Consider the following 57,671-nt stretch of genomic DNA (forward strand, 5'->3'; position numbering starts at 1 on the left):
CTTATCGGCAACCTTTGTAAGTTTGGTGCCGGCAATGGCAATCACGATACTCATCAAGATAAAAGTGATAACACTTAATTCCAATGAATCGGTTATGGCCTTTAGTATTGACATTTAACAGCTTTATGACTTCCTATTGAGACTTAAACTGGTAAATCAAAAGGGGAATTCCAAGTTGAATTAATTCATTAAAGTAATTATCTTGGAAACAACAATAGAATTTTCATTTGACAAAACGTTTTTTAATAATTAAAAACTTCACAATCATTCTTTACCTTATATAATTATCAAACTATAAGCATCATGCATTCAAATAAACATTCAAGTTTACTTTTCGACCGGCTCATATTGTTTTATATCCTTTAAGCTACCTTCAAAAATTTCAATTTCCCTTTTGAGTTTTTTATCCAGCTTTTCATCCACGATTTGGGTATCTGAAAAGTTATCGTAGAAACTCGGAAGTGAGAAGGTAGCCACAATATTGGCACTGTGCCTGGGCAGCTGAATTTTCGCATGATCCAATACTGTTTCTCCTCCTCTGCTACCGGGCGATGTGGCCATTACCAAAATGGGTTTTTTATTAAAAAATCCCACATCAATACGGCTTATCCAGTCAAACAGATTTTTCAGAACTGCAGAATAACCACCATTGTGTTCCGCCAGCGAAAGGACAAACCCATCTGCTTCTTGGAAAATTTTTAAAATTTGATGTGCATTCTCGGGTTGGCCTCCTATTTTTCCCTCAAGGTCCTCGCTGTAAAGGGGTAATTCGAAATCGTTGAGGTCCAGTACTTCAAGCTTTACCTCTGCAACCAAACCGGCCGCATATTGAGCCAATTGCTTGTTAATGGAAGTAGAACTATTGCTTCCTCCAAATGCGATGATCTTTTTCATTTTGAAACTTATTATTTAAACGTTTAAGATTAAAATATTTGATTAATACTAATTGAAATTCTGGTTCCTTGGGGGCGGGACTTTACCATGGTTTCTTTATAACCTTGCACCCTAATGAAAGTTTTGTTGGACTGCCAATGCAAGGCAGCCCCTAAGCCCAATACCCTTTCCCGGGAATCTAGCCATTCCCCATTCAATTTATGGTCATGTATTTGGCTTAGGTAATAACCCGAAGGGCCTATCCGAAACTCTTTGACAATTTCATATGAAACGGAATAATTAAAATGAATAGCTTGACCTGCTTGGGCAGAAAAGGAGGAATCAAGATTTTTTGAATTCCATAGATACAATGCCCGGCCGCTGATTTCCCACTTAGGTAAAACTTCCCAGGTAAATGCGTAATAAGGGTTAAACTGATAAGCATTCGCACTGGTATTGACCTTTTCATTGGCATCAAAACTGCCTGTGGGAAGCATAAACCCCAAGCTAATTCGACTCCAAAAGGGTCTTCCGAGAAAGAATCCATCTTTCCATTGTAAGATAAATGGACTAATGATAAGGTCCCCTAACCCGGTAGCGGTAAAAAATGTCCCAGGCTCTGTGGTAAGTTTTATATGGGCTATTGGTACCAGGAGTTCTGCCCCCAATATCCCCCTAAAACTTTCTTTTTAGATAGCCAGGCTATATGGGTTAGTGAAGAAAAACTGTTCACTTTACCCGGGAAATTGACCTGATTACCTTTATGGTCAATAAATTGGGGAGCCTTATAGGTTGATAGGATTTCCTGTACCAAAATCCCAGGGCCTGCCACTCCATCCATAAAGCTCGAGGCTCCCAGGTTGACAGGAGGAAGTGTTACCTGTGCATTTATTGAAAACAAGCCAGAAGACAAAAAAGGAAGGCTAATAAAAGCTTATCATATCCCTTTGCCATAACCATTTAACTTTTTAATTCTTTTGTTATAACAAAGGTGGGGCGATCACACCCGCAAAAAAATGAACTAGATTAAGATTTCAGCAATATTGTAATTTTCTTTTCATCTTACTTAAAAACTCAGGTGTAATTCCAAGATAGGCTGCTACCTGCTTTTGGGAAATGCGGTTTTCCAGACCAGGGTACCGTTTACAAAATTGCATGTAGCGGTCTTCAGCTGTTCCGGAAATATTTTTCATCAACCTTCGATGCAAGGCCCCATAAGCATTTTGGTGAAGGATACGAAAAAATCGCTCAAACTTTGGGACTTCTTTATACAACCTTTCCAAATTTGTTGCGGAGAGTTGTAATACTTCAGTTTCTTCTAATGCATCCACCCACTCGACTGCAGGAGTTTGTGTCAGAAAACTATTCAGGTCCGATACCCAGTATTCTTCTATGGCAAAATGGGAAATACGAAGGCTCCCATCCAAGTCAATTTTATATGTCCGCAAACAACCCTTAACTACAAAGTAGGTGTACCGGGCCACCTCCCCTTCTTTAAGTACAATGGATTTCCGTTTAAACGTTTTGGGTTCTAACAAAGAAAGAAAGACTTCCTCTTCTGAAGGGTTAAGTGAAATGTGTTTAGCAATATTTTGAAGTATAAGTTCTTGGTTCATTTTATTATCTCAGATGAGTTAGTTGGCCGGAGGCTAAGTATTTCACTAATGATGTTGGCAGATTGATGCATAATCCCCTGGCAACGGATACAAAAAAAGAACTGACATTTAAACTCTACAATTCCTATGGAAAAAAAATACATAAAAAGTTACCAGCAGTTATTTTTTATCATCCGTTTCTTTTCAACTTCCTATTATAAAGTCTTCAGCAGGATAACCGGAATATCTCCAGTTGATTATCGGGCAAAATATAGTAAATTCTAAAATTAGATTAAATCCATTTATTCTCTCATGGAAGATAAATTTTTCTTTCGCGCAAAATACAAAAGAAGCATTCCTAAGATGAATATTGGAAACCCGATAACCACGGTTACATTTCCATAAACCCATACTAACCAAGCAGTAAAGAAAAGAGCTATCCACTATGTAGTTAAAAAGATTCCCGCTATTTTTTCGTTTTTCCATAAGTAGAAGTAACCAATAAAAAACCAAATGAAGAGTACAAAAGCCATTACAATCCCAAAGTTGGACTCTCTCATATTGGGATCGTAGGGAGGAAATGCCTCATCAATGAAAATCATGGTATACAAAATAGCAGCCAGAGTAATAAGGGTGCGAAGTAGATTACGAAATGATTTCATTGTAATAAGTACTTAAGTGAACCTTTTCAATTTTCCTTTTATTTAATTTACAACAGCATTTTTTTTTACATATTGTCGCTGTAGAGCAGGTTGAATTTGTGTCCGTCAGGGTCAGCAAATACACCAACGAAGTACCCATTTTCATCGTAAAATGCCTTTCTATCGATATTTGAGTCAAATAAAATAGTTCCCCCTGCTTTTTTCACCTCATTAATCCAACTGTCAAATTCATCCTTACTTTCAGTAGATAGAGAAAACATAACTTCATTCCCTTGATTCAAGTCAGCTATTTCTCCTTCAAGACTATCCTTTAATCTTTCTTTTTTAAAAAAGTGAATTATAAATTCATCATCACCAACCAGGAAGCTAACCAAATCTTCAGTAGGATTACCATTTAACTTAAACCCTATTGACAGGTAAAAATCCTGTGTCCTATCAATACTTTCTACTCCCAAGTTTGCCCAAATTCTTTTTGGTTTCATACTTTTTTCTTTTGGTTTTAAATTTCAACTATGTATGAAGTAATTGATTTAATTTTAGCCCCCCTTGCTCCATTAAACTGATAAAAATCTGAAAATGCATATTTTTTTCCGTTCTGCATTTTCATTATTCCATTTGTTGCTCCTTCTTTTCCGTGCGATAAGATTTGATCAAGCATTAATTCAGTCGTTTTTTCCATTTTTATTTTTTCCAATTCAAACAAAAAATCCTTTTTTCCAGTAATTTTTTTGATACCTACAATAGTCCAAACAATTTCTTCAGTTACGCTTTCTACCAGGAATTCCACATCTCTTTTGGCAAATGCAATATTGAATTCTTTTAAGAATACCATTTTCGGTGAGTTTCCACAATTAGGACTTGAGGTAATTTTTGTCATTTTACCGGTTATTTAACTTTAGTTTTTTAGCTTACCACCACCCCTAATTTTTTGTCTCAAAGCTCCGGTTTTCACTAAGGACTTGAAATCCCGAGACCTCTCAAATAATATTGGCAGTTGTTTCATTTTTCTAAAAGTTATCTATCAGTGTTAACCAACACAACTTATATTAACAATAAAATTAAAATAATATATGGAGGGTAAATTTTCCGCTTTGCCTCCTTCATAGTTACCCTAATCTATTTCTAGGATTTCATTAAGAAACTTAAAATACAAAAATCAATGCAATAATTGCCGGCAAAGCTTGAATAAGAAATATTTTATCGAGGTAGTTAGAGCTCCATAAGTGCCTGCAACTATTACACAACCAATAATAACAAATATTTTCTACCCAATTAATATCTGAAATCAAAAAATATCCTAGTTGGCTTTATCAAAAATTGAAGAAAAGTTTAAAAGTTCATCTTACCTGCGGTTCCCCGGCAAACATCCCAACCCAATAAAAATATTTTAGTACGACTAAAGCAGTCAATATTTATGTGGCAACTTCTACCATCATCAATTACCTAAAAAGTTTGTATTCTATCTGTTTAAAGTTATGACTATCATTTTTTTTGATGGCTTGTTGTGCAACCGGGTATTATATCCCTGGTTCAGCTTCAGGTAATCCCTTAGGAAGTAATATTATATCACTTCTTAATTTTTCATGGTGTTTAGTTTTCAAATGGGGATTAAAAATTTCCATTGAATATTTATCCCTTATTTCATTGCCAGCTTTTATTAATTCAATTTGAACTAACGGATAATATTCTTGAGATGATGCCAGGTCACCTATTAACAACCCGTCAAGGGCTTACTGGAGCACCCACTTAAACTTTTAAGGTCACTTATTTATAGGTGGGTGTCCAGTTAATGCAGCCATTATTCTGTATTACAAATTTAAATTAGGCAAAACAAAAGATTTAGTGTTGGGGTTTAGCCTGATCCATAACCCTGGATTTGCATTCAACTGCTCTATTGCTTCCTCTTTATTTGAACTTAGGCTTGTATTAAGCACATTGGCATAGGTTTGAATTTTAGCAGGAGCGGAATCGGCATCCACAACAGACTGAACCACCTTTTTGGCCTGTAATATCGCAGCCGGACCCAAAGTGAGAATATACTCTGCAGATCGACATTCCTTTTCATCACTTTCATTCACAACGCTTCCACCAGCTTTAAACTTGCTAATGTGGTGCTCCAAAATACTGCTGGATATTGGGATTAATCCTGCAACATGGTGAGGCTGTGCACCAGAAAAAGGCTTAATATAGGCAAGGTGTGATGCCTGATTTTCTTCTGGACCATGACCAATAAAAAAGATATCCAAACCGCCTAATCCTTCCAATTTATTCAAATACCCAATAAGCGCTGACTCTAAATCCTTTGTATCCGTTCGCATTGGAGTAAAGCTTTTTATTTTTTTGAAAAAATCATCGCCCAAAATGCGCTCAAAATCCCTAACAAAGCTAAAACCATTATCCATACCCATAGGAGCCAGTGCATCTTGAGTAAACACATTTAGCCTGGCGAGCAGCTTATCCTGTTCCCCCGTCTTGGCCAATTCTCCCAGCAAACGATGTAACTCCTGAGCGCCTCTCCCACCAAGAAGGGCAATATTAATATCACCTTCTTTTGACGCAGCGGTACTGTAAAGTTCATTTAACATGGCCTTGCCAACCTCAGCCTCACTATCAAGGACAGTAGGTGTTACGCCATAATCAGTAAAACTAAATTCTTGATCGCTTTTTTTTGACAACCATACATTGTTGTTGTCTTCAAATCTTGTGAATTGTGAGTTGTCTACCTTCATTATTATTACCTATTTAATCGTGTGCAATTGTTCACATACCCCTTGGATGCGCAGTGGGGTGTGATTGATTTTCAAAGTGCGAAAATACGGTGAATTAAAAGGAATAGCTGCAATAAGAATCATTTTCTTTCCCGTCAAAGAGGGAGCTGGGATAATTTAGTTTCTACATTTTTCCTGTGTAAACAGTATACAGAAAAGTCTACCAGATTTATATCGAAATAAACGCTCAGTAATAAAATTGCTTTTTACAATTTCTTGTTTTTTCACAACAGTAAGATATAAGCGTAGTCCGGGATTTTTAAAGTACTTCAATTTTAGTTTGGGAAGTGATTTAATTTTTGCTTTAATTTTCAACTTTAGCTTTTTCGCCCAAATTACGATTATAGAACACTGTCTATTAGGCGGTTATTATTTTTGATTTCTAATTTCTTTTGGGTATTTGTCCCCAACCAAGATCAGTTTAATGTTATGTTCTAAGTACCCCTTTAAACCATCTAAAACAGTCGTAAACCCGCCTGTATTGTCTATTATAGCTTGAATTAGGTCATTTCCAGCCAAGTTCAAACCATAATTTTTGATTACAACATAAGTTGTTTCTTCTGTCACTGCTGTAAATTTATAATCTACTGTGGTTGCAGGATTTCCCCATTCGGTTGAAATAAGTTTATTAGGGATGATTTCCTTTACAAACACCTTGGTTGAAGCCCCATACATTACCCATTCCCAGGTTATCGTCTTGCCAACCTCTAATTGTCCACTTGATTTCGTAAACCAAAAGTTGGTCGTAATTTTTGGTCAATGAATGCTTGAAAAACGGTTGAGACAGGCTTTCTGATTAGCATTTGCGTTTCTACTGTCGAAATATTTATCTCTGACATTTTATTATCTCTGACATTTTATTTTCGTTTGAATTTTTATCTTCAGTTTTCAATCGAGCGCCATCCGCTATTATTACCTCCAACTAACAAGCATATGGCATGTAACGGCTTGCGAAGCTCCTTCCATTTCGCCCAAGAGGATCCTGGTTAAGGGCCGAAAGCCTTGAATATTACATTCGACCACCTTAAGATTTATGCAATGTTATTTTAAGTGATTTTTATTCTAATTGATTAAGTCTTTCAATAGCAAATTTTCTGATTTCTGGATTCTTGTCTGTTTTGGCTATTTCACTAAGACTTGGTTCAAAGGTCATTTTGCTAATCGCTACTTTCCTAACCTCAGGATCCTTGTCTGTTTTGGCTATTTCTGTTAGGTATGGCCCAAAGGTTATTTTACGAACAGCACCTTTTCTAGCCCCAGAGCTTAGATCTGTTGTGACAATAACATAGAGAAATGAATCAGAATTTGATTTTCTCATTTGATTGGGTCTTGTTTATTTTCCCATTTCGTAGTTCTCCACAATTAATAATATCAACCAAGAATAGACTGTCACTCTCAATCTTATAAATTACCTATAGCCTCTCCAACCATTAAAAGATGCACCATCTCGACATTTAAGTCCAAAAAGTTACTCTGTTTCTGCTTAGCCTTGTCGTTGTAAAAATCGTTCAAGAATCAGGTCATAAGAGGCTATTGTGTCCTCTCCATAAATCACATAGTCGGGCATTTGTGGACTTGCAATAATTTCTATCGTCCAAAATGGCAGAACACAAATTATTATATGTTTGATTGTTTTTTTGTTATTGCATTGCTCCCAAATGGCTTTTGGCTGTTTTCAAAGCATTTCCTCTCAAACCACCATGAAGTTGGAAGGGCTACAAACCTTGATAATTAGCATTTTATCTGCCATTTCAAATAAAAAATGTAGGTACTGCTCTTTTTTTAATCTAATTAAGTCATGTTGTTTATTATACTCATTTGATGAAAAGATAATAAGGACATAAATGTATCCGAATCTAACTTATATAAACAATACCGAATTTTTGTATAAGGATTCAATCGTTGTTTTATGTTTTGTTCAACTTTGTCTGCAAAGGGGAGGTATTTTTCTATTGCTTCACTTAATTCTCCTTCTGTAAAATCACTCTTCAATGACAGAATTTCCTCGACAAAACCGTCAACTTTTTCTTCAATAAAGTTATAAGAAGGGAAAAACTTTAATGCCACAAACAAAAATCTGAATACATCAAGAGCTTTTGATTTTTCAATTTTCCCGCCTCTTTTTAGCCTATTACGAATTTTTATTTCTTCTTGAATTATTTCTTTTTGAATATTTAAAAACTCATCATCTGCTATTTCAAATAAAGCTGACAATCGGTTTATTCTTCGTTTTAAATTCTGAGGAATGTTTTTTTTATATTTGATTTTATGGTCAAGAATGCCCCACGCATCCTGAATTATTGTTCGTATTTGAAGCTCAAATGTTAGATTTCCGAATCTTTTATAGTTAGCAACATCAGTCAGCCTGCTTTTCAATACTAATTGAAGATGAAGGCTTTTATAACCAAATTTATCTTCTGTCTTTTCCAACTGACCTGATTTATCTGAAATATCAACCTCGTGAAAAAATTTTTTTAAATCACGTCTAATTCGATTGACATCCGCTGAATAAAGACAGATAGCTCGAATTCCTATTAAGTCACTAATCTGTGTTTTAATCTCATAATCCGTATCCTCTTCACCTAATAACGGTAGATACTTTCGTTTAAATTTATTGATGCATTCCTCTTCATTTTTAATTCGCCCATTAACCGATTCAACATTCTGAATTGTATTAATTAGAGAACAAAAAAAACTAACCGCTTCCTCATGAAAAGGCAATTGCTCATTATACCAGTTATGAAATTCTTCTATTTTATTTTCAAATATATTCATGTATTCTGTTTATGAATCAATTTGTCGATGATTAGCACTGGTTCATTTCTAGTTGTGCCCAACGGTTCGACTTTGAGTACTTGCAAACACTTATAGTTCCCATGATATAATCTGCTCATTTTAGATTTAAAACCAAAGCATATAAATCATGGAGTGGAGGCTCCTACTAAGATATTCATTGGAATCGATGTTCACAAGCAGCAATGGAGCGTAAACATCTTTTCAGAACATGCTCACCATTGCACCTTCAGCAAGCCTTCTCAGCCGCATGTACTGAAGAAATACCTGGACCGTTATTTTCCTGAACACGAAATTCCCTGCGGTTAGGAGGCCAGCAAATTCAGTTTTTGGTTTTACAGAAAGCTACAATTCTACAGCTAAGCCTGCAACGCTATCAATTCGGCAGACCCTCCTTCCACCAACAAAGAAAGTAGTGAGAAGACCAATCCGGTGGACAGCAGAAAGATAACCAAAGGGTTTCGGGGGCATGAAATCCATGTTCCCAATATGAAAAAAAGGGGACCGTCACCACTTCCAGTACAGAAAGAAATTCTGGGCAGACCTAGTCAAAGTTGACCACCGTATTAAGTACAAATTGCTCCAGAACCAGATCAGTACCGCTCTCAAATAAGACAATACCTTCTGGACCAAGGCCTTTCTGTTCTTGTCATAAGAAGTGGAGATGCCTTCTTCCAGATGCCGTCAATACCTTGACCAGTTACTGTAAAAGTACGATTATAACCTGACACATTTTTATAAAGTATCCATAGAGGTTCGAAAGTCCCAACGAAAGCTCAAGTACAAAATCAGGGAGAAACTGCTTCGGGGCATACCTGGTACCGGCTCCTTGATCACCGTCCAGCTGCTCACTGAAATCGGCGACATCAAAAAGCTCAGGAATTTCAGGCAGTTCAACAGTTATATTGGCCTTAAACCGGTGGTACATTCCAGGGGTGATTATGACCGGAAAGGATATATGACCTATCGCTGGCGCCGGGAATTGAAAAGCTCCCTGATCGAATGCACCTGGACAACAATCCAGCGGAGTCCAATAATGCTGAAATGATACCAGGAACTCTTTGAGCAACACCGGTAAATGGGCCATTGTCATCCTAGCTCTAAACTGTTGTCCCGTTTCTTCAGGGTCCTGAAGGCAGGAGAGGGTTGTCGGAATCAATGGCTATTCAAAGAGGCCATTGTTAGCTGCTTGGACTTTCTTTTTTCCTTCAGCAACATTTCTTGTTTTGTTGAATTGGCGGACATTTTACACTTCCGTAGCTGCAATATACGCAACAGTCACCTTGTTTCGGTTTCAATACGGTTTTACAATTTTCACACTCATAAAAGTATTGACAAGCATCAATCGGCATAGTTTCCTCTTTTTTGTGTCCGCAGTTAGGGCAAGTGATTGTTGATTGCAAAATAACTTCCATTTACTTTTTCTTTTTATCGGTCACCAAATATCCTGTTGTATTTATTGCCTTTTCGATTTCGGCAATGTTCGTTTTAGTATTGTCAAATTTTACGATTGCATTCCCATTCCCGTAGGAGGCAGTCGATTTGATTATTCCAGATAATTTATTCACCTCAAGGTTCACGTGTTCTTCACAACTTGCACAACTCATTCCGCTAATAGAAAACTCAACAGTCCGAACATTTGATTGGGGAACAATCATGACTTGTTTTTCTGTCTTGGGGTAAAAAACGTGACCATAATAAGGAAAGGCAAGCATTAGTACTGCGAAAACCGTTACCATTCCCAAGAATGTTTTACGCTGAATAAATTTTGGTTTCTCCTCAGTTTCGCATTTGCAGTCGATTTCCTTTTTTGGCTTAAGTTTTTGATACCAGGCCAATCCAAGTGCCAAAACAGTCAGTCCAATAAAATATGGTCTGAAGGGTTCAAGCCAAGAAAAAGTAGATGCCAATCCGCTTGTACCTGCAAGAAGAGCTAAAACTGGTGTTATGCAACAAAGAGAAGCTGCAATAGCAGTTAAAAGTCCCGCTCCGATTAATTTATTCCGTTTTTTCATACAATCGCCAAAATTTTATTTTCATCAAGTATTTCGAAAAACGGTTGGAGCAGGTTTTCATACTTTTTTGTCAGCGAGTAAAAAATGGTTTGTGCTTGTCTTTCCGTTTCAATAAGTTTTCGGTCTTTAAGTTTTCTAAGATGTTGTGAAACGGCCGAAATAGTCATTCCGAGAATGTCGCTCAGGTCGCAAACACAAAGTTGTTTCTCTTCATAAAGAAGGAACAGGATTTTCAGCCTTACATTATTTCCCGCCAATTCAAGTCCGTTCGATAAGTAGTCAAACGATCCATTCAATTCCGAAATTCGGTCTTTGCAACGGTTTATTTGCTTAATGTCAGCCTGTTGTCTTATGCAAGAAATGTTTTCCATATACACAAGGTATTCAATTTGTTTATTTAAGCAAAAGCTAAAATAAACTTTTTTAAAAGAACCCGATTTGCCTGTCGGGTCGTTTTGCGGCCTTACCGCTAACGGTAAAGCATATGGCCTTTGGCGGTTTTCAAAGCCCCTTCCACTTGATCCTGATTAAGGGCGGAAAGCCCTGACTTTGGGAATACGCCCGCCAAAAGCAATTTACAATGTTGCCTGAAGTTTTTTCTCTTTTTAATAAGTCTTCAATTCCTTTTCAATTATTTCAATTGATGAAAAAATTCATTGCGAAAGGACAAATTCAAACAAACTTCTAAACCTATTGCTTTTAATCACAATTAGGATCAGTAAATTTTATTCTTCTATAAATTTAACGTAATGATCATATCGTTTAAAAATTTGTCCGACATAAGTCACGGGCTCAATTCCTCTGACATAACCATAATGAACCCCCTCTTTATTATAATTTTTGGGATAAGAGAGCGCCATAACCATTTTTTCTACATGACCATCCCATAGGTTTGGATTGAGGTTTTCCTGCTTTGCTAAAAAACGGGCATCTTTTACATGCGAATAACCACAATTATAAGAAGCCATGGTAAATTTTATTCTTTGTGTGGAGTCATTAATCCCATCTAGACGATTATAAATTTTCTTCAAGTACAAGGTCCCGCCTTTTACGCTTTGCTCTGGACTGTTTGGATTTTTTATTCCTAAGCTTTCTGCTGTTCGAGGCATGATCTGCATCAACCCTTTTGCCCCCGCCCAAGACTTTGCATTGTTTTTAAATCGGGACTCCTGATATATTAATGAGGCCACCAATCGCCAATCCCATCCTAAATTTTCAGCATACTTTTTTATAATGTCATCGTACTTACTTATTTGGTTTCCATTCAGACTCATAAACTCACTTTTTATCCGTCTTTTGAAATCCCTTTTATTTTTAAAATACCGGTTATAGATAACGTAGTAGGGAACCTTCTTTTTTTCTTTTGCGATCCATTCATTTACCGATGCCAACAATTCGGGAGAATTTTTCCTTACTGCCCAACCAATACGCTGAGACAAACTTAGCGGGACAGTGATATCCAGGATAGGGTAATTTACAGCACTTACTTTTGCTAAATTTTTATCGGCTACCGTATATTTAATTTCACCATCAGCCACTTTTTTCATAATCTCCTCAGTACTTAAGGTTCCTGAAAGTGTATCAATATAAATCTTACCACCCAATTCCATGGATAAGTTATTTATCCTATCCATGTAGGAAGAGTTTTCCCGAACAGATACAGTATCTCCAATCAGGTCAATGGCATCGTGGATCAAATGTCTTTGTGTGTTTGCCCAACTTATATTTCTCCAATTATCAGGCTTTTTTTGAACCAAAACTTGTGAGGTGAGATACAGATAGTTTGTAAAATCTACTTTTTCTTTCCTTTCTGTAGTAATGGTCATTCCATGAGCAATCATGTCGGCTTTCCCATTATTAATATACTGAAAAACACTATCCAAATTTTCCACAACCACCAACTCCAAATTCAAATCAAGGTCTTTTGCCAATCGTTGCAATAACTCATACTCAAAGCCCATCGGCTTGCCTCTATATAAAAAATAGCTGGTACTGCTGTAGTTAACCAATACTTTTAGTGTCCCTTCCTTTTGTATTTCGGGCAAATCTCTTGAGATCGAACTTCCAGGTTTTAATTTATTTTTTTCATCAGAACTTGAACCACACCCAGTGAGAAAAGTGATTGCTAAAATAATTGTCAGGAGTCTTTTCATGTCTACTTTCATTTTAAATGCTAATGTAATTGTCCATGTCACTTTGGGGAATTTTTAGCTTCAAGGTTCAATAAATGCAATTCACTTTGGATAAATAAAAAAGGGTAACCGAAGAGCCCCTCTAACCATAGCGACAAACCAATGTTACTTTTAGTATTTATTAACAATATTATTTGACATATTGTTAAATAGGAATTCGTACTCTTGTCTAATCCTACTTATTCTTAATGGTCCCCAATAATATCTTTGTATCAAAACCGATGCTTAGGTTGTCATTTTTATTTGGTTTCCATTTAATTTATCAAAATAATAAATTGCTTGCTCAAAGCCTAACCATATCATTCCAACAAGTTAAAAGTCTATTAAGTCCAATATCCGCATAGAAATAAAAGGGAAGGAATGATCTTTTGGGATTATATTAAAAACACCCCGGTAGTAATTGATTCCTATTATGACATTGAAAGTTATAATAAGCTCCTTCGTTTCAAGGGATTATTTTGTAAAAATTGCCTGTTTTATTAAGTGTAAGCTTTACTTCCAATTATACAACAAGGGTAAAAAAATAAAAATTTTACACTCTTTTTAACTATAATGAAAAAACTGCTATCGTCCTGTCAAATAGCAGATAACGACCCTGGCTAAGAAACGTGCAGATTTTAGAACACATCGCTACCAACCGAGAACCAAATTTTATTTAGTCTACTAAATTTTATTTTACCTTGTCAGCCCGCATTTTTCTTAGCCGATGTTGTATGCATGTGCGTTTTTATTTCTTTTTAATTTCCTGTAAAAATAGTTTTCCTTTCGACAAAGCAAATTGGATTACCAAAAGGGTCTTTTGCGTAAAAACTTCTTTCTCCCCAAGGTCTTGTCTTTATTGAGTCTTCAACTTCAGTAAAGTCCATTTTTTTAGCTTTTTCATAAAGATTATCCAATTGATCGACCGCAAAGTATATATGGTCAGGATTTGGTGTTGTTTCTAAATTATCACCGTCTGCTTTAGAGTCAAAGCACGCTAATATAGTCCCGCCACAATCAAAGTAGTGTCGTCCTGGGGAAACTCTTTGTCCTTTTAGTTCAAATAAATTTTCGTAAAATTTTTGAGCTTTTTCAATGTCCGTCACTGGTAAAATAACTCTGTATATTTTGGGATTAACTGTCATATTTCTATTTGTTAATTTCTACGCAGTTTTGGCGGGCAACAAACCTTAAAATTTGGCACTTCCCCTGCCATTACTTTTACAAAATGTTGTGTGCTGTTTTTTATAATTACTTTGCCCAATATTGGCCTTCTTCGGTAAATCTCCATTTAAAGTAAGAATCCAATACTTTCATTGAGTTTTTATCTGGAACAGGTGAAGCATGGGGTTTTTCATTTAGATACATAAGCTGCTGATTTTCCATTGTAAATTCTGGCCAATCAGGTAAATCTTCTGCGTTTGGATGACCATACTTGGTAAAATTAGTCCAGTAACTACTCATGGTTTCAGAAAGTTCAATATCAGACTTTGTGGTCTGAGGGTTTTCCTTGTTCAGTGTCATAAAAACATAGGGGATTTCACTTCCGTGCGGTGATCCATATCCATGCATAGGAGAATCCTCCGGGTAGTCTGGGTGCTGGTCAAAATAATAGAGGAAAACCTTTGAATTGCCTGTTTGAGCTTGTAGACGTGCCCAAGTCCAGGAATGCCATCCAAATGCAGCTGCACTTGTAAGATCACGTGCGGATTTTGGGACTTTATTTTCTCCTACAGGAAAGACCGATAGCAGGGTGTCTGCAAATTGACCGTAACGTTGCTGAACTCTGGCAATATGTTCCTCGGGAGTTTTTGAATTGAGGAAAAATGCACACTCGTCGGAATTATAACCTACAAGTACATCTACATCATTATATTTCCCTTCCTGATACAACTGGTATTGGTCGCCCGGTATTACATATCCATCTACGTTCGGCCATGCACCGCCCATACCTGGATTTATCGGCAACTCTTCCACTTTAAGCTTGCGGAGCTCTGCTATGGAGGACACATTGGCTTCTTGTACAAAGCCTTTACCGCTCTTTTCTGCCTGTTGTAGTGTTTTCATATTTTCACCAGGGTAGGTGGTTTCTCTGGTCGGACCAAAGGAACCTCCACTTTGAGAAATGGCTCCACGGAACAAACCTTTGGCCAATGGCGATGCACACAACATGCTGACCGAAATTCCTCCTGCTGATTCTCCGAAAATGGTGACTTTCTCTGGATCACCTCCAAAACCTGCAATGTTATCTTGTACCCATTGCAAACCTGCAATCTGGTCAAGCAATCCATAATTACCAGAAACTTTTAGTGGGTTTTCGGCACTCAATTCAGGGTGCGCTAAGAAACCTAGTTTTCCTACTCTATAGGCAATGCTCACTACGATAACGCCTTTTTGAGCCAAATGCGCTCCGGTACATACAGGTTCAGCAGTGGACCCATAGCTAAAACCGCCACCATAAATCCAAACTAACACGGGCAGTTTTTGATTGGGCGATTGTGCAGGTGTCCATACATTCAGGTAGAGACAATCCTCGCTTTTCCCTGCAGGTGGTTCACCAGGTTGATATGGGGAGGGACCAAATTCTTTGGTCTCTTTTATGCCGTCCCATGGCTCAACTGGTGCTGGGGCTTTCCAGCGCAGTGATCCTACTGGGGGTGCTGCAAAGGGAATACCTTTGAACACAGTAAGTCCGTTCTCTTTCAATCCCTGAATGGAACCGCCTGTAACCTCTACTATATCTAAGGTTTGTTCGGCACACGATACAATAAAGGTTAAACATAGTATGGACACAAAAAATCTTATAGTGTTCATTTTGTTTTTATTTGATAGTTAGTTTTATCGGTATGAATTTGTATGACAGCACAGCCTATTTAAAGCACTTTCCAAACTTGAATGGATAGGTATCCGTCCTTGCCTTCAGGTTTACAAACATAGACAGCATTATTCAGCCATGCATATTTTATTTCAAATTTTGGAGCGGCTCTAAAACAAGACACTTCCAGTTTTGGGTTTCGCCTAAGGGCGTATGTATCCATCCAGTATTTCCTACATGGATCAATACCCATCATCTGTTTTGATGGTGTAAATAGAATCCAATTCAGTACGATTAAGGGCTATATTGCTATATTGATAATCGGCCCCTCCTTTTAAAACAACACCTTTCATCTTAGGGCCACTAAAGGCACCACCTGTAATGGGAATGATGATCCTATCCCCATAAGGAGTAACTCCTACGAACATAGGTTCATCTATGGTTACTTGCAATTCCCCAACAAATTCTAATGCTGGTGGAGTAAATTCTAATTTGGTCTATTTTCCAGTTTCGGTATTAAACCCTTTTGCCTTAATTGACCATCCTGGATATTTTGACAAATCATTATTCAGAAAAATATCAGAATTATCTTTGTTCTTAAATTGCCAATCCAGCCAGTCAAGCGTCATTTGGGCAAAAGACCCACCATATTTCTCAGAAAAAGTTGCCCCATGACCGGCCGTGGTATGATTAGCAAAAACAACAGGTACATGGTGGATTCGATCATAATCTAAAATGGCATTTTCGTAGGCAATATCAGACTTTCCTCCTATCATATAGATGATAGGGGCATGTAACATTTTCAATGATTCTGAACTCGCACCAGCCATGGCCATGTTACCCATGCCGGCATTCAAAATCAAATAGGTCTTTATCCGTGAATCATAAGCAATTCGAAGGGTTTGTGCCCCGCCACATGAGTGTCCGCCTGCTGCTATTTTGTCCAGGTTTACATTATTGTAATAGTCATTGCCTTTTGTTCTAGCTTGTTTCACTATCCAGTCCAGGGCTTTCAGGAGTTCATCATCAGGAGTGGGCTCATGTACCCGCTCTTCCACGGTCATTTGTAAGGCTCCAATAGCTACAATAATGTAGCCATGAGAGGCAAGTTCTGATAACAAGCGCTCTTGATGGATAGACGAATTCATACATCCGCCATTCGCCCATACGAGTATGGGTAATTTTTCTTGCTGCTTAGCTGCCTTCTGTATATTCTCAGGTCTATATACAACAAAATTAGGAAGAGACTTTTCTTTAACTGCAATGGATGGGTAATTGCCACTACCTCCACCGTCGACCACTTTAGTTTTAGTTACCTGTGCGTAACTGAACTTTAGTGTAAAAACTAACAGTAAAATAGTTAAATAGGGCTTCTTGTTAATTAGCTAAATCACTGACTCTTAATAAACAGGGTTGCGAAAAAATAACTCAAAAACCCCGAAAATCGTCCAAAAGGGCTTTTTCCGGGGTTTTCTTTTTCGTATTTTTTGTTTGCAGACAAAAATACTATGAAAGATACCATACAGCTCCCTATTTTCAAAGACTTTGACGGATACTCTCCAAAGTATCACTTTTTCAAGAATTCCTTGCTTGGCCAGATCCATGACAGCCTGCCATGGGAAAAGCTTTCGAGCCTTGTTCCTGAAAAGCTGCAGGGGCCTGGTGCCCCAAGGTGGTTCGGTGCCAAGGGCATGTTTGCCCTGATGTTTTTGAAAGCCTACCTGAATACCTCAGACCGCCAATTGATAGAGCGTTTCAATACCGACTGGAGCCTTCAGTATTTCTGCGGGAAAGTATTGGCAGCAGACCAACAGATCCGGGACCTTACCATTATGACACGGATCAGGGCCTACATCGAGGAACATTGCCACTGGGAACAGATCCAAGAGGTACTAATGGATCACTGGAAACAGGATGTGGACAACAGCCACGTCTTATTAATGGATGCCACCTGTTATGAAAGTTATGTCCGTTTCCCCACCGACCCCAAACTACTCTGGGAATGCTGCCAGTGGGTGTTTGAAAAGCAACTGTTCAAAAAATGTAAACAATTGGGCATAAAAAGGCCCCGGTCAAAATACAGGGAGCAGAAGGCCAAACAGCTTGGCTACTTCCGTAAAAGACGCAAATCCTTTAAGGAAACCCTCAAAAGGAAAAAATCCCTGGTCTTCCTGTTGGAAAAAGGACTTGGCCAGTTACAAGAGATCCTAGACTTTTATCAAGGGGCGGGGCTTAAACCAAATGACTTTGCCTGTCTGAAGACCATCAAAAAAGTCTTGGTCCAGCAGCAGTTTTTGTTGGAAAATCCTCCCTCCGAACTTAAGGACCGCATCGTTTCCCTCCATAAACCTTATCTCCGGCCGATCGTCCGGGGAAAGGAAAACAAACCTGTGGAGTTCGGTATGAAAGCCCATATCCTTCAGACAGGCGGGCTATCATTTATCGATAAACTGGACTTCAACAACTTCAATGAATGTACCCGGTTGAAAATATCCACGGTAAAACATACCCGGATTTTCGGACAGACTTCCCAGCTGGGTGCCGACCGGATTTATGCCACCAATGCCAACAGAAAGTATTGTACCTCCAAAGACATATTCACCGGCTTCCCCAAAAAAGGCCCCAAACCGCACAACAAAGCCGAAAAGATTCTGAGTGCTGAAGTCTCCAAACAAAGGGCAACGGCAATGGAAGGGGCTTTCGGCAACCATAAAAACCACTATGGACTGGTTAAAATACGAGTAAAGGGAGATAAAAGGGAAAAGCTGGCCGTGCTGTTCGGCATTATGGCAGCCAACGCCGTAGCAGTTGCCAAACGAAGAAACCAACAGGAATCCCCGCCCATCAACAAAGCTGCTTGACAAAAACTACCGCCGGAAAGAAGGATTACAGGACAGGTGTGTCCAATTGTCAAAACCACCCCAAAAATCAACCCCTTCAATTCAGTAATTGTACTTTTCCTTACACAAATTGTACTCTGAATTTTACTTCAAAGTACCCTAAAAACAAATTAACCTTTTAGTTAAGTCACTAAAAGGTTAATTATGTCTATTTCCCAAAGAGGCCTAAATAATCCTTTCTCATTTATTTTCAATTAAAAGCGTTAATTTTTCTTTTAATAGCACACAACACGATTTGGCTATGCGTAGTGCGGGATTAAAGTGCACTTCACTGTCAGCCTACAGATATGTTTGTTAATATTCATTTACTATCAATTTAGCTCTAAAACCTGCATTACGTATAGCTTTTGTTGTGGTTAGTTATTATTTCTTTCTTTTTTTGATAGATGTCATTCAATTTCCTGGTGTATGATTCCATTTCCGTTGAAACTGTTTTTACAAGTCCAATATATTCTAAAAGCTCTTTCTTATTAAGTTTTTCTTTTGTATCTACTAAATTAACCAACCCTGAAAGACTTGATACAGGTCGTCTAAGAACATGTGAAATATCAAAAGCTATTTGCTCCAAAGTTTTCTCATATTCGATTTGATTATCGATGTTACGAATACTAGCATAAAACGTTTTACTGCCATCTGTCCTCCTTTCTACATTTCCTTTCATCGCAAACCATGCACAGTTATTTCCTTTTTTTATACGAAATTGAATGTTTGAAAAAGATAGATTATCAAAACTTTCATTCAAATGATTTATAAATCTATTTTTGTCGTCAGGGTAAATTGATGAGAAAAGGATTTCGATTGATTCTGAGGACTTATTCGTATTGACGGATGGACACATTTCTTTCATTGTTTTATTTAAAAACTTGAATCTCAGGTTATTCTGGTTTGATTTATCTAATTGAAAGATACCAACAGGCAATCTATCTGTTAAATTTTGAAGTCTTAAAGCATCATCTATGATTTTATTTTCTTGGTTCAAAAGCTTTCGTTTATTGTTTAGATATGCCATTATTTTCTTTGATAAAATATCTAATAATTGTTTCTCGCCTAAAGAGAGATTTCTTGGTTTATTATCAATTACACATATTGTCCCCAGTGGATTTCCAGCAGGAGTAGTCAAGGGTTTTCCAGCGTAGAAGCGTATGTGAGGATCTGAATTAACAAATGGATTGTTAATGAAGCGCGAATCCTTACTTGCGTCATTGACAATCATTGTTTCTTTGGGATTTTTTATGCTATGGTGACAGAATGATTCTCTGCGTTTTACTCTTCCTGGAATGCTCTCCGTTGAAACGACATCAATATTTGCCTTAACAAAAGTGAATTCATCATGGACAAAAGTGATCTGTGCAATCGGAACATTAAGAGCCAAAGAAGCAATTTTTGCTAGATCATTCAATTCTTCGTCTTGTTTATGATTTAAGACTCCGTAAGAATCTAATTCATTTAGTCTCTCAATTCTATTAGTCATAATCTTCTTAATTTAAAATTTTAATTAACCACAACGGTCCTGGCTATGGCACGTGCGGGAATTTGAAACCACTTTCTTATCCTCCATATCAAATGTTATTTAGTTGCAAAGTCATTATTTTCAAATAGTCAGCCCGCATTTGCTAAAGCCGATGTTACCAGCTTTTGTTCATTTCAGTTCTAGCATTTTGAAATCTAATTTGACTTTTGTTTTTTGGGTTGATAAGCCAGTAAAATTGATTGTTAAATCTAATTAACAAGCCAGTTAATCCATCAAATCTGGGGTCAGCATAGAACTCACCAAGCTGAAAAGACTCTACTTTCGTATCAATATTTATACAGGAGCCTCCAAGAAACTGAATCCAATAGTCAACAGGATTTTTTAATGTGTCAATCGTCAAGTCTATTCCTACGAAGAATGGAAACCCTTTATCAATTATGACTTCCTGATAACATTTTATTTTCGATAAAACATCAGATACTGGTTTGGTAGGATGAATTTTTGGGTTTTCAACACTGTAGGTACAGAGTACATAATCCTTAATTCCTTTTGTTTTAGTGACTTCTATATTGAACTGATTTTCATAATTGAATGCATCACCCTCTTTAATGGTATTTTGGAGAATCCATTTCTCAATTAAATTGAATGCTACTTCTAAATCAAATTCTAGATTATTTTCTATCTGCTCGAGATGCAAATAATACGGTTTTTCAATTGTTTTTAACTGTTCTGATAAATCGTATAATTTTCTATCGTTTTGTTTGTCGAAATCAGAGATATTAAATCTTTTGACATCAAAATAAGCTGAACCATTAGATTGTAAGTTAATCTTAAAGTCTGGTTTCTTCTCTTCGATAGTAGGTTCTTATTCATAGTTAATCGATTCTCTTTCTAAAAATTCAGCGAATCTCAGTTCCGAAATTCTTGATAAGAAGTTCGTCTTATCCTTTTCCTTTTTAAACCCACAAATAAATTTCTCTTTATTTGTTTTAGATAGTTGCTCCAATTCTGAAATAAAATCGGGATGAAACTCAATATATTTTTCTAATAAGGATTGCTTCATCTATTTAATTTTGATTCTGACTAACGTTTTTTCAAGTTTCTGTAAATCATTAATTGCTACAATTCATCATTCTCCTTCTAGCCATATTCAGCTTCACTTCCCGTTAGCTCTGAAAGTAAATGTTTTTAATATATGGGGGATTGCTGGTAACGGCCCTGGCTATGGCAAGTGCGGGATTTTGAAACCGAATCTTTGTCCGCCAGACCGAATGTTGTTTAGTTGAAATATCTTCATTTTTAAACAGTCAACCCGCATTTGCTATAGCCGATGTTGGCAGCTGGCTTTTTTTATAGTTTTTCATTAATACCTACCGATGATTTCTTTACTATTTGTCCGTCTCCGTTGTATTCAATATGAACAATGAAGTCATTAATCACATCTTCAATGATTTTAAAATAGATGTCAATTTCAATGAAAGACAATTCTGAATCTTTTGTTTTATCAGAAGAGAACCAAACTCCTTCGAGATTCTGGACTTCCCAATTCTCCGCATCTTCATCAGGTAAACTTTCATCAATCTTTATCCATGAATATTTGGGCATGAAGTGATAACTATGAATCAGTCGATGAGCAATCATTTTAATTGAAATGTTCTTTGTGGTCGGGTTATTGAGTTCATACAGTTTTTCAATTTCGTATCCATTAAAAATTGAAATTGGTTCATCAGATTGTTTACTGAAAGTTTTAATAGGATAGTTTTTACCAATTAGTTCATCAGATAGCTTTCTCGCTTCTATCAATTTCCTAAGAATTATTGATGAGTAAATAGCGAACTTTTGGAGTTTAATAAATGCGATAGTCAGTATTTCACTTTCTTCTTGTTCTGAGTCATCATTCTCTTCAAATTCTAGGTCATAGTTCAGATCCGTTTCTTTAAAGAAATCTCGAATCTCTTCAAGATCTTTTTTAAGCTCAATTTTCCATACAGAACTGTCGTAAATCATGGTAGGTTATTTTAGCTTGCTGCCAACGTAAAGTGTTTTAAACGCAATCTAGGCAAAAAATAAACTATTTTCTTAAGACTATCAAGATTGCGTTTAAAACATAGTTGGACGGAGCCGGTGAACTGCTATGGGCATTTGTCTTTCATGGATCTTTTCTTGGCGGGAGTTTTCAGGAGGTTCTTTGGTTTCGCTGTTTAAAGCTTCTAGTTTGATTGATGGTTTTGCTGGAAAAAGGCATATTTTTCCCTGGGAAACCTTTTCCCTCCAATCTGTTCTTCATGATGTCAATGAACGTCCCGTTTATAAAGTTTCAGGGGCCTTTTTCTTTTGGTGAAGCAATCCCGAACACCATTTTTCCCCGTTTACAGCAGGGGCAAAGGAAGAAGTCCGGGCCCAGTACCTCTTCAAGTATCTCGTAAGTGGTCAGTCCCTGGTAGAAGGAGATGTACCCTGTCTTTTTCAGCAAGCTGAAGCAGGTTTCCATTTTGGTCCTGCTGTTTGCCGAGGCCATGATCCCGTAGTACCTGATCTTGTAAAATCCAGAAGGGAGGATGTGCTGCATAAACCTCCTTACAAACTCGTGGCAGCTGAGGCTCATGGTCCTGTTCCTGTTGTCCCTGTAGTCCTTCCACCTGAAACTGACCGCTTTCCCATCAGTCCATTGGATCCTGCTGTTGCTGATGGCCACGCGGTGGGTATACCTTCCCAGATAGCTGACCACCTGGTTTGCCCCCCTGAAGGTCTTTTTGATGTAGACATGCCAAAACTTTGCATAGGCTTCCCGCCTGAGAAGCCTTGGGTCGGCAAACAGTTTTGCCTGCTTTTCCGGTATCCTGAGAAGGTTTCCTTCCAACGCCCTGATAAGTTTTTCCATAAATACGCCCCTGTAAATAGCTGACAGTGCCTTCACCGGAACAAAGAACTTTTTATGGGCGACGATCCACTCCTGCCCATCGCTGTCCAGTCCCCCGGCAGGAACAAGCATGTGGATATGTGGATGGTAGGACAGGGACTGTCCCCATGTATGCAGCACCGCCATACAGCCGCTTTCAACCCCCAGAAAAGCGGGGTTCAGGGCAGCCTTTTTCACTGCGGCCGAAGAGGCTTCAAACAGGAGCTTGTAACCATACCGCTGGTTGGTATAAAAAAGCGGCCTGAGAAAGTCCGGGACGGTGAACACTACGTGAAAGTACCTCACCGGCAGCAACCTGCTCCTGAGCTTTTCTACCCATACCTGCTGTTTGATATACTGGCACTTGGGACAATGGCGGTTCCGGCAGCTGTTATAGCTCGTTTTGGTATGGCCACAGCTGTCACATGCCAGGGTATGGGAACCCATTTCAGATGTCCTGCAGGAAATGATGTCCAGATAGGCCTTGTACTGGGCGGTACACGGGCTGTTTCCTGAAAGAAAGGATTCTTTCTGCCCCAGAAGGATATCGGAAAGTTCTACCCCGCTGTTCCTCTTGTTAAGGATATCCATCACAGCTCGTCCAGGGGACTTTTGATCTGTGCCGGATTCAAGTTGGTCACATGCAGGTAAACCGTAGTGGTCCTGAGGGATTTGTGGCCCAACAGCTCCTGGATTAACCTGACATTGGTTCCCTGCTCAAGAAGGTGCGTGGCAAAGGAGTGGCGAAGGGTATGGAAAGAAGCATGCTTTGTTACCCCTGCGCATTCCATGGCTTTTTTTAAAACGCACTGTGCACTCTTTTCACTGTGGGGTTTGCCAGGTGTCCGGCCTTCGAAAAGATAGGTTTTGGGCCGGTAGTACCTGTAGTATTCCCGGAGCCTTTCCAACAGCCCTTTTGGCAGCAGGGTATACCTGTCCTTATATCCCTTTCCTCCCCTTACTTTCAGCTGCATCCTGTCACTGTCGATATCACAGGGCTTCAGGCTGATCACCTCGTTCAGCCTCAGACCGGAGGCGTAGGTGAGGGCCAGCAGGCAATAATGCTTTCTGTTCCTTATGGAGTTCAGTATAAGGGATATCTCCTCTTTCGAAAAAACAGAAGGGAGGAGTTGGGGCCGTCTGGGCCGCTTGATTCTTACCGGATCCCAGCTCCTGCCCAGGACATCTTTGAAAAGTATTTTGAACGCACTGATGGTCTGATTCACCCCTGAAGGGGACATTTTGTTGACTTCGACCTTATGGAAAAGGTATTCCTTTAACTTACCAATACTGATCTGTTCGGGGATCTTTCCAAAATGTTTGGAAACTGCCGATACAAGGCTGATGTAGGTACTGATGGTCCTGGGGGAATAGTTCCTGACCAACATTTCCTCATACATCCGTTGACGAAGACTTTTTTTTCCATGATGTTATTTATTTAATGGTAAAACATGGAGTGAATTTAGGGTAAATCACTGAAAATAAATTGGTTAACTGTTCAAAATCAAATAGCTACCGACGTAGGAGGTTTTGTTCAACGGTCTCGTGTATGAGCAGTAGCGGATTTTAACCCACTAAACTGTCAGATAGCACCGACCTTTGATTTATAGTTTTACGTTTCAAAATAGCACTAAACCCGCTATTGCTTATACACAATGTTGTGCGTTCGTGCTTTATTTTTCTTTTCGTTTTAGTCTTCATTTTCAATGTCCACCTGTGCGGTGGGGCATTTTTTAAAATTTCTCTTTTCTAGGGCATGGACTTGGAAGCTCTTTTGCAGGTTATGGTCGAGCGTTTGCATTGTGCGACCTGCAAATGTGCTTGCAAGTGTGCGTTGGCTAAACTCTTATTTTCTTTTCTCCTTTTTGTTCTGCTCGTTGCTCACTGGTTTTTTCAATCTCTTGTTTTAATATTCTCATGTGAGCGGCTATCTGCCTTTTAATGCTTGGTGAGTTCATTCCTTCTTTTCGATCACCCGAAGAATTAGTGTAATATTTCTTTGAGGCATTGTTTGCATAAGATAAGAAGTTCCTCTTCCCAAGATGAAAGTAACGACTGAAAATTTGCTGTTTAAAAATGGTATCTGATTTTGAGTTTTCACTGTAAGCCATTGAAACCGATTTCACTATTCTGGCTTTCATCTTTCTAAAATAGCGTGAAAGGCTTCCAGGTCTTATGTATATGCTCTTGCCATTGAATTCAAATCCCAAGTATTGTAGGTTTTTGAAATTAGAATCGCTGTTCGGTAAAAGATCAAAGGTTTGAGTCGCCTCAACAAACTCACGCTTATAAGACCTCATATGGCCGCTTGGAGATGGTTTGAAGTCAACCACTTCTGTTTTACGGTTTTGGATGGTCAATTTATATTCCCGATTGATCAGATCCATTAAGTAATCTTTTAGCTGATTGACTTGGTCGGGTTTGCAAATTACAAGAAGGTCATCACAGTATCTGCGATATACAAAACCTTCCTTTTGACCTTTTTCAAATATTTCACGATCAAATTCAGCGAGATAAATGTTTGAAAGCAAAGCGCTCATTGCTGAGCCCTGAGGTATCCCATTTTTGCTAAGGGATCTATCCTTATTGCGGTTAATGGTTACTAGCTTCCTTTTGCGTAATAGCTCCATCTTATTGAGAAAAGATGAGCCGTTGATGTCATTAGGTATAAGGTCAAGCAATGACTGATATCCCTTAGGTACTCTCTGTTTACCTTTATATTTCTTACGCTGCTCTTTTTCGAGTTTATTTAGGTTGATATTAAAGTGCTTTAGAAAGCTAGCATAGTTAACATAGCTGTATTTTGTAAGGGATCGGAATACCTTGTACTGGTCAAGTGGTAAATCATCTTCTTCAATAACCTTGCACCACATTTTTTTCAAAATAGAGTGGTCGATGTGATCGAAATAGCCTTTAATGTCGAGTGCAATTACAGAGCATTCGCCATTTTCTGAGTAAGCTGATTTAACTTGGTCAAACGCCTCTTTTGCAAACTGAATGTTGCATTTACCATCCAAGTCACTTCTGTATGCTAAAACAACTTCTTGAAATCCCTTTTTATGAATATATTCTTGATAAACCTTGTTAAGAGCAAAAGAGTAAAATCCATAGACGTAGGTGTCGAAATGAGAAGCAAAAGAGATGGGGCGGATTTTGGTCTCTAAATCATATTTTCCTCCACCCGTAAGGGCTTTATCTTCTTGCCATTTGTATCGAGGAGTTTTCTGAAGAATCTTAACCAAGGGAGTGAAGTCATGATTTTTCATGCGCTTCATTGAAGGATCAGAAAGTAAATCGTAAAGACGTTTTTTGTCTTTCGGGAAGTTGAAGTAAGGGTCGAATTGTGGGTAGGTTTTAAGATTGAAGTCGTCTTCAACCTTTTTAACGTAGGCATTCCACAATTCTTCGGTAAAAATTGTTTTCATAAGCATTTTCAATGGGAGCCTGGGCCATGGACATACCGGCAAGCCGATACCGTGTATTTTGACACGTCCCCCAATCCACAGAGGAATTTCACCTCACTGGGGCCCTATCTCCATCCCTTGGCGGATCATATTTCTATGCCGCACTCCAGATCGCAACTCAGCGTTTCCGCCTCCAACAACCTGACCCGAATTCACATTCGCGGTATTAAATCCTCACTAACGCAAGGGTTAGGGGGAAGATTGAACAAACGTAAGTGTATGAAGACAGGGACTTTAATTATCAACTTTATTACGATACTTCTATATATAATTATAGGGGTATCAGCAGACAACTTGACAGCAGAACTGTCAGCCTTGGCATCCTTATTGAGGATAGTCAAGGAAAGTGTTAACTTAAACCTTACACCAACAAACCTTTTCTAATTGCTCAGAAATACTTTGAAGCATTATTCACTAGTCAACTAATATGCCAACCTGAAAATCAGGACAATATGGCAGACTCAGGCTCCAACGCCTCCCGCAACACCTGCTGCAAAAGCAACTCATTCTGCTGCTGACTTTCTTTGATGCTGGCCTCCAACTCATCACAATAGGCCATTAACTCATCCAACTTAACTACTATGCGTTGTTGTTCAGAAAGTGGGGGTAATGATAATAATAGAGCATTGAGTTTGGTCGCATTAACATTTGGTTGACCAGCACCCCAAGCTGCTTCATAAAGTTGTTCCCAGTAAAAAGGACTTTCCAAAAAATATTTTAGAAAAGAGGCATTTAATGATTTTGAAGGGATTATCCTGATTAGATATGACGCAAATAAAGTTGTGTTAGGTGGCTCCTCATTCACAAGGAATGACTTTCCGATTGTCCCTCCTGTACGTGCAATGACTATATCGTTAATGCCTAATTTGTAGCTTAAAATGTCTTTCTCTTTATAATTGCAACCTGGAACACTTTCCCAATTAACGCTATTGTCTTGAATATCTGTTATCCTCAGTAGCCTTACTTCCTGTAGGATAGGATTAGCAGAAGCATTGAATCCATAATGAATGTTATTTGAAATTACACCCAGCCTACACCACCTCCAATTCTCAGGAATTTCAAAAGGTATTTCCTCTTCGGTAATGGGTGGCAGATGTTTTTGCTTCTTGATTTTCTTTTCCTTTATCAAGCGTTCTTTCTCGGCTTTGATTTTTTCAAGCAGCACCGAAGCAGTCTCGTCATTGATGTCTTGTGGTACCAACCTGCCCTGCATGGCTTCCCGTAAAAAGGCATGTCGAAGTTTTTTGACCATTTCAAGTTGGTGTTCTATTTCTTCTCCTAGATCGTTACTTTTTTCTTCAAGTACTGAGTGTTGTTGAACAAAATCTATTTGAGCCTCAATTGGAGGAATAGGTATTTCAACTTTGGCAATTTCCTTCATTGGTAAGGTCACATTGGCCATGCCTTTCATTCTGCTAACCAATTCCTTCTCTCTGTTCAGATCTAAAAAGCGGAATAGATAGTCAGCTCTTAAAACATTTTCATCTTTTGGGATAACGGCACAGAGAATATTTCCAACAGCAAATTTTCCTGATTGAAAATGGATTCGCTTTAAGCTTTTGTGACCATGACCTGTTGAAGACACTAGTGGAATGATAACCGCATTGCCTTCAAAATGAAACTCGTTGTGGGAAAGTCTTTCTTCGGCAGTAACTACTAAAGGAAATTCGCCTGGAGTTGCTTTTTGAATTCCAATCTTGCCTTTCTCAATATGGCATAAATCTCCTAATGTTTTCGTCTTCCAAATCATTGAACAGCTTCTCTAATATGATTTAGTAGTTTGTGGCTTCTATCAAAAGAAGAGTCTAGCATAGTCATAAGTTCAGCACTTGAATGTTCAACTTCCTCTTCTTTCTTATTTGGGTTGTTTATGTCTAAGTCATAATTTCTACCAATAATTGTTTGAATATCTACCTTCCAAGCAAGTTCATTTTCAACCCGATTATTCCACCAGTCCTTAATAGGTGCAAATTCTGAAAGCATGAGTGGTTGCGTTTTACTGTAGCTTTTTTGTCCTTCTGGTAAACGGTGTTCATAATACCAGACTTCTTTGGTGGGTTCACCCTTCGTAAAGAAAAGTAAGTTGGTTGCCACCGTTGCATAAGGTTTGAAAACAGAATTTGGTAAACGGATAATGGTGTGCAGGTTGCAATCTTCTAGTAACTTTTTTCTCACTCTTTCTTTTACACCATCTCCAGTTAATGAACCGTCAGGTAAAACAATACCCGCCCGTCCGCCATTTTTCAGCAAATGCACCATCAGCACCAAAAAGAGGTCGGCACTTTCCTTGGTTCGGTAATTCTGCGGAAAGTTGTTTTCGTTGTTGTTGGCTACAATGCCCCCAAAAGGTGGGTTAGCTAATATCAAGTTTACCCTGTTCTTTTCGGTGTAGTTGCTCAGCGGTTGGTCTAAACTGTCACGAAACTGGATGTTGGGTACTTCCATGTCGTGCAAAATCAAATTGGTGGTTGCCAGCAAATACGGAAGCGGTTTGTATTCCCAACCCACAATGTTTGTGGCAATGCTTTCGCGTTCTTCTACGCTGTTGGCTTGTTTTTTCAAATGCTCTATGGCAGCCGTTAAATAACCACCTGTTCCGCAACTCGGGTCTAGAATCTTTTCGCCCAATTGCGGATTCATCATTTCGCAGATAAACTCAGTAATCGATCTGGGTGTATAGAACTCACCACTTTTGCCTGCACTTTGGAGTTCCTTCAAAATGGTTTCGTAGAGTTCGCCAAAAGCATGGCGGTCTTTGGCAATGTTGAAGTCAATTTCGTTGAGCTTGTTCAACACCTTGCGGATGTTGATGCCGCTTTTCATGTAGTTGTTATTGCCGTCAAACACCTCACGCACCAGTAAGGCACGTTTGTTTGCCAGGTCATCACTCATGCCCACTTTTAGGTTTTTGAGCGTTGGGAAGAGTTTTTGATCTACAAAAGCTTGCAGCTCGTCACCCGTCATACCTTCATCATCACCAGCCCATTCTTCCCAATGGAATTCGGCAGGGATAGGGCTTTCGTAATCGTCTTTGATAATTTCTAATTCCTTGTCCTTGTCGGAAAAGATTTTCAAAAAGAGCATCCATCCCAACTGCTCAATGCGTTGTGCATCACCGTTCAGTCCAGTGTCTTGCCACATGATTTTGCGGATGCTGTCTATGATTCCTTTGAGGTTTGCCATTATGTTGTTTTTAATATTACTGCTCCAATTATATAAGCGGTTGAATATTTTTCTTGAAGTGCTAACTCCATAGCACGGAATGTAGAACCCTTAGAATAAATATCATCCACTAATAATATAGAATCAATTCCTTCAGGCATATCATCTGAGCTTTCACTAAGATATATGTTGTCCAGAAGTTCATCATCAGTCATTTCATTTGTTATTGTAATGGCTTTAAATGTCTCTGCTTTTTGAAAGAATTCTGAAAGGTCAATCTTATCTGAGAACCTTTCTCTCATTTCGTTTCTAAGATGTCTATTGAATGGCTCTGTGTGACTTGGAGCCACAGCAAAAGCATCAAACTCTAAAGCACTTACGTTATCTGCTAATTCTTTGAGAATGTTTTTTCCTTCTACTCTGTTCCATAGAGACAATAAATCGTCTGCCATTTCTGGTTGATGGATTTTTGCAATTCTGTACCTGTGTGGGATTGCATACTTGGTCGTTTGGCCACCCTTGAATTCAGATAAAAAAACTTTTAATTCCATCTAAGCCGTTTTATAAAGTTCTTGTTCTAATTCCTTTACTGCTTCCAAGTATTTGGCTTTACTGCCAAACTGCTTGATGATTTCTAAGGGAGAACCATAATCCGTCAATGGTTTTACTTTCAGAATCTCCATACTTTCAATGTTGGTTACACCTTCATCTGCGTACTTATCCAAAAGTGTTTCCAGTACTTTTCGGGCTTGGTCTCCGTATTTGGTGAAGTAGTCTCGTTTCTTCACATTATTTGCACGTTCTTTTCGCGTCAATGGTGGTTGTTCAAATGCCACATGGCAAATGAGGTCGAACAAATCCACTTCACGATTAACGGCATCTCTTAAAGCTTCCACCAACACACCTTGGTCTTCCAATTCTTTGATGATCAATTCTTTCTTGTCTGTACTGTTCCAACGGTTTAGAAAATCATCCAATGAAGCGTATTGGCCTTTGATTAAGTCTTTGGTGTGGTCTTTTAGACTGGTTGTAATCGGTTTGCCGTTGTTGTCAAAGTACATTTCACGGCTTATCAATACAGAAACATCCACACCATTTACATAGACCTTTTCTCGTGGTTCATGAACTTTATCTGTGGGAGTTTGCGGTTCAGGGTATCTGATTTCAGTTTCTATTTCAATTTCTTCACCTGATTCTTCATCAATGATGGGCGTGTCAATGTTTTCTTCTTCATCCACAATACCGCTTAAGTCAGTGTCTTCTGAAACTGGTTTTACCCGAATCGGGTCTCCGTCAAAGTCTTTGTCGGCAAAGAGGTCGGTCACATTCCTAAAGTCGAGAATGGTGAAATACATTTTCCCAAACTCTTCATTGATTCTGGTTCCTCTCCCCACAATCTGCTTGAATTTGGTCATCGACTTTATTTCAGCATCCAATACAATCACTTTGCAGGTCTGAGCATCCACACCTGTGGTCATCAGTTCAGAAGTGGTGGCAATCACAGGATAAGTTTCTTCCGGATTGATGAAGTTGTCCAATTCACGTTTTCCTTCATCATTATCTCCTGTAATCTGCATGATGTATTTGTGGTTTTTAGCAACCAGGTCAGCATTGAGATTGGATACAGCCGAACGCATACGTTCTGCATGGTCAATGTCGGTGCAGAAAACAATGGTTTTGGCAAAACGGTCGTAACCCTTCAAAAACTCGGTTAGTTTTCGGGCAACTGTTTGAGTGCGCTCTTCAATAACCAAGTTTCTGTCAAAGTCTTTTCGGTTGTAGATGCGGTCTTCAACTTCATTTCCTTTTTTGTCGGTTTTCCCTTGTTCCGGTCGCCAGCCTTCGGTATCCACATTCAGGTTTACCCGCACTACTCGATAAGGAGCCAAGAAACCATCATCAATTCCCTGCTTCAAGGAATAGGTGTAAATGGGATCTCCGAAATATTCAATGTTCGAGACTTCTTTGGTTTCTTTGGGTGTAGCGGTCAAGCCGATGTGCGTTGCTTTGTTGAAGTAGCGGAGTATTTCTCGCCAAGCACTGTCTTTCTTTGCACTTCCTCTGTGGCACTCGTCAATGACAATGAGGTCGAAAAATTCATGGGAAAACTGTTTGTAGGCATTGGCTTCTTCGTCCGCACCAGACAAGCCTTGGTACAATGCCAAATACACTTCATAGCTTTTATCAATCATGCGGTGTTTAACCACCGTCATTTTGTCTTTGAAGTGTTTGAAGTCGCCTCTACGTGTTTGGTCAATCAAGGCGTTTCGGTCGGCCAAAAAGAGGATACGTTTTTTAGTCCCGCTTTTCCAAAGACGGTGAATAATTTGGAAAGCAGTGTAGGTTTTTCCCGTTCCAGTTGCCATCACAAGCAGGATTCTGTCTTGCCCTTTGGCAATAGCTTCAACAGTTCGGTTTACCGCAATTTGTTGGTAGTATCTTGGGCTTCTTCCACTCCCGTCAAAGTAGTAGTCTTGTGCAACTACCTTCTCAGCTTCAGGTGTCTCAATGCCCTTGTATTTCTTGTATTTCTGCCAAAGCTCTTCGGGAGAAGGGAAGTTATCATTGTCAAATTCCGTTTCAATGTTGCCGTCCATTGCGGTTCGGTCATGAAAAACAAATCCATCTCCATTGCTGCTGAAAACACAAGGAATGTCTAAAATTTGAGCATAGTCCAATGCCTGTTGCATTCCTGCTCTTACAGAATGCTTGTTGTCTTTCGCTTCAACAATAGCAATTGGAATGTTTGGTTTGTAATAGAGAATATAGTCAGCTCGTTTTCTTGTTCCTCTGGCAGTAAGTTTTCCTCTTACATAGATTTTTCCATCTGTGAAAGACACTTCTTCGAGTAGCTGAGTATTCTTGTCCCATCCTGCTTTTTCAATCGCAGGTGTGATGAACTTGGTGCATATATCTCTCTCTGATAATGTTTTCTTATTCATGCTCAGATTTGATTAGTTCTTTGGGATCAACGTCAAGAATCTTGGCGATTTCAAAAAGTATTTCAAGTCTCGGTTGTTGTCTGTTCTGCACATAAGAGTTCACCATGTTGTAACTCTTTCCCAGCTTCTCCGCTAACCAAGTTTGTTTAATTCCTTTTTCTTCAAGCACTTCTTTGATTCGATTCATTGCTCTCAAATTATTGGCTTCTAAATTACAATTATATCTCAAAATATAAGATATAAAACGAGAATTATTCTTGGTATCGGTGGGTGGGTGATTTGGCTCTTTTGTAAAGCTTGGGTTGTGGGCTGGCTTGAGCGGCTTTGCAAATGTGCCAAATGCGGGTTGGCAGAGAAATTTTAAAAAATGCGAAGCGGGGGAAATAGAAATCTTGTCATTCACTGTCGAATGATAAAAGCACGGTTCAGTCGGTTTGTCTGTCCAGTTGCTCCATATGTTTCTTATTTCAGTTTCACTTCTTATCAATGTTCAGCCTGTCCTTTTTTGCATGACGCACAACGTAAAGTGTTTTAAACGCAATCTAGGCAAAAAATAAACTATTTTCTTAAGACTATCAAGATTGCGTTTAAAACATAGTTGGACGGAGCCGGTGAACTGCTATGGGCATTTGTCTTTCATGGATCTTTTCTTGGCGGGAGTTTTCAGGAGGTTCTTTGGTTTCGCTGTTTAAAGCTTCTAGTTTGATTGATGGTTTTGCTGGAAAAAGGCATATTTTTCCCTGGGAAACCTTTTCCCTCCAATCTGTTCTTCATGATGTCAATGAACGTCCCGTTTATAAAGTTTCAGGGGCCTTTTTCTTTTGGTGAAGCAATCCCGAACACCATTTTTCCCCGTTTACAGCAGGGGCAAAGGAAGAAGTCCGGGCCCAGTACCTCTTCAAGTATCTCGTAAGTGGTCAGTCCCTGGTAGAAGGAGATGTACCCTGTCTTTTTCAGCAAGCTGAAGCAGGTTTCCATTTTGGTCCTGCTGTTTGCCGAGGCCATGATCCCGTAGTACCTGATCTTGTAAAATCCAGAAGGGAGGATGTGCTGCATAAACCTCCTTACAAACTCGTGGCAGCTGAGGCTCATGGTCCTGTTCCTGTTGTCCCTGTAGTCCTTCCACCTGAAACTGACCGCTTTCCCATCAGTCCATTGGATCCTGCTGTTGCTGATGGCCACGCGGTGGGTATACCTTCCCAGATAGCTGACCACCTGGTTTGCCCCCCTGAAGGTCTTTTTGATGTAGACATGCCAAAACTTTGCATAGGCTTCCCGCCTGAGAAGCCTTGGGTCGGCAAACAGTTTTGCCTGCTTTTCCGGTATCCTGAGAAGGTTTCCTTCCAACGCCCTGATAAGTTTTTCCATAAATACGCCCCTGTAAATAGCTGACAGTGCCTTCACCGGAACAAAGAACTTTTTATGTGCGACGATCCACTCCTGCCCATCGCTGTCCAGTCCCCCGGCAGGAACAAGCATGTGGATATGTGGATGGTAGGACAGGGACTGTCCCCATGTATGCAGCACCGCCATACAGCCGCTTTCAACCCCCAGAAAAGCGGGGTTCAGGGCAGCCTTTTTCACTGCGGCCGAAGAGGCTTCAAACAGGAGCTTGTAACCATACCGCTGGTTGGTATAAAAAAGCGGCCTGAGAAAGTCCGGGACGGTGAACACTACGTGAAAGTACCTCACCGGCAGCAACCTGCTCCTGAGCTTTTCTACCCATACCTGCTGTTTGATATACTGGCACTTGGGACAATGGCGGTTCCGGCAGCTGTTATAGCTCGTTTTGGTATGGCCACAGCTGTCACATGCCAGGGTATGGGAACCCATTTCAGATGTCCTGCAGGAAATGATGTCCAGATAGGCCTTGTACTGGGCGGTACACGGGCTGTTTCCTGAAAGAAAGGATTCTTTCTGCCCCAGAAGGATATCGGAAAGTTCTACCCCGCTGTTCCTCTTGTTAAGGATATCCATCACAGCTCGTCCAGGGGACTTTTGATCTGTGCCGGATTCAAGTTGGTCACATGCAGGTAAACCGTAGTGGTCCTGAGGGATTTGTGGCCCAACAGCTCCTGGATTAACCTGACATTGGTTCCCTGCTCAAGAAGGTGCGTGGCAAAGGAGTGGCGAAGGGTATGGAAAGAAGCATGCTTTGTTACCCCTGCGCATTCCATGGCTTTTTTTAAAACGCACTGTGCACTCTTTTCACTGTAGGGTTTGCCAGGTGTCCGGCCTTCGAAAAGATAGGTTTTGGGCCGGTAGTACCTGTAGTATTCCCGGAGCCTTTCCAACAGCCCTTTTGGCAGCAGGGTATACCTGTCCTTATATCCCTTTCCTCCCCTTACTTTCAGCTGCATCCTGTCACTGTCGATATCACAGGGCTTCAGGCTGATCACCTCGTTCAGCCTCAGACCGGAGGCGTAGGTGAGGGCCAGCAGGCAATAATGCTTTCTGTTCCTTATGGAGTTCAGTATAAGGGATATCTCCTCTTTCGAAAAAACAGAAGGGAGGAGTTGGGGCCGTCTGGGCCGCTTGATTCTTACCGGATCCCAGCTCCTGCCCAGGACATCTTTGAAAAGTATTTTGAACGCACTGATGGTCTGATTCACCCCTGAAGGGGACATTTTGTTGACTTCGACCTTATGGAAAAGGTATTCCTTTAACTTACCAATACTGATCTGTTCGGGGATCTTTCCAAAATGTTTGGAAACTGCCGATACAAGGCTGATGTAGGTACTGATGGTCCTGGGGGAATAGTTCCTGACCAACATTTCCTCATACATCCGTTGACGAAGACTTTTTTTTCCATGATGTTATTTATTTAATGGTAAAACATGGAGTGAATTTAGGGTAAATCACTGAAAATAAATTGGTTAACTGTTCAAAATCAAATAGCTACCGACGTAGGAGGTTTTGTTCAACTTGTATATATGTAAACTAAAGGTATACAAATCCAACAACCCTTCGTTGGGTTTGTATACCTTTTGGTAATTTTATTTTATAGGTCATCGAATGGTGATTTAACCCTCCTTATACTGTTATCGGATACATGTGTATAAATTTCTGTAGTCCTGCTACTATTATGACCTAATATTTCTTGAATATAACGGAGGTCCGTGCCATTTTCCAAAAGATGGGTAGCAAATGAATGTCTTAACCAATGAAGGGTCACTGGTTTTGTTATCCCCGTTTTCCTTAAGGCTGATTTCATTATTTTCTGCAAACTTCCTTCACTATATTTTGTATTTGATTTCCCCCCTTCAAACAAATAAATGTTTGGACGCTCAGATTTGTAATATTGCCTCAACAACCCCACAATCTTTTCCGACAATGGTACTACCCTGTCCTTCTTCCCCTTGGACTGTCTGACAATCAGTAGCCCTCTTTTGGAATCCACATCGGAAATTTTAAGATTCAACAATTCACTTCTCCTAAGGCCACAGGCATATACCAAAGACAACATCGTCCTATGTTTTACATTCTTGTGTACCTCCAAAATCCTTTTCACCTCTTCTTTGCTCAATACATTTGGCAATAATTTCTCCTTCCTGGGCCTGTGAATGATTTCTGGATCCAATTTCCTGTTTTCCCGAATGCTAAAAAATAATTTCACCGCATTGATTACCTGGCTTTGAAAGGATATCGAATATTGCCTGGCGATGATGTATTCTTTATGGAATTTTTCCAGATCTTCATTTTTTATCTCCTCCAAAGACTTGTTTTCCAAAAACCTGAAAAACAGGATCAGCCCTCCTATGTAGGTATTAATCGTGCTTTCACTGTACCGCTTATTCCGCATCCAATCCTCAAATTCCAAAATTTCTTTTTTCAGTTTTTCTGAAATTGGAGGCAGTTGGGCAGGCATCTCGGTTTTGTCTAGCTTCCGAAACCTGGAATAATCCAACCAGACTTTTCCCTTAAAATAAGAAAGCAGCCGTTCAATAATATCGTCAGAATAAGGTACCCACCAGACTTTTTCCTGAATATCCCATTGACATTCCGGGAAAGATTTCACTGTCTCTTTTAGCTCAAAATCATACGGGAACTCCAGCTTGACGACGGGAACCTTCCCAAAAAATCCGTTCTTTAAAACAATGCTTTTCATAATCCTAAAAATACCTTTCCAAAATAGGTGTTTTATACCAGCAAGGCAATTATTCTTTAAAGATATTTTGATTGATTTCGTCCAAAAAAGCCCCTGGGGCAATAATTATCCCTATTGATTTGAAGTGCATTTTTGTATGCATTTTGCCCTTTGACTAAAAACCGGGCCCTGGTTAATCCCCTCTTTTAAAAGCCATTGCTAATTCCGGACACCATCTGTCCAACACCATTTTTACGGTTTTCAAAATCCAGTTTTAGGAAAAAAGGTTTGGGTAAAATCACAGACTATAAAAAATGCTGTTTCAAAATTGCAAATTTTGCAAAAAGTCATAAATTCAGTATAAAATAACAAACAAAAAAAGAATTACCAGCAAGGAGTTACATCAACACCTTAAGTTTTATGGTAGCAACTAAAATATTGGTAAAGGGCAATAGATTACCTTGACCCTTTTATATTTCCCAAACGCTATTAAGAAGCATCCTTACGGGCACCTTCAATACCATTATGGCAAGGAAGCCAAAGATTCTTACCAAGTCGAAAGATAAAAATTAAACCAAGAGGTTTAAAGTAGGGCGCGCACTATTTAAAACAACTGGATATCAGCCCTTTACATATATTCACTTTTCCCTATTAAACACCAAACTATGGATCCTATTTCAATTGGCATAACTGTTGGCACAGCGGTGGTGTCACATTTAACAAAGGCCATCATGAAGAAGGCTGCAGACCCCGAAAAAGTGGCCAACGGGGTTAATTGGGTTTTCTCCGCCGTTTCCAACTTCTTAAAAATCCGTAAAAAAGAACAGGGGGTGAATACCCCTGCTCCTTTACCCCCTGAACCGGAAGCAGAACATGGGGAACTACCTGCAGAAATTGATGATCTGGAGGTGGAAGCCAAATCAACCGCAGTTAATGCCATTGCCAAAAAACTGGAACAGGAGGAGGCAATTCCCCTAGAAAAGGGAGTACCCTTGTTGGACCTAAAAGATTTTGAGATGGACCAATTGGCCTCGGAAACAGAAAGCCTTTTGAAGCAAATCAGTACCTACCTGAACAACCTTCACTTTGAAGAGGAAAAAGCCGCACAATTTGGCGGAGTTACCTTTGCCCCTCCAATTGTGATGAATACAATCCGAATTCAACAGCAGGAGGTTGCCAAACGGGTGGTTCGTTTGAATCAGTGCATGCAAAAAGCCTACGGGGTAGCTGCACCTGATTTGGAAGTGCTTATTGCAGCAAGCCAGAACTGACTTTAAAATGTCTTCTATCTCCTCTATCACCAGCAAACACAAGAGCCATAGCTCCGCCACAATTAACCTGTCGCAGCAAATGGCAAAATACCAGCAACTGCGTCTGGAGGAAAAAAAATTACGGGAACGGGTGGATTATTTAGAAAAACAGGTCGCCCTAAAAGGCCCCTTGGCTGTAGAAGTTGATCTTGCCATGTTACTGAAAGAAGAAAGCAACAAATTGGCCTCACTACGTCAATCCCTTGATGCTAAAGAGAAGGAACTGGTAAAACTACAAGACCTACCTGAAGAGAATCGTTCAACCATACAAACAGAACGTCTGGAGCAATTGATCAGTGATTTAAGGGCAAAAGAAGAACAAGCTTTGATCCTTCAGGACAATATTAATTTTTTGGAAGAAAAACAGGCTCAATTCGGAATTGATGTCCAATTAAACTTATCCAATGAGCTAAAACTGGCCCGGGAAAGTTTAGAAAAGGTACAAAATCAACTGAAAGCCCTAAAAACGGAACTTGTGAACCAATGGCATTTTGACCCTGGCCAAATGGAGGATTTTGATTCCCTTGCCCAGGAAAAGATATTGGAATTGGCGGCAAAGCTGGTAGACCGTCGAGAGAAAGAGCTGGAAATGCAACGAAAAACAGTGGGAGACCAATATAATGCCATGATAACCGATACCTTGGAAGAGCTCAGAAAAGCCGTGTTTTCGGGTGCTGGAAACGAGGTAATCCGCAAATCTCCAACGGAATGGGAAATTAAAATAAGGGGTAGTTTTGGAGGCGTATCAGTATCTTTCAATTTCAATCACAATAATCAACCTTCCTCCCTGATATGTACCCATCGCCATCATGATGGCCATACACTTGCTAAGAGATCAACCGACTTATCCCGCCAAAACTTGATCAGATTATTTATGGATATTTTTTGGAAGAAAAAGAAATGGTGGCATTTCTGGCACACCACTCCAACCCTGCCAGATAGCTGGAAATGAAACAGGAATTCTCATCAGAACTTTTTTAGCCTTTCAACCCTTAAAAATGTCACTCTCTCAGCGCTCCAAACTAACCGGGCCAGTTGATGGGGATTCCAAACCCTAAACCACTTACAGGGTTTGATGGCCCATCTCTGAATGCTTTCAAAAACTACTCAAAAAATCTGCATCTCTTTAGAAGAGATAAACTTCACTTTTTCCCTTTCATCATTAAGGGCCTGGTGAACCATGGCTTTGGCTACTTTGTGATCGTAGATGGGCTTATATTTTCTGAAAAGTCCCAAAGCAGTAATGGCTCCCGCTAACACCTTTCCCACATCTTCCCAAAGCGGGATTCCTTACGGTGTCCCAAAAGGATTGAAGGCCGGAAAATGCCCAGGTATTGAAATGGGATGACTTTCAGGTCTTCCTCCACTTCACCTTTTACCCGGTTGTAAAAGAATTTGGATAATTGATCTGCCCCCAGAGCACTGACATACAAAAACTTGCTTGCTCCCCAGCTATAGGCCCAGCGGGCAAAGTTGATCACATAATCATGATCGATTTTATAAAATTTATCCCTGGACTTGGCTTTTCTGATGGTGGTCCCCAAAGCACAAAAAGCATGGATTACCGCTTCTTTATTTTCAAGGGCCCGGACGATGGCCTGGTTTTCCCCGCCAATATCCTTTTCCCTCAATTTGTCCAAAAGGCTTACCTGGTTGATCTGATCAAAATCCACCACCACCTGCACCAGCTTGGGATGCTTGATGGCCAGTTCCCTTCGGGAAACAGATATCACCGCATCATAGGCTTTTTCCTGGAACAGTTGATGCAAAAGCTGCATCCCTATAAGTCCAGATCCCCCGGAAACTAATGCGATGGTCATCATGGTTCTAATTTTTGTTGGTCAAAAGGCTTAAAAACTCCTTTTCCAAGGTACTGTTTTTATCTTTTGCATACCACAGGTGAATGGACTTTTTGAACTCCTCCGAAGTCATGCTCTCAGGATTGGCTTTATAGTCCAACATTTTTTGTTGCACTACCTGCGGCCTTGGTCCCCAGGTAAATTGCTCCTCTAAGGTATCCTCTTCCAAAGCCACCAATTTGGGAATGGACCTTCCCCCATTGGTCAGGTATTGGTCCATGACCCCGGGATTTTCATCCCTGAGTAAGTATCTTATTTTGATATTTTCGTTGTGGCTGGCAAGCTTTTCAATATAGGGGATGTTTTGGGCAGCATCCCCACACCAGGCTTCGGTCAGGACCAACCAAACCTGTGGGCTGTCCACTTCTTGAATGGCTTCCTTGATTTCTTCGCCCACCTTGGCTGTCTTATCCCAGCGTTTCATCCTTTGGACATTAATGCGGGTATAGTCCAGCATAGTTTCGGAATGATTGTCCCCAGTGGTTTTATCCTCTTCCAAAAGTTGGTCAATCAAACCTCTGTAATCGGCATAATTCATTGCTTGGTCAATCAGCTCAGGACTGATCGAAGAAGTAATGGTACTCATAAAATGGATTTTGGTTTTTCAGGAACTAACAAAAAGGAACTACTCCTTAGTTCTCTCCCAATCCAAAAAATCTTGAATATCCTCCTGAATGCTTTTATAAACGGCCAACATTACCGTCACATCATCTATATAGCCCAAGCCCATGATAAAATCAGGAATAATATCCAATGGGATTACAAAATACAAAAGTCCCAAAACCAATAGCACCAATGATTTTCGGGAAAACGCCCGATAATCATTGTGATAATAAGCTTTGATCATGCGAACTAACACATAAATTTGCTCTTTTGCGTTTTGGAAATATGGGCTATGCGAAACTTGGTCCAGCTTCTCGGAAACCTGATGAAGCAACCTGTTTAATTTGGCTTTGTTTTCCGCAATGGCTGTAGCCTTTTGATGATAGAGAATTTTGGCCTTGTCCAAATAGGCCTCAGTATTTTCTTTCCAGTTTGACATATACTTCTTTTTAAAAATAAACCCTGATTTCAGACTTTACTTTGTTTAATGCAAAAGCAATGCTATCGTTTTTTTGTTCCAAGGTGATCTCGAAAATCCTTTTGGCTAGGTCAATGCCCCGGGAATCCTGGTCTATATCCTGGGAAGCCCTATTGATAACGGTTACTATATCCTCCACGGCTTTTTTCACGGCTTCCCAGGTTTCATCGGAAAAATAAACCTGCTGGGAAAGGTTATGGTTAAACTCTTCCCGCACCTCTGAAAGCAGCAGACTGTGGAGTTCCGGTGCCGAATAAGCGTGATTACTTACCCTTCTGACCAGGTTGTTTGGAGTCAGACGTTCCAATAACAGGCATAGCCTTTCACCTGCCTGCAACCTCACAGGGAGCACTTTTTCCATGTTTTTCGTTTTCAGCTCCACCAACTTCATATCCCTGTCCTTTTTTAAAAATGAGACAGTCACCACATACATGCCATATATGACCAGCCCTGCAGGCAAAATAATTTTTAACAAATCGGTAAGGTATTCCATTGCTTAAAATTTATTATACCCGAATATCTAAAATATTTCAAAGAGAAGTCGATAAAATGTCATTATTTTTGAACTTGAAAGCAATTTAATGACTTCTTAGGATATGCAAATTCCAATTTCCATCACCGACAAAGCCCATCAAGAGATACAAAACATCATGAGTACCAAGAACATTCCCTCCGAATACTCTCTCCGGGTTGGTGTAAAAGGCGGAGGCTGTGGGGGTATGGCTTATGCTTTGGGTTTCGACACAGCCAAAGATGGGGATCAGGAATTTGAGTACAGAGGCATTCCCATCCTGATCGAAAAAAGACATGTGATGTTCCTAATGGGCATGCAAGTTGATTTTTATGATGGCAACGATGCCCGGGGATTTACCTTTGTTAATCCTGATTTGCCCAAAAGACATGATGTGGAAGAGGGTTGATTGGGTACTGGCTACAAGGTATTAAGTACAAAGATTAAATGATCTAAACTTATCGGGCAATAGTATTTTTTTGAAATATTTGGAATAAAAAGTAGTCGGTATTTTAGACCATATTGCATTTTTTTTCTTCTTTAGATTCTGAAAAAGATACTAAGTTAGATTATACAAAAGTGCCTCGGGAGAAAAATATTAACCAAGGTATTAAGAATTGAAATGGCATTTCACGCTATTTTAGACGAGTTTCAGTAAAATGACAATTGTTATGGATAATCAGGTAGAAATCCAATATTGCACCCAATGCCGATGGATGCTAAGGGCCGCCTGGATGGGTCAAGAATTACTGACCACCTTTGAAAAAGAAATCAATGGACTTACCCTGAAACCCGGAACAGGTGGAATTTTTGAAGTAAAGGCCAACGGCAAATTAATCTGGTCAAGAAAAGAGGAAGGCCGATTTCCGGAAATCACCGAATTAAAACAATTGGTCAGGGATGTCATTGCCCCTGAAAAGGACCTGGGCCACTCAGACAGAAAGAAAAAGAGCTGATGGGTTTAAAACTTTAGCACTTAAACTGGGACCTGAAACTGAAGTTGGGAGATTTCGGAAAGTTTAGGCCCAAGTGATCAGGAAACTTGGACCAATTTTACTTTCACATCCCTATTCCAAATAGAAAATACTTTCATTTTGACTAGTTTTGAATACCTATTAGGCAAGGAGGTATTTTGTTCCCCAACTGATCTCACCTGACTTTTTTGAATTTTCTATCATAAAATTTCACCAGCTGATTCCGGGTAATCGGCTTGCCGTGCCCCAGGTAAAAGTGCTCGCAATTTTCAGACAGCAACTTTTCAAAACTCCCTTTTAAGTCCTTTAGATTGTCATGGAAGGGGGGATATTTTACCCTTGAATACCACATAACTCCCCCAATCAAAATCCCAGAAGCCACCATGTCCATGATGATAGCATTTCCATTTTCCAATACAACGGATAAGGATCCAGGGGTATGACCAGGAGTATGGATAACTTTCCCTGCAATCCCCCATTGATTCAAATCATATTCCTCCTGATTTTTCAACAAAATATCCGGCTGCAGGGAATAGGTCTTCATATCTTTTATCAACCACCTGAAGGCATTCCAGGTCCAAAGGTTGGGTTTCAAAGTGGCTTGATTGGCTTGACCGGAAAGGTAAAAAGCTTCATCCAACTGATGTGCCAATACTGGGACCTTCAGCATCTTCTTGAGCTTCCCTGCACTTCCAAAATGATCCACATGACAATGGGTGACGATAATTAATTGAATATCACCTTTATCAATTCCCCTTTCTTTTAACTGATCCAGTATCTTATGGGCACTATTGGGCAAGCCGGTATCAACCAGGATATGGCCCTTTTTGCCTTTGATAAGAAAGCAATTGATCATATCTGCAGGCAAAATGGAAATGGGGAGAATATTTTCGTCCATAGTTTTTTATTTTTTTTTAAAACTATGGGCACCAAAAGCCTAAAAAAATCACATATGTTATTTAATGTCCGCCCTGATCCTGCTAAGAGACTGGGGTTTTACCCCAATATAGGAGGCCAAATACTTTACAGGAATTTCCCCAACCAATTTGGGATCGGATTCCAATAATTTTTCATACCGTTCTGAAGCAGACCATTTTTGCATTCCCAAAAGTCTTTGCCCCATTTTGAGAATATATTTTTCATAGACCCCTTTACAGAATTCAGGCCAGTGCAGCACTTCCTTGAATAAATTATTATATCCCTCCCTGGATATCTTTAATAACTCACAGGAGGTAACACATTGGATGTTTTCATGAGAAGGAATCTCTTTCAGAAAACTTTCAAATGACGCCATTAAATCCCCTTCCCCTGCAAGGCTAGTTGTCACCTCCTCCCCTGTTTCATTGACATGATAGGTGCGGACATACCCTTTTACAATAAAATACAAATGACGGGAGGTCTCCCCACTCTTCATTAAATGCTCATTTTTGCCTTTGGAAATAAAATTAAAAGAAGACTTGATCAATTCTTTTTCTGGGGGGGAAAGCTTTATTGAATTTTCAATTTTTTGCTCAAGCAAATAATGAGGATCTTTCATAAACTAAAAAAAGCAGCTAATTACAATCACCCAATATTAGTATATTTCCATGGGCAAACATAACATGTGAGTTTGAAATGATTTGTGACTAACCTTATTAGCTATTTAGAAATAATTAAATGAATCCCACAGGGATGCACTTTCGGGCAATTATTGCATCCATATCAGAGCAAATCCCTAGGAGCAATAGCTGCTTAACCTCTAAAATCAAAATTCAGTATACTGAAAGAAGGCTTTTAACCAGTTTTTAATAAAAAAAAGCGATTTTTTTTATTTCCTTATGAGCATTCAGCTTTCAACAATTGGACAGCCTCCGGTTCAGCAAATACATCAACCATAATAATTATAACTATTTGGATTATCAGGTTTTTCAACTTGATGTATTATGACAATTAATTGGGTATTGATCAGTTTTTCATCCCACATCCATCATTGTTCTTTTTTAAGGTAAGAGAGAAATTTAGGAATGAAATTAATTATAACCACTTTAATCGGCCTTCATGGCCTGATCCATATAATGGGATTTGTATCGGCTTTTCACCTGGTAAAAATCCCTAATTCCCCCATGCAGATCAGCAGGCCTTGGGGAGTATTATGGATGTTGGCTTCCTTGTTGTTTTTCATAATGGCAGCAGGTTATGTTTTGCAATGGGAAAATTGGAGCCTTTACGCTTCTTTAGCGATTATAGTCTCCCAAACCCTCATTTTCAAGTTTTGGAGGGATGCCAAATGGGGAACGCTGATCAATGTCCTTTTAGCCGTCTTATTGATTTATAACTTATATTTTTTCTAAGTCTTTAAAATACGTTTTATATGGGAGGACCTGTGGTGACAAAATCAAATAAATGGTATGGCATATCAATACTCTTGGGAATATTGGTTGTTGCTTCCAGTTTATTGGGCATTATTGATCCTAAAATTTACTCGCAGGAAACGGAAAACTGGAAATTGCAGGCAATTGGCCAGGATATAGGCAATCTCTTTGCCGTAATTGTTTTTATTTTTAGCACCCATTTTTCAAGAAAAGGCTCCCGTTTTGCATTTTTTGTCTGGACTGGATCCCATTTATATTTTATATATGCTTTCCTCCTTTATGCATTTTTTGTCCATTTCAATTACCTGTTTCTGGTTTATGTTTTGATCCTGAGCCTTTCCTTCTTTTCCCTTTTGGCAGGATGGATAAAAATTGACTATAGCCCATCAATGCATCAAACTCCCCAAAAATGGTCAAAAATAACAGGGGTTTTTCTTATTGGAGTAGCCTGCCTTTTTGGGATATTGTGGTTGTCTGAGATCATTCCGGCAATCATTTCAGGTAAAACTCCGGAAAGTGCCCTGCTTGCTGGCTTGTTGGTCAATCCTGTTCAGGTTATCGACCTGGCATTTGTTCTGCCCGGAATGTTAATTACCGGTGTACAGCTATGGAACCAGAAGACCTTAGGTTTTCTTTTTTCAATTCCCTGGTTAAGTTTTGCAGCCCTGATGGGCTTGAGCCTTATGACCGTAATGGTAATTGAACTTGGTAATGATAATATGAATGCTTTGCCTTCCTTAATTTTGATGGGCATTATTGTTATTTTCAGTCTGATTTTGGCAGTAAGCATGAAAAAACATGGCCCTGAAGATAACTGGGAAAATCAACTAGGAACTCAATATTATACTTCAAGAATTGGAGATCGCCAAAAATGAAGTCAGGGTTAGAAAAGGAGAATATTTGCCCTTTGTAGATCTGAAAGCCGGTGCAGAAACCGAAAAGGTCGGCAGATATACCAGCCAGTGAGCCAATGATGCTAACACCGAAATCAAACCGGGAAGAGAATTTCCCGAACCTTTACCGGATTTCCTTGTGGGGGCTTTTGCCAATTGGGAAATGGATAACTGGCATAAACTGCGTAATGCTAAAAAGTCCGCCTTTGCTGAATACTTGGCCACCATAGAAGGGAAAAATTTTATGGTGACCAACCTGGTGGCAGAGATCGCCAATTCCTATTATGAATTGCTGGCGCGGGACAATCAGCTCACCATCGTAAAAAGAAATATTGATATCCAGAGCAATGCATTGGAAGTCGTTAGACTTCAAAAAGATGCTGCAAAGGTTACCGAATTGGCTGTCAAAAAATTTGAAGCAGAGGTATTCCATACCAAAAGCCTTCAATATGATATCCTGCAAAAAATCACAGAAACAAAAACAAGTTAAACTTTCTGGTAGGCAGGTACCCACAACCCATCTCAAGAAGCACAGATGATTTCAGTGAAATGGTTGAAACCAAACAACAGCAAATGAGTGCTAAAGTCAACATTTACCAAGCCCTGGGGGGTGGATGGAAATGATTTAAACAGGGGAAATTGATAGGCTTTTACTTAAGATAATTACCAGCATCAGCCAAACTAAAAACCATTTTGCAGGGTTGCGAAATGGTTTTTTTATTCATTATCAAAAGAACCAAATTAAGTTAGAAAGATTGAAAAGTTATAATAGCCATATTAAAGATATGGGTAAATCTTAATGGAGTGAATAAACTTTTTCAAGTTTTTGCCTGTCCCATTTGGCCAGGTTAGCCCCTGCTTTATATGTGCTATGAAGAAAATCCGTTACCATTTGGGAGGGATTATTTGATTCCTGCAATTCCTTATAGGGAAGGATAAACTCTCCCAAATCCTGATGGTAAAAAGCGCTGTCCGGTTTGATAGTGGCATTTTTTAAGCCCTCAGGTTCAGGGTACATATAATTGTAAAAAGCTGCCTGAGGGAAAAAGCCATTTCCCGGCCAAAATCCGCAACTACTTACCTCCTGGGAATAAGCCTCCTGGGTCACCCTGTCAGGCAAATGCGGAATTCCCCCTGGATGCAAGGGGGCTTCTCTTCCAGAGAACCTAGTTACCGCCAGGTCAAAGCCGCCCCAGAAAAAATGGACGGGACTGCATTTCCCAATAAATTCAGACCTAAACTGGATAAATATTTCGTGCGCATTGAGCAATACTTGATGCAAATCAGTGGCATATTGAGGATTATAGGTGGAATGTCCCTCATCGAGATGGAAAGGCACTGGATTTTCCAATTCATTGGGTAAGGGGTTAATTTCACATTCAATATCCAAATCCTTTAAAATGGAAAAGGTCTTTTTAAAACAAGACGCTACAGAAAGGTTTTTCAGGTCGATTCGCTGTTCCTCATTTTTGCTGGTGATGATTTGCAAATAATGGTTGAGAAAATCAAAATTGATCTGAAAATGCTTTTCCGGGTATGGAATGTCACCTGTGGTCAGCCCAAATGGCGTAACAAAAAAGGTAATGTGCCATGAATGATTGATCCATGGAAGCCGTACCAATTTAATCTTTCCTACAATTTGGGTCCACATATGGATGGTTTCGTAAGTTTCCTTCGCTTTTTCAAACGATAGTTCGGGCCAGGATTCACTTTTCATAACGCTAAAATTTTAATCAACAAAATAAAACAAAAGCCACTCCAAACACTTTTTAAAACCTCAAAATCAGATACTTATTTAATTTAACAAATTCTACATAAATTTTGCAGCCAATTGGAATATATACTGACTCCAATCCCTAAACTTTAGTTTTCGTGACGGCAGGATAATGTTCTGAGTATGATTTTTGGATTAAGGGAATCCAATTAAAAAATATTCCATTTTGCCCATGGAGTTCCTGGCCTTTTTTGATTTTTGAGTTTGCAGGAATATCCGCGGATATTCCTAATCAAGGAATAATTGAGGCGACTGGAAAAATGCTGGGGAATAGAAAAAACCTGAACCAGAAGAATTGGCCCATTAGGATTAATTCTCCCTATATTTATAAGAAATGGATTCATCTACCAGGTTCCTTTTTCACCCTCTTATTGAAGCCCATTTGATTAGTTTTTAAACTCATCAACCCTAATTATCAGGGATTTTCATTTTTGGCCCTTACAATCTTCACTGGGAATAATTTATATATAACTCCAATAAAAACTAATCAAAAATTAAACCTTTTATATATTTACACCACCTACAAAACGAATTTTAAAACTTATTTTTTGCTATTTGAATCATTATAATTTCCCACCATTTCATTTTTTAATTAAATTAGTAAAAGCCCTTAAAAAACTTCCATTATTGATAATTGGTTCTCCGAGGTAATTAATTTTTAATAAGCTCATTCTATGGATTCCCTTAATCACTTTCAGTTGCTTTTTTTTGACCAAATCAAGAGGAAGATACCCAAACAAACGTCTTTGGTGGATGATATTTCCACCCACCTAAATATTAGCATTGATAGTGCTTACAGAAGATTAAGGGGAGAAAAGGAAATGTCTTTTTCTGAAATCATTAATCTTGCTAAAACATATGATGTGTCACTTGATTCCATTGTAAGTAATTATTTTAATGAGGTAAGTTTTACTTATCACAGTTTTTCAGATCCTGGATACACACTTAAAAAATACCTGGAGTCAATATTGGGTCATTTAGAGTTTTTGAAAACCTCAAATGAAAGAAAGCAGATGATTTACCTATCAAAAGACTTTCCCATTTTTCACTATTTTCGCTATCCCAAAATTTGCACCTTTAAAATGTATTTTTGGCAGCGATTCATTCTTAATGACCCCAACTATACCAATACTGATTATAATTTTGAGGTAATTCCAAAGGAATTACTCCACCTCTCTAATAAAATCTATGGACTTTATGATGAAATCCCAAGTATCGAAATATGGAACAGGGAAACGGTAAACAGTACTTTAAATCAAATTGAATTTTTTCATGAGAGTGGGTTATTTACAAACCATCAGGATGTCATCTTATTACTTGAGGAATTAATCCTGTTGCTTGAAAGCATTGAAAAAATGGCGGAAAGAGGTTCGAAAAAGCAAGAAGATGATAAGGTTGAAAATGATTCATTTTCCAATTATGAACTTCATTATAATGAAGTGACCATAGGGGATAATACTATTTTTTTCAAATTGGGAGATGATCGGAAGATTTCATTTATTACCGCCAATGTTTTAAACATACTTAAAACCACAAATGAAAGATTTTGTGCAGACGTGGAAGCAATGTTGAGTAATTTATTGATGAAATCAACCAAAATAAGCGTCTCTTCCCAGAAAATCAGAACTAAATTTTTTAAAATTCAATATGATAAAATCAACAATCTAATTTCCATTCTCCGCTGATTCCAGTAAAAATGGATTATTGAATCATTTAAAAACAACTACTGAATCCGAGGCAAAAATCAATTTTCCAAAGTTATTCTATTATTGTTCCTTGCCAATTCCCCTTCTATTTTTAAGGTTATAGTAAAAAATGCTTTTTCTCTACCAATAAAGGCCTCTCCTAGCAATCTAGACTAAATTTAACCCATTTCACTATCACTTTTCAAAGCCAGATCCACCGACAATCTGGTAATTTTACTTATACATTAATTACTTAAAGCCCCCAACAAAAGTTTGGGGAAATTGCCCTTAAACCTGGAATTCCGGTTCCTGGAATTGGGAAAATCAAGAATTGTAATGAATCTATTTCTCAATCAAAGGAAATCTCCTTTAAAGCAGGATATAGAAGACAAATAATTTAAAATACTGTAAACCAGAACATAATGAAAACATTGAAGGTAATTATCATCAGTTCATTTGTGATGTTAAGTTCAGTAATGATGGCATTTTCACAAACTGAGAAAGGGAAGTTTTTCTTGGGTGGTGAAACCAATTTAAATTTCACATCAATGAACTCTGAATTAAAATTTGGTGAATTTACGGAAGACACCGGAAAAACTTCAACCTTAGAGGTATCTCCTAAGTTTGGAAAATTCATTGTTGATGACTTGGTATTGGGATTAGAAATTCCGATCGCTCATTATGCTTATACCCCCCCATCAGGGAATAAATCCAAATTAACAACCTTTGCTATCGCACCTTTCGGAAGGTATTATTTTGGTCCTCCAAACCCTGTAAAACCCTACCTACAAGGAATGGCTGGTTATGGGATCATTGAAACCAATGGAGGCGGCGATTCAGGTTCTATACTTCTTTATGAAATTGCTGGTGGAATTGGAATTTTCTTAAACGAAAAAGTGGCATTAGATATTCAATTAGGTTATGGCTCTACCAATTATGATTATGACGGGGATTATAAAGAGGTATTAAACGGATTAGATCTTGGCTTAGGTTTTACCATCATAATGTAAAAAAACCCATTTAGGGGTTTTATAAAAAATGTTTTATTTTTTTGATGAAAAATTAAATACTAAATTTTGTATGGCCCGGGCGCAAACCCTGGGCCATTTTAATTTTGATTGGCTTATCGGTGGACCCTAAACCGTAACTTCTATGCTTTTAAACAAATAATCCATCACCACTTTTTTGCTTTCTGAATCACAGATGACATAATTTGAAAACAAATTATTTTTGTATCTAAAAATAACCACATACACTTTATCCCCCATGCTCACCTTTTCATTAAAACGAACCTGATACCCAATCCTTCTGGTTTTCTCCTCCTCCAAAATCAAATCCCTTATTTCCTCGACATCTAAATCGGTGATCCTTTTTCTCTTTTTAATTTTAACATCCATAAAATTTTGGGACAATTTTCCTGTTGTGTAAACTTCTTGACCATAATGGGAATGGATGATTCCAACTGTATTAAAATCATTGAATTTATCGTTATCTACTACAGTATCTGTTTTTGAAAAGGAATAGCTATAATAGTTTAAATCCAAAGAATCGATACTTAAAGGTTTAGATTTCACCTCTTCCAACTCTTGGATAAACTCCTTATTTAGGGCTTTTTGTAATTTGTCAGGTAATCTGGAATAATCAATTATTTCATGACCCCGATAACCGGGCTCAATATAAAGTTCCGAATACTCGACTAATTGACCAGTTGAATCAATATGGCCGCCTGAACTTCCACTAGTACTACTAAAAACTGCTTTTCGCCCAGAAAAATAATTCCTGTAAACCTGATAAGCTTTTTCATCATTAATGGTTTCCACCAATTCATATTTCAAAAGCTGGAAATCATCAGCATTGGTAACATTTTCTGTAGTCCAGTTGTGGAATAAGTTTTCAAAATTGGTTTCGAAGTCTTCAACAGGTTTCCCAAATTCATAAATGGGCACCTCTTTTTCTGGAACATTCATTTGGGCAAATGCTGAGTTAAAAAGCAGGAAACTGATAAAAACTAGAAAAAAGGTTTTCATAAAATGTTGTTTAAGTTTTAAAAGGTTTATTGTAGTTAAATATTATTAGTTCTAAAAAATTCATTTTACCAAAGTCTGGAGATTTTGTTTTTTGGGGCCTGGTCGGAAAATCACTTTGCTTAGAAGCCAAGTCTGAAGGCTTGGACTATCCAATAAAAACAATGCCTACAATTCTTCAAAAGCAGGCTTGATATTGCCCCAAAATTCATCCAGTGCAATAATTCTGGGTTTTAGAAAGGAAATAATTTGCGGCCAATCGTCCTTGTTCATTACACTGGGACCTTTTAACTTTTTTTCAACCATGGAAGTGATTTTCCCAAACTCATCCTGGTCATGAAGTTTCCACTCCCAATCTTCCCCCAGAATAGCATGAAGCATTTTCTTAAATTCCCTTAATTGCTCAAAGACCAATTCCTGCAATTCGGTATCAGGATGGTTTATCTCAATGCCGATGGAAACAAAATTTCGCTCAGCACGCATCCTGAAAAAAATATGCTTGACCCCTGTTTTATAATTTTGCCAGTTGACACGCCCTCCTTCGGCACTTGGGACAGGCTTCATATATTGCCCAAATGTGGTCCAAAACTGCTTTTTGGTCCTTGTAATTTCTTCTCTTTTGTACACTTATTGGTAATCTTCTGGATAGGAAACCTTTACTACCGAATAATCCACCACTCCTCCCAATGCTGGATTGTGTTTTTTGATGATAATTTCCACCCGTTGGAGTTTGGGATAAGCTTTAATAATGTCATCAATCATCAAATGTCCAAGATGCTCCAAAAGTTTGACGGGCTCCTGCATATGTCCCTTGGCGATCTGATAAAGGCGGGAATAATCCACTGTCTCATGGAGGTCATCCTCGAGCATGGCTTTCTTAAAATTGGTCTCCACATGGATATCCACGGTAAAGCGGTTGCCCAACTTCTTTTCCTCCGAAAACACCCCATGAAAGGCGTGAAATTCAATTCCTTCAAGTGAAACTTTTCCCATTAATCGAATTGGTCAAAAAATGATCCAGATTTTTTTTGTTTGGGTTCATCAGGAGCTTGGGATGAGGTATCGTCCTCATTATGGCTGGTTTCCTCACGGTTTTGGATATTACCTGGCTCCTCTTTAGTTTCAGGTCCAGTTTTTTCAGGAGTTTCCTCAGCCTCAGCAACAGAACTACCTGGAATGGAAACAGGAGGGGTGGTTTCGGTAACCTCGCTTTCACTTTCCCTTTCTTTGGGCCTGGCTTCTATATGGCTACCTACATTATCCTCGTCATCAAAGCTCACCTTCCGGCTCATGGTTTTCACCAATTTAGCATGTGCCTCCATATCCACCCTTTTGAGATCATCCTGGGAATGCTTAATGGTTTCCTGGGTATTGTTGGCCAGGTTTTTCAAATTGCGGAGGATTACCTCACGCTGGGCCAACAAATCCTCATAATCCTCCACCAAAACACTAGCATCTTCCTTCATATCCTCCATTATTCTTTTGGCCTTGGTTTCGGCGGATTCTATTATGGCCCTGGATTTATTCTTTGCTTCGGAAAGCATGGCATCAGAATTCATCTGGGCTTCCTTAAGGATCAATTCAGCTGTTTTATTAGCCTGTTCAATCATATTGGCCCCGGTATCTTCCGCTGCTTTTAAGGTTTTGAATAGAGAACCTTCCACCTCCCTGAGCTTGGCGGATTCTTTTTGAACCTGTTCCAATTTGATTTCCAACCCTTTTTTCTCATCCATTATCTTCTCCCACTCCTGGGAAAGGGAAGCCAAAAAAGAGGCAACTTCTTCCTTGTCAAACCCCCTGAAATTTTTCTCAAATGTTTTTTGGCGGATTTCTAACGGTGTAATTTTCATTTCGCTTATAATTCTATATCCCAAATGGAAACGGTCCTATCATCACTGACGGCTATAATTTTGTGATTATACCGACTCCACAACACTTTGTTTACCGAAGTACCATGTCCGGCATGCCTGGCCTTATCTATCACCTTCAAAAGCTTAAATGAGCTCCCATCCCACAATTTGATAGACTTGTCCATACTACAAGTTACAAAATATTTGCCATCTTCTCGAAAGGACAAATAATTGATCGCATACAAATGGGCAACAATGCTTTCCTCCTCCTGATAGGAATCCACCGACCATACCTTAAGATGAGCATCCCGGCCGCCACTGACCAAAATTTTCCCGTCTGGTGCATACCGCAAGGCAAATACCGAATTGGTATGATTGTGCATCTTTTTGAGAGGAGCAAAGGTTTCCAGATCCAGGATCACAACGGAATTATCACTCATCCCAATTGCCATATGTTTCTTCTCAGGAAACAGTGACATGACCCGGATACTTTTTTCACCCAATTTAATATGCTTCAACAAGGATTTTTCCTCAATATCGAGAATGGTCAGTACGCCGTCACCGGTTCCTACAAAAAGTTTCCCTTGATAAGCTTTTATATCAAAAATGGCCTGATTGGTAATTTTTAGCGACCAAATTTCCTCTTTGGTATTCAGATCAACCACATGGACCCCTTCAAAATTATGGCCGATAAACAGCAGGTTTCTTTCCGGATCAACCGCAAGGGCATAAACGGAATGGGACAACTTGGCAATCAATTTCCCATCCTTGGGAGCATCCAAATCCCATTCCACCACCATCCCATCGCCGGAACCAGTATAAAATTTTCTAGGATCCACTCCTTCCACCAAGGCATAAATACAATCATTATGTCCAGTGAGGGTATGGAGTTTATTAACTTGAATTTTTGACATATATTGCGTAATTAACTTCTTTATCCCCACTTGATTTATATGCAAGCAAAAATAGAAAAAATTAGCCCTTTATCAGCTTTAGCCCTGAAGAATATTGATGATCATGCAGATATGCCCATTGATTTTCTGAGCTTCCGGGAAAGGCTTTCCTTTGCCAATATCGGCCATCCGGAAAAAAAGAAGGAATGGAAAGGGGCCAGGCTTGCCATAAAATCAGCCTTAGACGCCATAAAGCTGCCCTATCCAGGCTTTTATAAGGATGAACACGGCAAATCTCACCCAATGGACGGTTATGGAAATGTTTCCCTAAGCCATACCAATGGACTGGCAGCAGCTATTTTTCACAAGGAAATGCCCGTGGGTATAGACCTGGATTATATCAAAGAAAAGGTGGTCCGCTTGGGCCCCAAATTCCTGGATCCACAGGAAATTGATTTTCTTGACAATGATCCCATTCTTTACACCATGGCATGGTCTGCAAAGGAATCTATTTTTAAATGCCAGGGAAGAAAAGGAATTAGCCTACGGCAAAACATCCTTCTTTTCCCCTTTTCCCATTTGGACAACGTGATAAAGGGAAAAATTTATGATACCGACTTTGCAGACCATTATTATACAGTAAAGGTGGAAAGGGACAATGACTTAATATTAACTTATACTATTTGGTAAATTAAAATAATTGTTATTTGTTCACTTGGAAAGTGTCATCCTATCCGGAGCAATTATAGATTAGTAGCACAATTCCGGATAACTGTATAAAAAACAAACCCAAAATCAATCATGAAAACTTTCATTTTTACCTTTTTACTTTTTCTGGGATTATGGAGCAGTTCCTTTGCCCAAAAGGTAAGCCCTTTTGAATTAAATAATCTAAATAGTAACGGGGTCTTTTCACTGGAAGATTACAACAAAGCAAAAGCTGTGGTTTTGATTTTTACAACCAATGGTTGCCCATTTGCCAAGTTGTATGATGAAAGGATTATTCAGCTTCAACAAAAATTTGGACCACAAGGCTTCCAATTTGCAATGATCAACCCTCATATAAACATGGAGGAAGAAGAAAGCACTAAAGCCATAAAGGCAAAAATTGACAATAAAAATATTACTTTCCCTTACTTGGTTGATGATCAACAAAAAATCTCCCGACAATTGGGGATTAGCAAAATTCCCCAGGCAGTAGTCATCCAACCCAGCCCAACGGGTTTTTCTATCGTTTATTCAGGAGCCATTGACAACAATCCCCAATTGCCAGAACAAGCTTCCCAAAAACATTTGGCCAATGCCCTTAGGGAAATTTCGGAGGGAAACTCCCCATCTCTTTCCAACACCAGACCGGTGGGATGTAACATAGAATGGAAGGAATAGTGGCTTAAATCCTGGAAAAATTTTTAAATTTTTGAGGTATTTCACCTGTTAATCTTCCCTTTGTCCTTCCCCTTGTAAATGAGCATTTGATAAAAGTCATGTTAATGGGGATTTTAAACCGAACTCATTTTTTAATTAAATAATAATTGGAGTAGTATTTAGGTTTGTTCTTGCAGATTCAATTTGTCCAGAAAAGCTAAAAAACATTGCCACTTATTTGGCTAATTTTCCAAAATATCCAACAATTGACGAACCTCTTCCACCTTTTCCGGTTCACCTATTTTATCAAAAGAAACCATCAAATTTCTCATTGTCCTTTTCATGATCTCTTCATGCCCACATGGCTGAAAAAATTCTTCACGAGGTTCAATCTTAAGATGTTCCAGGTAATTATTGATATCCTGGCGGGAAAAGATCAATCCCTTATTGAAAGCATTGATATAAAAGGTAGCCTCATCGGTCTTATAAGTCAATACAAAAAGGTTGGGTAAGTTGACTCCATAAATAGGCAGACCCAGTTTTCTTGCAACCAGGTAGTAAATAGCACAAAGGCTTATGGGGTTCCCTTTTTTTGTAGCAATCACATTGCTTAGCATACTATTGCCAGGGCTATGAAAATTTTTGGTATTTGCTGAGAATTTTAACTGGCTGAACAAAACATTATTGATCAGCCTAATTTGATCATAGGGTCTCAAGTCACTTTTAAAGGTAGTCCAGACATCAAAATAAATTTGTTGCATATCTGCATTTATGGTTTCAAATTCCAAGTCCGGATATTGGTAGGTATTGATGATCCAAAGCCCCTTCAACAAATCCCTATCTTCAGATTGTTTCCATTCCTCCAGACGTTCTTTTAATAAAGAAAACTGCAGCTCATGCACCAGCTCCTCAATTTCTTTTTGAAGTTCAGGGTTAAAACTGTCCTCCCACTTTTTCTCCAAAAAAGGAATCACATCATTACCTAAAGAAATGATTTTATCCTTCACATGATCTTTCACCTCTTTATCCGAATCGTCTAATAAGGAAACCAGGGCATTCAACTCCTTTTCCGTAAGCTTTTCCATAATCTAATACCTCGATAAACTTCAAAAACAGTAAGTTTTCAAAGTTGATTGACCTGTATTTTGGTTTACGCCAAAATTACAATCAAGTTTGAATAACTCCTACATTGAAGCGCTCCTTAATTGGGGCAAAATTGGCCGCCTCTATGCCCATGGAAATTATTTTCCGGGTCTCCAATGGATCAATCACCCCATCCACCCAAAGTCTGGAAGCTGCATGATAGGGACTTAACTCTTCTTCGTATTTTTCGGTAATTTCCTTCAATAATTTTTCTTCATCCTCCGGGGTAATCTCCTTTCCTGCCTTTTTCAAGGAGGCCACCTTGATTTGGAGAAGGGTTTTTGCTGCGGAAGACCCACTCATCACAGCCATTTGAGCAGTAGGCCAACTAAAAATCAAACGGGGGTCATAGGCCTTTCCACACATGGCATAGTTTCCTGCACCATAGGAATTCCCAATGATAATGGTGAATTTTGGCACTACCGAATTTGCCATAGCGTTAACCATCTTTGCTCCATCCTTTATAATGCCCCCATGCTCGGCTCTTTTTCCCACCATAAAACCGCTGACATCCTGTAAAAAAAGCAATGGGATTTTCCTTTGATTGCAATTCATGATAAATCGAGCGGCTTTGTCAGCAGAATCGGAGTAAATCACCCCACCCATCTGCATCTCACCCTTTTTGGTCTTGACCATTTTCCTTTGATTGGCAACAATCCCTACTGACCAACCCTCAATCCGTGCGGTACCACACAATAAAGTTTTACCGTAGTCCGATTTATATTCATTAAACGCTGACCCATCCACCAATCTTTGGATGATTTCCCGCATATCGTAAGGTTTGCCCCGGTCAATAGGAAAAAGCCCAAAAATCTCCTTTTCATCTTTTTGGGGCAAAACAGTTTTTTTTCTGCTAAACCCAGCCTTTTCTTGCTCCCCAAGACTGTCAAAAATCTTTTTCACGGCATCTAAACAGGCTCCGTCAGATTCAAATTTATTGTCCGTGACCCCAGAAATTTCACAATGAGTAGACGCTCCTCCCAAAGTTTCATTATCCACCTCCTCCCCAATGGCCGCTTTTACCAGATAAGACCCTGCCAAGAAAATGGATCCGGTTTGTTCCACAATTAAAGCTTCATCAGACATAATAGGCAAATAAGCCCCTCCTGCCACACAACTTCCCATAATGGCTGCCACCTGGACAATGCCCATGGCGGACATTTTAGCATTGTTTCTAAATTGTCGCCCAAAATGCTCCTTATCCGGAAAAATTTCATCCTGTTTGGGCAAAAACACTCCTGCACTATCCACCAGGTATATAATGGGCAAATGGTTGTCCATGGCCACTTCCTGGGCCCTTAAATTCTTTTTCGCTGTCATGGGGAACCAGGCTCCTGCTTT

Annotated in this window: 59 protein-coding genes and 2 pseudogenes (2 of these 61 only partly in view); 12 read left to right on the top strand and 49 right to left on the bottom strand. The window is 39.1% G+C overall.

The features are described from left to right. The 19 genes and pseudogenes from QWY93_RS02620 to QWY93_RS02710 form a co-directional block, all read right to left on the bottom strand. Window positions 1–114, bottom strand: partial view of a sodium:calcium antiporter gene (locus QWY93_RS02620; protein ID WP_290246640.1) — the beginning only. It extends 927 nt beyond the left edge of the window; 114 of the gene's 1,041 nt are visible here — the first part of the coding sequence; the start codon lies at window positions 112–114; its stop codon lies off the left edge, out of view. A 213-nt stretch (window positions 115–327) separates the two neighbouring features. Further along, window positions 328–894: an NADPH-dependent FMN reductase gene (locus tag QWY93_RS02625; protein WP_290246641.1), complete on the bottom strand. Its 567-nt coding sequence runs from the start codon at window positions 892–894 to the stop codon at window positions 328–330. A gap of 29 nt (window positions 895–923) precedes the next feature. Beyond that, complete coding sequence (locus QWY93_RS02630) at window positions 924–1,541, bottom strand: SphA family protein (protein WP_290246642.1); 618 nt, start codon at window positions 1,539–1,541, stop codon at window positions 924–926. 366 nt (window positions 1,542–1,907) lie between these two features. After that, window positions 1,908–2,489: a Crp/Fnr family transcriptional regulator gene (locus tag QWY93_RS02635; protein ID WP_290246643.1), complete on the bottom strand. Its 582-nt coding sequence runs from the start codon at window positions 2,487–2,489 to the stop codon at window positions 1,908–1,910. A 706-nt stretch (window positions 2,490–3,195) separates the two neighbouring features. Next, window positions 3,196–3,612 carry a VOC family protein gene (locus QWY93_RS02640; RefSeq protein WP_290246644.1) on the bottom strand — a complete coding sequence of 139 codons (417 nt, stop codon included), beginning with the start codon at window positions 3,610–3,612 and terminating at the stop codon, window positions 3,196–3,198. Between the two features lie 17 nt (window positions 3,613–3,629). Beyond that, window positions 3,630–4,007 (bottom strand): nuclear transport factor 2-like protein, encoded by a 378-nt coding sequence (locus QWY93_RS02645; protein WP_290246645.1) that lies wholly within the window; start codon window positions 4,005–4,007, stop codon window positions 3,630–3,632. A 931-nt stretch (window positions 4,008–4,938) separates the two neighbouring features. Then, window positions 4,939–5,859 (bottom strand): sugar phosphate isomerase family, encoded by a 921-nt coding sequence (locus tag QWY93_RS02650; protein ID WP_290246647.1) that lies wholly within the window; start codon window positions 5,857–5,859, stop codon window positions 4,939–4,941. A 408-nt stretch (window positions 5,860–6,267) separates the two neighbouring features. Next, the gene (locus QWY93_RS02655; RefSeq protein ID WP_353959646.1) at window positions 6,268–6,648 is read right to left on the bottom strand and encodes an SRPBCC domain-containing protein; all 381 of its coding nucleotides are present in this window, start codon (window positions 6,646–6,648) and stop codon (window positions 6,268–6,270) included. A 307-nt stretch (window positions 6,649–6,955) separates the two neighbouring features. Continuing rightward, entirely contained in the window at window positions 6,956–7,216 is a 261-nt protein-coding gene (locus QWY93_RS02660) for a HEAT repeat domain-containing protein (protein ID WP_290246648.1), read from the bottom strand. A 473-nt stretch (window positions 7,217–7,689) separates the two neighbouring features. Further along, window positions 7,690–8,673 (bottom strand): GTP pyrophosphokinase, encoded by a 984-nt coding sequence (locus tag QWY93_RS02665; protein WP_290246649.1) that lies wholly within the window; start codon window positions 8,671–8,673, stop codon window positions 7,690–7,692. A gap of 718 nt (window positions 8,674–9,391) precedes the next feature. Next, complete coding sequence (locus QWY93_RS20005) at window positions 9,392–9,850, bottom strand: hypothetical protein (protein ID WP_290246650.1); 459 nt, start codon at window positions 9,848–9,850, stop codon at window positions 9,392–9,394. A gap of 49 nt (window positions 9,851–9,899) precedes the next feature. Then, a complete protein-coding gene (locus tag QWY93_RS02675; RefSeq protein WP_290246651.1) occupies window positions 9,900–10,106 on the bottom strand; it encodes a GDCCVxC domain-containing (seleno)protein in 207 nt (68 codons plus the stop codon). Beyond that, a complete protein-coding gene (gene merTP, locus QWY93_RS02680; protein ID WP_290246652.1) occupies window positions 10,107–10,706 on the bottom strand; it encodes a mercuric transport protein MerTP in 600 nt (199 codons plus the stop codon). It lies immediately after the preceding gene. Then, entirely contained in the window at window positions 10,703–11,077 is a 375-nt protein-coding gene (locus QWY93_RS02685) for an ArsR/SmtB family transcription factor (RefSeq protein ID WP_290246653.1), read from the bottom strand. Before QWY93_RS02685 ends, merTP begins: the two co-directional genes overlap by 4 nt. Before the next feature lie 354 nt (window positions 11,078–11,431). Beyond that, the gene (locus QWY93_RS02690; protein ID WP_290246654.1) at window positions 11,432–12,859 is read right to left on the bottom strand and encodes an MltF family protein; all 1,428 of its coding nucleotides are present in this window, start codon (window positions 12,857–12,859) and stop codon (window positions 11,432–11,434) included. 776 nt (window positions 12,860–13,635) lie between these two features. Next, on the bottom strand, window positions 13,636–14,022 hold the full coding sequence (locus tag QWY93_RS02695) for a VOC family protein (protein WP_290246655.1): 387 nt from the start codon (window positions 14,020–14,022) through the stop codon (window positions 13,636–13,638). A gap of 106 nt (window positions 14,023–14,128) precedes the next feature. Beyond that, window positions 14,129–15,691: a carboxylesterase/lipase family protein gene (locus tag QWY93_RS02700; RefSeq protein ID WP_290246656.1), complete on the bottom strand. Its 1,563-nt coding sequence runs from the start codon at window positions 15,689–15,691 to the stop codon at window positions 14,129–14,131. Window positions 15,692–15,934: 243 nt separating this feature from the next. Continuing rightward, window positions 15,935–16,156 (bottom strand): annotated as a pseudogene (locus QWY93_RS02705) (DUF3237 domain-containing protein); the annotation flags it as partial. Between the two features lie 33 nt (window positions 16,157–16,189). Continuing rightward, a complete protein-coding gene (locus QWY93_RS02710; protein ID WP_290246657.1) occupies window positions 16,190–16,993 on the bottom strand; it encodes an alpha/beta hydrolase family protein in 804 nt (267 codons plus the stop codon). A 207-nt stretch (window positions 16,994–17,200) separates the two neighbouring features. Here QWY93_RS02710 and QWY93_RS02715 point away from each other — a divergent pair, with 207 nt between their 5' ends. Next, on the top strand, window positions 17,201–18,553 hold the full coding sequence (locus QWY93_RS02715; RefSeq protein ID WP_290246189.1) for a transposase: 1,353 nt from the start codon (window positions 17,201–17,203) through the stop codon (window positions 18,551–18,553). Window positions 18,554–18,926: 373 nt separating this feature from the next. Here QWY93_RS02715 and QWY93_RS02720 read toward each other — a convergent pair whose 3' ends face one another. The 15 genes from QWY93_RS02720 to QWY93_RS02790 form a co-directional block, all read right to left on the bottom strand. Then, complete coding sequence (locus QWY93_RS02720) at window positions 18,927–20,063, bottom strand: GAF domain-containing protein (RefSeq protein WP_290246658.1); 1,137 nt, start codon at window positions 20,061–20,063, stop codon at window positions 18,927–18,929. Window positions 20,064–20,217: 154 nt separating this feature from the next. Beyond that, window positions 20,218–20,760: a hypothetical protein gene (locus tag QWY93_RS02725; protein WP_290246659.1), complete on the bottom strand. Its 543-nt coding sequence runs from the start codon at window positions 20,758–20,760 to the stop codon at window positions 20,218–20,220. Window positions 20,761–20,928: 168 nt separating this feature from the next. After that, window positions 20,929–21,126 carry a hypothetical protein gene (locus tag QWY93_RS02730; RefSeq protein WP_290246660.1) on the bottom strand — a complete coding sequence of 66 codons (198 nt, stop codon included), beginning with the start codon at window positions 21,124–21,126 and terminating at the stop codon, window positions 20,929–20,931. A gap of 287 nt (window positions 21,127–21,413) precedes the next feature. Next, entirely contained in the window at window positions 21,414–22,070 is a 657-nt protein-coding gene (locus QWY93_RS02735; RefSeq protein WP_290246661.1) for an EF-hand domain-containing protein, read from the bottom strand. Between the two features lie 310 nt (window positions 22,071–22,380). Continuing rightward, on the bottom strand, window positions 22,381–23,553 hold the full coding sequence (locus QWY93_RS02740) for an IS91 family transposase (RefSeq protein WP_290248799.1): 1,173 nt from the start codon (window positions 23,551–23,553) through the stop codon (window positions 22,381–22,383). After that, the gene (locus tag QWY93_RS02745; RefSeq protein ID WP_290246662.1) at window positions 23,553–24,362 is read right to left on the bottom strand and encodes a tyrosine-type recombinase/integrase; all 810 of its coding nucleotides are present in this window, start codon (window positions 24,360–24,362) and stop codon (window positions 23,553–23,555) included. The genes QWY93_RS02740 and QWY93_RS02745 overlap by 1 nt, the downstream gene beginning before the upstream one ends. A gap of 438 nt (window positions 24,363–24,800) precedes the next feature. Then, window positions 24,801–26,387 (bottom strand): reverse transcriptase domain-containing protein, encoded by a 1,587-nt coding sequence (locus QWY93_RS02750; RefSeq protein ID WP_290246663.1) that lies wholly within the window; start codon window positions 26,385–26,387, stop codon window positions 24,801–24,803. 481 nt (window positions 26,388–26,868) lie between these two features. Continuing rightward, a complete protein-coding gene (locus QWY93_RS02755) occupies window positions 26,869–28,176 on the bottom strand; it encodes a restriction endonuclease subunit S (protein ID WP_290246664.1) in 1,308 nt (435 codons plus the stop codon). Further along, on the bottom strand, window positions 28,173–29,609 hold the full coding sequence (locus QWY93_RS02760) for a class I SAM-dependent DNA methyltransferase (protein ID WP_290246665.1): 1,437 nt from the start codon (window positions 29,607–29,609) through the stop codon (window positions 28,173–28,175). The genes QWY93_RS02755 and QWY93_RS02760 overlap by 4 nt, the downstream gene beginning before the upstream one ends. Continuing rightward, on the bottom strand, window positions 29,609–30,139 hold the full coding sequence (locus QWY93_RS02765; protein ID WP_290246666.1) for a hypothetical protein: 531 nt from the start codon (window positions 30,137–30,139) through the stop codon (window positions 29,609–29,611). The genes QWY93_RS02760 and QWY93_RS02765 overlap by 1 nt, the downstream gene beginning before the upstream one ends. Next, window positions 30,140–32,530 (bottom strand): EcoAI/FtnUII family type I restriction enzme subunit R, encoded by a 2,391-nt coding sequence (gene hsdR, locus QWY93_RS02770; protein WP_290246667.1) that lies wholly within the window; start codon window positions 32,528–32,530, stop codon window positions 30,140–30,142. Next, entirely contained in the window at window positions 32,523–32,933 is a 411-nt protein-coding gene (locus QWY93_RS20010; RefSeq protein WP_435380188.1) for a helix-turn-helix transcriptional regulator, read from the bottom strand. The genes hsdR and QWY93_RS20010 overlap by 8 nt, the downstream gene beginning before the upstream one ends. A 401-nt stretch (window positions 32,934–33,334) precedes the next feature. Next, on the bottom strand, window positions 33,335–34,507 hold the full coding sequence (locus QWY93_RS02780) for an IS91 family transposase (protein ID WP_290248799.1): 1,173 nt from the start codon (window positions 34,505–34,507) through the stop codon (window positions 33,335–33,337). Next, window positions 34,507–35,316, bottom strand: coding sequence for a tyrosine-type recombinase/integrase (locus QWY93_RS02785; RefSeq protein WP_290246383.1), 810 nt, complete (start codon window positions 35,314–35,316; stop codon window positions 34,507–34,509). Before QWY93_RS02785 ends, QWY93_RS02780 begins: the two co-directional genes overlap by 1 nt. Window positions 35,317–35,531: 215 nt before the next feature. Further along, window positions 35,532–36,638 carry a tyrosine-type recombinase/integrase gene (locus QWY93_RS02790; protein ID WP_290246668.1) on the bottom strand — a complete coding sequence of 369 codons (1,107 nt, stop codon included), beginning with the start codon at window positions 36,636–36,638 and terminating at the stop codon, window positions 35,532–35,534. Between the two features lie 644 nt (window positions 36,639–37,282). Here QWY93_RS02790 and QWY93_RS02795 point away from each other — a divergent pair. Both QWY93_RS02795 and QWY93_RS02800 read left to right on the top strand, forming a co-directional pair. Further along, the gene (locus QWY93_RS02795; protein ID WP_290246669.1) at window positions 37,283–37,888 is read left to right on the top strand and encodes a hypothetical protein; all 606 of its coding nucleotides are present in this window, start codon (window positions 37,283–37,285) and stop codon (window positions 37,886–37,888) included. 79 nt (window positions 37,889–37,967) lie between these two features. Next, the gene (locus tag QWY93_RS02800; RefSeq protein ID WP_290246670.1) at window positions 37,968–38,879 is read left to right on the top strand and encodes an AAA family ATPase; all 912 of its coding nucleotides are present in this window, start codon (window positions 37,968–37,970) and stop codon (window positions 38,877–38,879) included. Window positions 38,880–39,034: 155 nt separating this feature from the next. On the opposite strand, the gene QWY93_RS19660 is transcribed toward QWY93_RS02800, so the two are convergent. From QWY93_RS19660 to QWY93_RS02820, 5 genes are read right to left on the bottom strand one after another with little or no spacing between them, the layout of a single operon-like run. Next, a complete protein-coding gene (locus QWY93_RS19660) occupies window positions 39,035–39,196 on the bottom strand; it encodes a hypothetical protein (RefSeq protein WP_353959615.1) in 162 nt (53 codons plus the stop codon). Next, window positions 39,181–39,750 carry an NAD-dependent epimerase/dehydratase family protein gene (locus tag QWY93_RS02805; RefSeq protein WP_353959616.1) on the bottom strand — a complete coding sequence of 190 codons (570 nt, stop codon included), beginning with the start codon at window positions 39,748–39,750 and terminating at the stop codon, window positions 39,181–39,183. The genes QWY93_RS19660 and QWY93_RS02805 overlap by 16 nt, the downstream gene beginning before the upstream one ends. Before the next feature lie 4 nt (window positions 39,751–39,754). Further along, entirely contained in the window at window positions 39,755–40,372 is a 618-nt protein-coding gene (locus QWY93_RS02810; protein ID WP_290246671.1) for a thioredoxin family protein, read from the bottom strand. Window positions 40,373–40,411: 39 nt separating this feature from the next. Then, a complete protein-coding gene (locus QWY93_RS02815; protein ID WP_290246672.1) occupies window positions 40,412–40,828 on the bottom strand; it encodes a YkvA family protein in 417 nt (138 codons plus the stop codon). Window positions 40,829–40,838: 10 nt separating this feature from the next. After that, window positions 40,839–41,360, bottom strand: coding sequence for a DUF7935 family protein (locus QWY93_RS02820; protein WP_290246673.1), 522 nt, complete (start codon window positions 41,358–41,360; stop codon window positions 40,839–40,841). Between the two features lie 103 nt (window positions 41,361–41,463). On the opposite strand from QWY93_RS02820, the gene QWY93_RS02825 reads away from it, so the two are divergent. Continuing rightward, window positions 41,464–41,787: a HesB/IscA family protein gene (locus tag QWY93_RS02825; protein ID WP_290246674.1), complete on the top strand. Its 324-nt coding sequence runs from the start codon at window positions 41,464–41,466 to the stop codon at window positions 41,785–41,787. Between the two features lie 262 nt (window positions 41,788–42,049). After that, on the top strand, window positions 42,050–42,334 hold the full coding sequence (locus QWY93_RS02830) for an Rdx family protein (protein WP_290246675.1): 285 nt from the start codon (window positions 42,050–42,052) through the stop codon (window positions 42,332–42,334). Window positions 42,335–42,527: 193 nt separating this feature from the next. Here the strand turns inward: QWY93_RS02830 and QWY93_RS02835 are convergent, their stop codons facing one another. Next, window positions 42,528–43,250 carry an MBL fold metallo-hydrolase gene (locus QWY93_RS02835; RefSeq protein ID WP_290246676.1) on the bottom strand — a complete coding sequence of 241 codons (723 nt, stop codon included), beginning with the start codon at window positions 43,248–43,250 and terminating at the stop codon, window positions 42,528–42,530. Window positions 43,251–43,307: 57 nt separating this feature from the next. After that, entirely contained in the window at window positions 43,308–43,889 is a 582-nt protein-coding gene (locus tag QWY93_RS02840) for a Crp/Fnr family transcriptional regulator (protein WP_290246677.1), read from the bottom strand. A 466-nt stretch (window positions 43,890–44,355) separates the two neighbouring features. Between QWY93_RS02840 and QWY93_RS02845 the strand changes: the two genes are divergently transcribed. The 3 genes and pseudogenes from QWY93_RS02845 to QWY93_RS02855 form a co-directional block, all read left to right on the top strand. Further along, entirely contained in the window at window positions 44,356–44,682 is a 327-nt protein-coding gene (locus tag QWY93_RS02845; protein WP_290246678.1) for a hypothetical protein, read from the top strand. 20 nt (window positions 44,683–44,702) lie between these two features. Beyond that, window positions 44,703–45,578: a hypothetical protein gene (locus QWY93_RS02850; protein ID WP_290248879.1), complete on the top strand. Its 876-nt coding sequence runs from the start codon at window positions 44,703–44,705 to the stop codon at window positions 45,576–45,578. Beyond that, window positions 45,535–46,151: pseudogene (locus QWY93_RS02855) on the top strand (TolC family protein); the annotation flags it as partial. The gene QWY93_RS02850 and the pseudogene QWY93_RS02855, both read left to right, overlap by 44 nt. A gap of 241 nt (window positions 46,152–46,392) precedes the next feature. Here QWY93_RS02855 and QWY93_RS02860 read toward each other — a convergent pair. Further along, window positions 46,393–47,313, bottom strand: a complete 921-nt coding sequence (locus tag QWY93_RS02860) for a DUF5996 family protein (RefSeq protein ID WP_290246679.1) — start codon at window positions 47,311–47,313, stop codon at window positions 46,393–46,395. Between the two features lie 731 nt (window positions 47,314–48,044). Between QWY93_RS02860 and QWY93_RS02865 the strand changes: the two genes are divergently transcribed. Both QWY93_RS02865 and QWY93_RS02870 read left to right on the top strand, forming a co-directional pair. Then, complete coding sequence (locus QWY93_RS02865; RefSeq protein WP_290246680.1) at window positions 48,045–49,055, top strand: hypothetical protein; 1,011 nt, start codon at window positions 48,045–48,047, stop codon at window positions 49,053–49,055. A gap of 422 nt (window positions 49,056–49,477) precedes the next feature. Further along, window positions 49,478–50,065 (top strand): putative outer membrane beta-barrel protein, encoded by a 588-nt coding sequence (locus tag QWY93_RS02870; RefSeq protein WP_290246681.1) that lies wholly within the window; start codon window positions 49,478–49,480, stop codon window positions 50,063–50,065. A gap of 126 nt (window positions 50,066–50,191) precedes the next feature. Here QWY93_RS02870 and QWY93_RS02875 read toward each other — a convergent pair whose 3' ends face one another. The 5 genes from QWY93_RS02875 to QWY93_RS02895 all read right to left on the bottom strand — a co-directional run bounded on the left by QWY93_RS02875 (window position 50,192) and on the right by QWY93_RS02895 (window position 53,843). Then, complete coding sequence (locus QWY93_RS02875) at window positions 50,192–51,082, bottom strand: hypothetical protein (protein WP_290246682.1); 891 nt, start codon at window positions 51,080–51,082, stop codon at window positions 50,192–50,194. A 165-nt stretch (window positions 51,083–51,247) separates the two neighbouring features. Then, window positions 51,248–51,706 carry a DUF4268 domain-containing protein gene (locus QWY93_RS02880; RefSeq protein WP_290246683.1) on the bottom strand — a complete coding sequence of 153 codons (459 nt, stop codon included), beginning with the start codon at window positions 51,704–51,706 and terminating at the stop codon, window positions 51,248–51,250. Then, entirely contained in the window at window positions 51,707–52,072 is a 366-nt protein-coding gene (folB, locus tag QWY93_RS02885; RefSeq protein WP_290246684.1) for a dihydroneopterin aldolase, read from the bottom strand. Further along, on the bottom strand, window positions 52,072–52,929 hold the full coding sequence (locus QWY93_RS02890) for a DivIVA domain-containing protein (protein WP_290246685.1): 858 nt from the start codon (window positions 52,927–52,929) through the stop codon (window positions 52,072–52,074). The genes folB and QWY93_RS02890 overlap by 1 nt, the downstream gene beginning before the upstream one ends. 5 nt (window positions 52,930–52,934) lie before the next feature. Beyond that, window positions 52,935–53,843 (bottom strand): WD40 repeat domain-containing protein, encoded by a 909-nt coding sequence (locus QWY93_RS02895; protein WP_290246686.1) that lies wholly within the window; start codon window positions 53,841–53,843, stop codon window positions 52,935–52,937. Window positions 53,844–53,882: 39 nt separating this feature from the next. Between QWY93_RS02895 and QWY93_RS02900 the strand changes: the two genes are divergently transcribed. Together QWY93_RS02900 and QWY93_RS02905 are read left to right on the top strand one after the other, a co-directional pair. Continuing rightward, entirely contained in the window at window positions 53,883–54,512 is a 630-nt protein-coding gene (locus QWY93_RS02900) for a 4'-phosphopantetheinyl transferase family protein (protein ID WP_290246687.1), read from the top strand. A gap of 111 nt (window positions 54,513–54,623) precedes the next feature. Next, window positions 54,624–55,208 carry a redoxin domain-containing protein gene (locus QWY93_RS02905; protein ID WP_290246688.1) on the top strand — a complete coding sequence of 195 codons (585 nt, stop codon included), beginning with the start codon at window positions 54,624–54,626 and terminating at the stop codon, window positions 55,206–55,208. Window positions 55,209–55,429: 221 nt separating this feature from the next. Here QWY93_RS02905 and QWY93_RS02910 read toward each other — a convergent pair whose 3' ends face one another. Further along, entirely contained in the window at window positions 55,430–56,272 is an 843-nt protein-coding gene (locus QWY93_RS02910) for a transglutaminase-like domain-containing protein (RefSeq protein WP_290246689.1), read from the bottom strand. 82 nt (window positions 56,273–56,354) lie between these two features. Then, window positions 56,355–57,671, bottom strand: the 3' portion of a protein-coding gene (locus QWY93_RS02915) for an acyl-CoA carboxylase subunit beta (RefSeq protein WP_290246690.1). The gene runs 312 nt beyond the window's last position; the window shows 1,317 of its 1,629 coding nt (coding positions 313–1,629); its start codon lies beyond the right edge, outside the window — the gene reads right to left on this strand; it ends in the stop codon at window positions 56,355–56,357.

Source organism: Echinicola jeungdonensis, from assembly GCF_030409905.1.
In the GTDB taxonomy this organism is placed as follows: Bacteria; Bacteroidota; Bacteroidia; order Cytophagales; family Cyclobacteriaceae; genus Echinicola; species Echinicola jeungdonensis.

Bases quoted from the DNA above. Each gene is read 5' to 3' on its own strand.
- QWY93_RS02625 (WP_290246641.1), bottom strand. From the start codon at position 894: ATGAAAAAGATCATCGCATTTGGAGGAAGCAATAGTTCTACTTCCATT.
- QWY93_RS02635 (WP_290246643.1), bottom strand. From the start codon at position 2,489: ATGAACCAAGAACTTATACTTCAAAATATTGCTAAACACATTTCACTT.
- QWY93_RS02640 (WP_290246644.1), bottom strand. From the start codon at position 3,612: ATGAAACCAAAAAGAATTTGGGCAAACTTGGGAGTAGAAAGTATTGAT.
- QWY93_RS02645 (WP_290246645.1), bottom strand. From the start codon at position 4,007: ATGACAAAAATTACCTCAAGTCCTAATTGTGGAAACTCACCGAAAATG.
- QWY93_RS02650 (WP_290246647.1), bottom strand. From the start codon at position 5,859: ATGAAGGTAGACAACTCACAATTCACAAGATTTGAAGACAACAACAAT.
- QWY93_RS02660 (WP_290246648.1), bottom strand. From the start codon at position 7,216: ATGAGAAAATCAAATTCTGATTCATTTCTCTATGTTATTGTCACAACA.
- QWY93_RS02665 (WP_290246649.1), bottom strand. From the start codon at position 8,673: ATGAATATATTTGAAAATAAAATAGAAGAATTTCATAACTGGTATAAT.
- QWY93_RS02675 (WP_290246651.1), bottom strand. From the start codon at position 10,106: ATGGAAGTTATTTTGCAATCAACAATCACTTGCCCTAACTGCGGACAC.
- merTP (WP_290246652.1), bottom strand. From the start codon at position 10,706: ATGAAAAAACGGAATAAATTAATCGGAGCGGGACTTTTAACTGCTATT.
- QWY93_RS02685 (WP_290246653.1), bottom strand. From the start codon at position 11,077: ATGGAAAACATTTCTTGCATAAGACAACAGGCTGACATTAAGCAAATA.
- QWY93_RS02690 (WP_290246654.1), bottom strand. From the start codon at position 12,859: ATGAAAAGACTCCTGACAATTATTTTAGCAATCACTTTTCTCACTGGG.
- QWY93_RS02695 (WP_290246655.1), bottom strand. From the start codon at position 14,022: ATGACAGTTAATCCCAAAATATACAGAGTTATTTTACCAGTGACGGAC.
- QWY93_RS02700 (WP_290246656.1), bottom strand. From the start codon at position 15,691: ATGAACACTATAAGATTTTTTGTGTCCATACTATGTTTAACCTTTATT.
- QWY93_RS02715 (WP_290246189.1), top strand. From the start codon at position 17,201: ATGAAAGATACCATACAGCTCCCTATTTTCAAAGACTTTGACGGATAC.
- QWY93_RS02720 (WP_290246658.1), bottom strand. From the start codon at position 20,063: ATGACTAATAGAATTGAGAGACTAAATGAATTAGATTCTTACGGAGTC.
- QWY93_RS02730 (WP_290246660.1), bottom strand. From the start codon at position 21,126: ATGAAGCAATCCTTATTAGAAAAATATATTGAGTTTCATCCCGATTTT.
- QWY93_RS02735 (WP_290246661.1), bottom strand. From the start codon at position 22,070: ATGATTTACGACAGTTCTGTATGGAAAATTGAGCTTAAAAAAGATCTT.
- QWY93_RS02740 (WP_290248799.1), bottom strand. From the start codon at position 23,553: ATGGATATCCTTAACAAGAGGAACAGCGGGGTAGAACTTTCCGATATC.
- QWY93_RS02745 (WP_290246662.1), bottom strand. From the start codon at position 24,362: ATGTATGAGGAAATGTTGGTCAGGAACTATTCCCCCAGGACCATCAGT.
- QWY93_RS02750 (WP_290246663.1), bottom strand. From the start codon at position 26,387: ATGAAAACAATTTTTACCGAAGAATTGTGGAATGCCTACGTTAAAAAG.
- QWY93_RS02755 (WP_290246664.1), bottom strand. From the start codon at position 28,176: ATGATTTGGAAGACGAAAACATTAGGAGATTTATGCCATATTGAGAAA.
- QWY93_RS02760 (WP_290246665.1), bottom strand. From the start codon at position 29,609: ATGGCAAACCTCAAAGGAATCATAGACAGCATCCGCAAAATCATGTGG.
- QWY93_RS02765 (WP_290246666.1), bottom strand. From the start codon at position 30,139: ATGGAATTAAAAGTTTTTTTATCTGAATTCAAGGGTGGCCAAACGACC.
- hsdR (WP_290246667.1), bottom strand. From the start codon at position 32,530: ATGAATAAGAAAACATTATCAGAGAGAGATATATGCACCAAGTTCATC.
- QWY93_RS02780 (WP_290248799.1), bottom strand. From the start codon at position 34,507: ATGGATATCCTTAACAAGAGGAACAGCGGGGTAGAACTTTCCGATATC.
- QWY93_RS02785 (WP_290246383.1), bottom strand. From the start codon at position 35,316: ATGTATGAGGAAATGTTGGTCAGGAACTATTCCCCCAGGACCATCAGT.
- QWY93_RS02790 (WP_290246668.1), bottom strand. From the start codon at position 36,638: ATGAAAAGCATTGTTTTAAAGAACGGATTTTTTGGGAAGGTTCCCGTC.
- QWY93_RS02795 (WP_290246669.1), top strand. From the start codon at position 37,283: ATGGATCCTATTTCAATTGGCATAACTGTTGGCACAGCGGTGGTGTCA.
- QWY93_RS02800 (WP_290246670.1), top strand. From the start codon at position 37,968: ATGGCAAAATACCAGCAACTGCGTCTGGAGGAAAAAAAATTACGGGAA.
- QWY93_RS02805 (WP_353959616.1), bottom strand. From the start codon at position 39,750: ATGATGACCATCGCATTAGTTTCCGGGGGATCTGGACTTATAGGGATG.
- QWY93_RS02810 (WP_290246671.1), bottom strand. From the start codon at position 40,372: ATGAGTACCATTACTTCTTCGATCAGTCCTGAGCTGATTGACCAAGCA.
- QWY93_RS02815 (WP_290246672.1), bottom strand. From the start codon at position 40,828: ATGTCAAACTGGAAAGAAAATACTGAGGCCTATTTGGACAAGGCCAAA.
- QWY93_RS02820 (WP_290246673.1), bottom strand. From the start codon at position 41,360: ATGGAATACCTTACCGATTTGTTAAAAATTATTTTGCCTGCAGGGCTG.
- QWY93_RS02825 (WP_290246674.1), top strand. From the start codon at position 41,464: ATGCAAATTCCAATTTCCATCACCGACAAAGCCCATCAAGAGATACAA.
- QWY93_RS02830 (WP_290246675.1), top strand. From the start codon at position 42,050: ATGGATAATCAGGTAGAAATCCAATATTGCACCCAATGCCGATGGATG.
- QWY93_RS02835 (WP_290246676.1), bottom strand. From the start codon at position 43,250: ATGGACGAAAATATTCTCCCCATTTCCATTTTGCCTGCAGATATGATC.
- QWY93_RS02840 (WP_290246677.1), bottom strand. From the start codon at position 43,889: ATGAAAGATCCTCATTATTTGCTTGAGCAAAAAATTGAAAATTCAATA.
- QWY93_RS02845 (WP_290246678.1), top strand. From the start codon at position 44,356: ATGAAATTAATTATAACCACTTTAATCGGCCTTCATGGCCTGATCCAT.
- QWY93_RS02850 (WP_290248879.1), top strand. From the start codon at position 44,703: ATGGGAGGACCTGTGGTGACAAAATCAAATAAATGGTATGGCATATCA.
- QWY93_RS02860 (WP_290246679.1), bottom strand. From the start codon at position 47,313: ATGAAAAGTGAATCCTGGCCCGAACTATCGTTTGAAAAAGCGAAGGAA.
- QWY93_RS02865 (WP_290246680.1), top strand. From the start codon at position 48,045: ATGGATTCCCTTAATCACTTTCAGTTGCTTTTTTTTGACCAAATCAAG.
- QWY93_RS02870 (WP_290246681.1), top strand. From the start codon at position 49,478: ATGAAAACATTGAAGGTAATTATCATCAGTTCATTTGTGATGTTAAGT.
- QWY93_RS02875 (WP_290246682.1), bottom strand. From the start codon at position 51,082: ATGAAAACCTTTTTTCTAGTTTTTATCAGTTTCCTGCTTTTTAACTCA.
- folB (WP_290246684.1), bottom strand. From the start codon at position 52,072: ATGGGAAAAGTTTCACTTGAAGGAATTGAATTTCACGCCTTTCATGGG.
- QWY93_RS02890 (WP_290246685.1), bottom strand. From the start codon at position 52,929: ATGAAAATTACACCGTTAGAAATCCGCCAAAAAACATTTGAGAAAAAT.
- QWY93_RS02895 (WP_290246686.1), bottom strand. From the start codon at position 53,843: ATGTCAAAAATTCAAGTTAATAAACTCCATACCCTCACTGGACATAAT.
- QWY93_RS02900 (WP_290246687.1), top strand. From the start codon at position 53,883: ATGCAAGCAAAAATAGAAAAAATTAGCCCTTTATCAGCTTTAGCCCTG.
- QWY93_RS02905 (WP_290246688.1), top strand. From the start codon at position 54,624: ATGAAAACTTTCATTTTTACCTTTTTACTTTTTCTGGGATTATGGAGC.
- QWY93_RS02910 (WP_290246689.1), bottom strand. From the start codon at position 56,272: ATGGAAAAGCTTACGGAAAAGGAGTTGAATGCCCTGGTTTCCTTATTA.